This window comes from Amycolatopsis sp. WAC 04169 (genome assembly GCF_003947535.1).
Taxonomy (GTDB): Bacteria; Actinomycetota; Actinomycetes; order Mycobacteriales; family Pseudonocardiaceae; genus Amycolatopsis; species Amycolatopsis keratiniphila.
On record NZ_QHJI01000010.1, the window covers coordinates 115,344 to 173,014 of the forward strand.

At 69.0% G+C, this 57,671-nt stretch carries 48 protein-coding genes (2 of these 48 cut by a window edge); 18 read left to right on the forward strand and 30 right to left on the reverse strand.

The genetic code is table 11. The features are described from left to right. The 5 genes from DMC61_RS28010 to ald all read right to left on the reverse strand — a co-directional run. On the reverse strand, window positions 1–463 hold the beginning of the coding sequence (locus DMC61_RS28010) for a sodium:solute symporter (protein WP_125692627.1). It extends 977 nt beyond the left edge of the window; the window shows 463 of its 1,440 coding nt (coding positions 1–463); it begins with the start codon at window positions 461–463; the stop codon falls past the left edge of the window. Next, entirely contained in the window at window positions 463–675 is a 213-nt protein-coding gene (locus tag DMC61_RS28015) for a DUF3311 domain-containing protein (protein ID WP_063271626.1), read from the reverse strand. Before DMC61_RS28015 ends, DMC61_RS28010 begins: the two co-directional genes overlap by 1 nt. Then, complete coding sequence (locus DMC61_RS28020) at window positions 672–2,318, reverse strand: amidohydrolase (RefSeq protein WP_125692629.1); 1,647 nt, start codon at window positions 2,316–2,318, stop codon at window positions 672–674. Before DMC61_RS28020 ends, DMC61_RS28015 begins: the two co-directional genes overlap by 4 nt. 104 nt (window positions 2,319–2,422) lie before the next feature. Beyond that, window positions 2,423–3,883 (reverse strand): PLP-dependent aminotransferase family protein, encoded by a 1,461-nt coding sequence (locus tag DMC61_RS28025; protein ID WP_125692631.1) that lies wholly within the window; start codon window positions 3,881–3,883, stop codon window positions 2,423–2,425. A 64-nt stretch (window positions 3,884–3,947) separates the two neighbouring features. After that, the gene (gene ald, locus DMC61_RS28030; protein ID WP_125692633.1) at window positions 3,948–5,063 is read right to left on the reverse strand and encodes an alanine dehydrogenase; all 1,116 of its coding nucleotides are present in this window, start codon (window positions 5,061–5,063) and stop codon (window positions 3,948–3,950) included. Window positions 5,064–5,430: 367 nt separating this feature from the next. Between ald and DMC61_RS28035 the strand changes: the two genes are divergently transcribed. The 3 genes from DMC61_RS28035 to DMC61_RS28045 are packed head-to-tail and all read left to right on the forward strand — an operon-like array spanning window position 5,431 to window position 7,721. After that, the gene (locus DMC61_RS28035) at window positions 5,431–6,141 is read left to right on the forward strand and encodes a TSUP family transporter (RefSeq protein WP_233594978.1); all 711 of its coding nucleotides are present in this window, start codon (window positions 5,431–5,433) and stop codon (window positions 6,139–6,141) included. A gap of 27 nt (window positions 6,142–6,168) precedes the next feature. Continuing rightward, a complete protein-coding gene (locus DMC61_RS28040) occupies window positions 6,169–7,029 on the forward strand; it encodes a sensor histidine kinase (protein ID WP_233594979.1) in 861 nt (286 codons plus the stop codon). Next, complete coding sequence (locus DMC61_RS28045) at window positions 7,026–7,721, forward strand: response regulator transcription factor (RefSeq protein WP_125692638.1); 696 nt, start codon at window positions 7,026–7,028, stop codon at window positions 7,719–7,721. The genes DMC61_RS28040 and DMC61_RS28045 overlap by 4 nt, the downstream gene beginning before the upstream one ends. Here DMC61_RS28045 and DMC61_RS28050 read toward each other — a convergent pair. The 3 genes from DMC61_RS28050 to DMC61_RS28060 are packed head-to-tail and all read right to left on the reverse strand — an operon-like array spanning window position 7,696 to window position 9,712. After that, the gene (locus DMC61_RS28050; protein WP_125692640.1) at window positions 7,696–8,301 is read right to left on the reverse strand and encodes a hypothetical protein; all 606 of its coding nucleotides are present in this window, start codon (window positions 8,299–8,301) and stop codon (window positions 7,696–7,698) included. The genes DMC61_RS28045 and DMC61_RS28050 overlap by 26 nt on opposite strands. Then, window positions 8,298–9,011 carry an ABC transporter permease gene (locus DMC61_RS28055; RefSeq protein WP_125692642.1) on the reverse strand — a complete coding sequence of 238 codons (714 nt, stop codon included), beginning with the start codon at window positions 9,009–9,011 and terminating at the stop codon, window positions 8,298–8,300. The genes DMC61_RS28050 and DMC61_RS28055 overlap by 4 nt, the downstream gene beginning before the upstream one ends. Beyond that, window positions 9,008–9,712: an ABC transporter ATP-binding protein gene (locus DMC61_RS28060; RefSeq protein WP_125692644.1), complete on the reverse strand. Its 705-nt coding sequence runs from the start codon at window positions 9,710–9,712 to the stop codon at window positions 9,008–9,010. The genes DMC61_RS28055 and DMC61_RS28060 overlap by 4 nt, the downstream gene beginning before the upstream one ends. A 238-nt stretch (window positions 9,713–9,950) precedes the next feature. Here DMC61_RS28060 and DMC61_RS28065 point away from each other — a divergent pair, with 238 nt between their 5' ends. From DMC61_RS28065 to DMC61_RS28075, 3 genes are all read left to right on the forward strand, one after another. Next, window positions 9,951–10,472, forward strand: coding sequence for a MarR family winged helix-turn-helix transcriptional regulator (locus DMC61_RS28065; RefSeq protein WP_125692646.1), 522 nt, complete (start codon window positions 9,951–9,953; stop codon window positions 10,470–10,472). 10 nt (window positions 10,473–10,482) lie between these two features. After that, window positions 10,483–11,583, forward strand: coding sequence for a cytochrome P450 (locus DMC61_RS28070; RefSeq protein ID WP_125692648.1), 1,101 nt, complete (start codon window positions 10,483–10,485; stop codon window positions 11,581–11,583). Window positions 11,584–11,652: 69 nt separating this feature from the next. Then, entirely contained in the window at window positions 11,653–12,339 is a 687-nt protein-coding gene (locus DMC61_RS28075; RefSeq protein ID WP_199750124.1) for a Crp/Fnr family transcriptional regulator, read from the forward strand. Between the two features lie 6 nt (window positions 12,340–12,345). Here the strand turns inward: DMC61_RS28075 and DMC61_RS41235 are convergent, their stop codons facing one another. Then, entirely contained in the window at window positions 12,346–12,876 is a 531-nt protein-coding gene (locus DMC61_RS41235; RefSeq protein WP_158634142.1) for a Pycsar system effector family protein, read from the reverse strand. A 132-nt stretch (window positions 12,877–13,008) separates the two neighbouring features. On the opposite strand from DMC61_RS41235, the gene DMC61_RS28080 reads away from it, so the two are divergent. From DMC61_RS28080 to DMC61_RS28100, 5 genes are all read left to right on the forward strand, one after another. Further along, entirely contained in the window at window positions 13,009–13,815 is an 807-nt protein-coding gene (locus DMC61_RS28080) for a Crp/Fnr family transcriptional regulator (protein ID WP_158634143.1), read from the forward strand. Between the two features lie 47 nt (window positions 13,816–13,862). Beyond that, window positions 13,863–15,092, forward strand: coding sequence for a hypothetical protein (locus DMC61_RS28085; protein WP_125692654.1), 1,230 nt, complete (start codon window positions 13,863–13,865; stop codon window positions 15,090–15,092). Window positions 15,093–15,433: 341 nt separating this feature from the next. Continuing rightward, complete coding sequence (locus tag DMC61_RS28090) at window positions 15,434–17,380, forward strand: hypothetical protein (protein WP_125692656.1); 1,947 nt, start codon at window positions 15,434–15,436, stop codon at window positions 17,378–17,380. Next, window positions 17,377–18,417 (forward strand): hypothetical protein, encoded by a 1,041-nt coding sequence (locus DMC61_RS28095; protein WP_125692658.1) that lies wholly within the window; start codon window positions 17,377–17,379, stop codon window positions 18,415–18,417. The genes DMC61_RS28090 and DMC61_RS28095 overlap by 4 nt, the downstream gene beginning before the upstream one ends. An 86-nt stretch (window positions 18,418–18,503) precedes the next feature. After that, a complete protein-coding gene (locus DMC61_RS28100) occupies window positions 18,504–18,782 on the forward strand; it encodes a hypothetical protein (protein WP_125692660.1) in 279 nt (92 codons plus the stop codon). Window positions 18,783–18,963: 181 nt separating this feature from the next. Here the strand turns inward: DMC61_RS28100 and DMC61_RS28105 are convergent, their stop codons facing one another. The 9 genes from DMC61_RS28105 to DMC61_RS28145 are packed head-to-tail and all read right to left on the reverse strand — an operon-like array spanning window position 18,964 to window position 29,332. Then, window positions 18,964–20,433, reverse strand: coding sequence for an isochorismatase family protein (locus DMC61_RS28105; protein ID WP_125692662.1), 1,470 nt, complete (start codon window positions 20,431–20,433; stop codon window positions 18,964–18,966). Continuing rightward, window positions 20,420–21,061: an SRPBCC family protein gene (locus tag DMC61_RS28110; RefSeq protein WP_125692664.1), complete on the reverse strand. Its 642-nt coding sequence runs from the start codon at window positions 21,059–21,061 to the stop codon at window positions 20,420–20,422. The genes DMC61_RS28105 and DMC61_RS28110 overlap by 14 nt, the downstream gene beginning before the upstream one ends. Next, window positions 21,058–21,558 (reverse strand): (2Fe-2S)-binding protein, encoded by a 501-nt coding sequence (locus DMC61_RS28115; protein ID WP_016335102.1) that lies wholly within the window; start codon window positions 21,556–21,558, stop codon window positions 21,058–21,060. The genes DMC61_RS28110 and DMC61_RS28115 overlap by 4 nt, the downstream gene beginning before the upstream one ends. Beyond that, a complete protein-coding gene (locus DMC61_RS28120; protein WP_125692666.1) occupies window positions 21,555–23,960 on the reverse strand; it encodes a xanthine dehydrogenase family protein molybdopterin-binding subunit in 2,406 nt (801 codons plus the stop codon). The genes DMC61_RS28115 and DMC61_RS28120 overlap by 4 nt, the downstream gene beginning before the upstream one ends. Next, window positions 23,957–24,823 carry a xanthine dehydrogenase family protein subunit M gene (locus DMC61_RS28125; protein WP_125692668.1) on the reverse strand — a complete coding sequence of 289 codons (867 nt, stop codon included), beginning with the start codon at window positions 24,821–24,823 and terminating at the stop codon, window positions 23,957–23,959. Before DMC61_RS28125 ends, DMC61_RS28120 begins: the two co-directional genes overlap by 4 nt. Continuing rightward, window positions 24,820–26,208: an MFS transporter gene (locus tag DMC61_RS28130; RefSeq protein ID WP_125692670.1), complete on the reverse strand. Its 1,389-nt coding sequence runs from the start codon at window positions 26,206–26,208 to the stop codon at window positions 24,820–24,822. The genes DMC61_RS28125 and DMC61_RS28130 overlap by 4 nt, the downstream gene beginning before the upstream one ends. Window positions 26,209–26,242: 34 nt before the next feature. Continuing rightward, window positions 26,243–27,514, reverse strand: a complete 1,272-nt coding sequence (locus DMC61_RS28135; protein WP_125692672.1) for an FAD-dependent monooxygenase — start codon at window positions 27,512–27,514, stop codon at window positions 26,243–26,245. Continuing rightward, on the reverse strand, window positions 27,492–28,289 hold the full coding sequence (locus DMC61_RS28140; protein WP_125692674.1) for an aspartate/glutamate racemase family protein: 798 nt from the start codon (window positions 28,287–28,289) through the stop codon (window positions 27,492–27,494). Before DMC61_RS28140 ends, DMC61_RS28135 begins: the two co-directional genes overlap by 23 nt. Beyond that, window positions 28,286–29,332, reverse strand: a complete 1,047-nt coding sequence (locus tag DMC61_RS28145; RefSeq protein WP_034314998.1) for a leucyl aminopeptidase — start codon at window positions 29,330–29,332, stop codon at window positions 28,286–28,288. The genes DMC61_RS28140 and DMC61_RS28145 overlap by 4 nt, the downstream gene beginning before the upstream one ends. Window positions 29,333–29,528: 196 nt before the next feature. Here DMC61_RS28145 and DMC61_RS28150 point away from each other — a divergent pair, with 196 nt between their 5' ends. After that, window positions 29,529–30,029, forward strand: a complete 501-nt coding sequence (locus tag DMC61_RS28150) for a MarR family winged helix-turn-helix transcriptional regulator (RefSeq protein ID WP_125692676.1) — start codon at window positions 29,529–29,531, stop codon at window positions 30,027–30,029. Between the two features lie 676 nt (window positions 30,030–30,705). Here DMC61_RS28150 and bluB read toward each other — a convergent pair. Further along, window positions 30,706–31,371: a 5,6-dimethylbenzimidazole synthase gene (gene bluB / locus DMC61_RS28155; protein WP_125692678.1), complete on the reverse strand. Its 666-nt coding sequence runs from the start codon at window positions 31,369–31,371 to the stop codon at window positions 30,706–30,708. A gap of 158 nt (window positions 31,372–31,529) precedes the next feature. On the opposite strand from bluB, the gene DMC61_RS28160 reads away from it, so the two are divergent. After that, window positions 31,530–34,478 (forward strand): BTAD domain-containing putative transcriptional regulator, encoded by a 2,949-nt coding sequence (locus tag DMC61_RS28160; RefSeq protein WP_125692680.1) that lies wholly within the window; start codon window positions 31,530–31,532, stop codon window positions 34,476–34,478. A 14-nt stretch (window positions 34,479–34,492) separates the two neighbouring features. Here DMC61_RS28160 and DMC61_RS42155 read toward each other — a convergent pair whose 3' ends face one another. The 3 genes from DMC61_RS42155 to DMC61_RS28175 form a co-directional block, all read right to left on the reverse strand. Beyond that, complete coding sequence (locus tag DMC61_RS42155) at window positions 34,493–35,911, reverse strand: WXG100 family type VII secretion target (RefSeq protein ID WP_125692683.1); 1,419 nt, start codon at window positions 35,909–35,911, stop codon at window positions 34,493–34,495. Then, complete coding sequence (locus DMC61_RS28170) at window positions 35,908–36,246, reverse strand: type VII secretion target (protein ID WP_125692684.1); 339 nt, start codon at window positions 36,244–36,246, stop codon at window positions 35,908–35,910. The genes DMC61_RS42155 and DMC61_RS28170 overlap by 4 nt, the downstream gene beginning before the upstream one ends. A gap of 109 nt (window positions 36,247–36,355) precedes the next feature. After that, on the reverse strand, window positions 36,356–37,192 hold the full coding sequence (locus DMC61_RS28175; protein WP_125692687.1) for an alpha/beta fold hydrolase: 837 nt from the start codon (window positions 37,190–37,192) through the stop codon (window positions 36,356–36,358). A 98-nt stretch (window positions 37,193–37,290) separates the two neighbouring features. On the opposite strand from DMC61_RS28175, the gene DMC61_RS28180 reads away from it, so the two are divergent. Beyond that, window positions 37,291–37,689, forward strand: a complete 399-nt coding sequence (locus DMC61_RS28180; protein WP_125692689.1) for a helix-turn-helix domain-containing protein — start codon at window positions 37,291–37,293, stop codon at window positions 37,687–37,689. 9 nt (window positions 37,690–37,698) lie between these two features. Further along, complete coding sequence (locus DMC61_RS28185) at window positions 37,699–38,412, forward strand: DUF1345 domain-containing protein (RefSeq protein WP_233594980.1); 714 nt, start codon at window positions 37,699–37,701, stop codon at window positions 38,410–38,412. Between the two features lie 9 nt (window positions 38,413–38,421). On the opposite strand, the gene DMC61_RS28190 is transcribed toward DMC61_RS28185, so the two are convergent. From DMC61_RS28190 to DMC61_RS28200, 3 genes are all read right to left on the reverse strand, one after another. Continuing rightward, on the reverse strand, window positions 38,422–40,020 hold the full coding sequence (locus tag DMC61_RS28190; protein ID WP_125692691.1) for a helix-turn-helix domain-containing protein: 1,599 nt from the start codon (window positions 40,018–40,020) through the stop codon (window positions 38,422–38,424). Between the two features lie 554 nt (window positions 40,021–40,574). Further along, window positions 40,575–42,998, reverse strand: a complete 2,424-nt coding sequence (locus DMC61_RS28195; protein WP_125692693.1) for a glucan 1,4-alpha-glucosidase — start codon at window positions 42,996–42,998, stop codon at window positions 40,575–40,577. A gap of 106 nt (window positions 42,999–43,104) precedes the next feature. Next, window positions 43,105–43,695 carry a TetR/AcrR family transcriptional regulator gene (locus DMC61_RS28200; protein ID WP_199750125.1) on the reverse strand — a complete coding sequence of 197 codons (591 nt, stop codon included), beginning with the start codon at window positions 43,693–43,695 and terminating at the stop codon, window positions 43,105–43,107. Between the two features lie 99 nt (window positions 43,696–43,794). Here DMC61_RS28200 and DMC61_RS28205 point away from each other — a divergent pair, with 99 nt between their 5' ends. Next, complete coding sequence (locus tag DMC61_RS28205; RefSeq protein ID WP_125692697.1) at window positions 43,795–44,235, forward strand: DUF6463 family protein; 441 nt, start codon at window positions 43,795–43,797, stop codon at window positions 44,233–44,235. Here DMC61_RS28205 and DMC61_RS28210 read toward each other — a convergent pair. From DMC61_RS28210 to DMC61_RS28225, 4 genes are all read right to left on the reverse strand, one after another. Then, a complete protein-coding gene (locus DMC61_RS28210) occupies window positions 44,213–47,527 on the reverse strand; it encodes a DUF6801 domain-containing protein (RefSeq protein ID WP_233594981.1) in 3,315 nt (1,104 codons plus the stop codon). The genes DMC61_RS28205 and DMC61_RS28210 overlap by 23 nt on opposite strands. A gap of 347 nt (window positions 47,528–47,874) precedes the next feature. Further along, window positions 47,875–48,813, reverse strand: coding sequence for an aminoglycoside phosphotransferase family protein (locus DMC61_RS28215; RefSeq protein ID WP_125692699.1), 939 nt, complete (start codon window positions 48,811–48,813; stop codon window positions 47,875–47,877). Between the two features lie 45 nt (window positions 48,814–48,858). Further along, complete coding sequence (locus DMC61_RS28220) at window positions 48,859–49,983, reverse strand: HAF repeat-containing protein (RefSeq protein WP_125693117.1); 1,125 nt, start codon at window positions 49,981–49,983, stop codon at window positions 48,859–48,861. A gap of 163 nt (window positions 49,984–50,146) precedes the next feature. Beyond that, window positions 50,147–53,596 (reverse strand): indolepyruvate ferredoxin oxidoreductase family protein, encoded by a 3,450-nt coding sequence (locus DMC61_RS28225; protein WP_125692701.1) that lies wholly within the window; start codon window positions 53,594–53,596, stop codon window positions 50,147–50,149. 163 nt (window positions 53,597–53,759) lie between these two features. Here DMC61_RS28225 and DMC61_RS28230 point away from each other — a divergent pair, with 163 nt between their 5' ends. Beyond that, window positions 53,760–54,224: an Lrp/AsnC family transcriptional regulator gene (locus DMC61_RS28230; RefSeq protein ID WP_125692703.1), complete on the forward strand. Its 465-nt coding sequence runs from the start codon at window positions 53,760–53,762 to the stop codon at window positions 54,222–54,224. Between the two features lie 260 nt (window positions 54,225–54,484). On the opposite strand, the gene DMC61_RS28235 is transcribed toward DMC61_RS28230, so the two are convergent. Next, window positions 54,485–55,441 carry a YafY family protein gene (locus tag DMC61_RS28235; protein ID WP_233594982.1) on the reverse strand — a complete coding sequence of 319 codons (957 nt, stop codon included), beginning with the start codon at window positions 55,439–55,441 and terminating at the stop codon, window positions 54,485–54,487. A 57-nt stretch (window positions 55,442–55,498) separates the two neighbouring features. Between DMC61_RS28235 and DMC61_RS28240 the strand changes: the two genes are divergently transcribed. Further along, window positions 55,499–57,671 carry the 5' portion of an excinuclease ABC subunit UvrA gene (locus DMC61_RS28240; protein ID WP_233594983.1) on the forward strand. It continues 176 nt past the right edge of the window, so only the first 2,173 of its 2,349 coding nucleotides appear in the window; it begins with the start codon at window positions 55,499–55,501; its stop codon lies beyond the right edge, outside the window.

Consider the following 57,671-nt stretch of genomic DNA (forward strand, 5'->3'; position numbering starts at 1 on the left):
GATCCAGCCGCAGCCCCAGATTGCTCAGCACCACCTGGAGCCCGATGAACTGGTACTGCCCCCACGGGACCAGCGCGATCAGCATCGTCACGCAGGTGATCAGCTCCAGCCGCCTGCTGCCGAAATGCCGTCCGAACACGTCGGGCACGGTCATCGCGTCGTACCGTTTCGCCGCCCGCCACACCAGCGGGGCCAGGAAATAGCCCAGCGAGTACGCGAGCAGGATGTAGCCGAGGAACCAGATCCCGTAGCTCGCGCCGTGCGCGTAGATCCCGCTCGGGAACCCGATCATCGTCCCGATGCTGTACACCTCGCCGACCGCGAGGAAGTACACCAGCCACGCCGGGAAGGACCGGCCGCCGACGAGGAATTCCGAGATCCCACCGTCGCGCGTGGACCGTCCGGCCCACACGGCGAGCCCGATCGAGCCCGCCATCACCACCGCCACGATCGCGATCAGCATCAGTCGTCCTCCGGGTAGTGGGCGCGGTCGAAGAAACGCCAGCTGATCCACAGGCACAGGGTGGTCAGCGGGCAGCAGCAGAACACCCAGAAGAACAGCACCGGGATGCCCAGCACCGACGCCGTCGATCCGGACAGCATCAGGATTCCCGCCAGCAGGACGAAGGCGGGGACGAACAATCCTATGAGGACACTCGGCCAGCTGCGGATCATCGTCGTGCTCCCGTCGTTTCGCGCCGCCAGACGACCTCGCCGCCGCTGACGGTGGCGTCCACGGTCAGCTCGCGGATCCGGTCGGGGTCGACCGTGGTGGGATCGCCGGACAGCACCGCGAGATCGGCGAGTTTCCCGATCTCCAGGCTGCCTTTGACGTCTTCCTCGCCCGCGAGGTAGGCCGCGTCGATCGTGTAGCCGCGCAACGCGGCATCGACGTCCACCGCCTGTTCGGGGCCGAGTACCTTGCCCTGCCTGGTGATCCGGCGCACCGCGCACCAGATCCCCTCCAGCGGCGGCACCGGCGTCACCGGGGTGTCCGAATGCAGTCCGAAGTGGATTCCGCGTGAGCGGGCCGAAACCAGCGGGCTGATCCGGCGCGCCCGCTCGGGCCCGAGGAAGACGTCGCGATGCCGATCTCCCCAGTAGTAGACGTGCTTGACGAAGAACGACGCGAGGACGTCGTGGGCGGCCATCCGGTCCAGCTGGTCTTCGCGCACCGTCTGGCAGTGCTCGATCCGATGCCGCCTGCCGGTTCCCCGCGGCGAGCCCAGCCGGGAGTAGCCGTCGATGATCGCGTCGATCGCCGCGTCGCCGTTGCCGTGCACGGCGACCTGCCAGCCCGCCGCGTCGAGCGCGGCGATCCGGCGGCCGAGGTCGGCGGGTTCGAGCAGCATCATGCCGTGCTCGTCCGGATCGCAGGTGTAGCCCTCCGCGAGGCAGCCGGTCTTGCCCTGGATCGAACCGTCCGCGACGATCTTCACCCCCGTCATCGCGAATTTGTCGTCCGCCTGGGCTTCCGGCCGTTCCGGGTGACCTTCGCCGAGGCCGGGCAGGAGACCGTCGAACAGGTAACCGCGCACCCGGACACGCAGCTTTCCGGCGCGCCTCAGCAGCGCGTACGCCTCCAGTTCCGCCGCTCCGCCGATGAGCCCGATACCGGTGTCGTGCACAGAGGTCACGCCGTTGGCGAGGTACTCCTCGTCCGCCAGGAGAAGCGCTTCGGCCAGTTCGCCCGCGCCCTGGCCGGGCAGCCGGGACGTGACGAGGAAGGCCGCGGTCTCCACGAGCACACCGGTCGGCTCCCCGCGGGCGTCGCGCACGATGAGCCCGCCGGGCGGGTCCGGGGTCTCGGCGGTGATCCCGACTTCGCGCAGGGCGAGCGAGTTCGCGGTGCAGAAGTGGCCGGAAACATGGGTCAGCACCACGGGATTGCGGCCGGAGACGGGGTCGAGGTCCGCGCGCGTCGGATGACGGCCGTCCGCGAGCAGCGTGTCGTCGTACCGGAAACCCCGGATCCACTCCCCCGGGCCCAGTTCCTTCGCCGCCTGGGCGACGCGTCCGGCGATGTCGGCGATGGTGTCGTTGGGCGGGCTGCCGGCGTCGACCGGCGCGGCCAGCGTCATCCCGAAGAACGCCGGATGGTTGTGGGATTCGACGAACCCGGGGATCACCGTGCGCTCGGCCAGGTCGAGCACGGTGGTCTCCGGGCCGATCAGCCGGGAGATCTCCCGTTCGGAACCCAGCGCGGTGATCCGCCCGCCGCTCGCGGCCAGCGCGCGTACCCGTCTCCCCGCCGCGTCCAAGGTGAGGACGGTGCCACCGAGCGCGACGAAATCGGCTTCTCGAACGAACTCCACCACACGGACCTCCTGGCGACGTGTCCTGGCTCACGAGGGATCCCCAGACAGTGCGGCACATCTGGCCGCCTGAACAGGTCCAGAACGCTCCGGTGCGGTGGTACCAGTTACGCGATCAGGTCGCGGCAGGCCTGGCCGAGCAGGCGGATACCAGGGTCGATGTCACGCAAGGGGACGGCCGCGAACCCGATCCGGAAATGGTTCTTCGGCGGATCGTCCCCGACGAAGAAGATGTCACCGGGCTCGATCAGGACGCCGTCGCGCTCGGCGCGCTCGATCAGCACCCGGCAGTCCAATTCGGGCGGCCCGGTCATCCAGAGGCTGACGCCGCCCGGCGGGTACGCCGTCTGCGTCCACGGCAGGTGTTCGGTGACCGCGGCGCAGGTCGCCTCCCACTTCCGCATCAGTTTCGTGCGGTACCGCCGCAGGGAGCGGTGGTACTCGCCGCTGTCGATCAGTAACGCCAGCGCCCGCTGGAGGTGACCGGGCGGATGCCGCAGCACGTACCGCCGGATCTCCCGCAGCTCCCGCACCAGTTCGCGCGGCCCGACCAAGTACCCGAGCCGCAGGCCGGGCGAGAGGAACTTGGAGAAGGTGCCGAGGTAGATCGCGTCACCGGTGCCGTCGAGCGCCTTGAGCGCGGGCGTCGGGCTGCCGTGGTACCGGAATTCGCTGTCGTAGTCGTCCTCGACGAGCACCGTGCCCGCACTCGCGGCGAGGCTGAGCAGCCGCCGGCGGCGGCCGATGCTCAACGTCGCGTTCGTCGGGTGATGGTGGCTCGGGGTGAGATAGAGCAGGTCGACGCCGTCGAGCGTGTCCGGCGGGCGCAGGCCGCTCTGATCGACGTCGACGCCGCGCAGCCCGGCGCCGGTGCGCAGGAAGATGTGCCGGGCGTCGAGGTATCCCGGGTTCTCCATCGCCACGACGCTGTCCGCCCCGAGCAGCGCGCGGCCGAGCAGGTCGAGGCCCTGCTGCGAGCCGACGGTGATCAGCACCTCGGACGGGTCGGCCTCGATCCCCCGCGCGGTGAGCAGCTGACGGCAGATCAGGTCGACCAGCATCGGGTCGTCGGAGCCGACGCTGTCCTGCAGGCTCGGGAACACGTGCGGCCGGTACAGCGCGTCTCGTAGGCAGCGGGTCCACGACCGCGCCGGGAAGGCGGTGACGTCCACCTGCCCGGCGAGGAACGGGTACGGGTAGGTGTGCCAGTCCGGGCGTTTCTCGATATGCGGCACCCCGGCGTCCGGATACCGGCGCACCCGCGCGCTCCAGTCGATGGCCGGGCTGGTGCCGCGCTCCTGCACCGCGCAATGCGGCCGCATCTCCGCGTTGATGAACAGCCCGCTGCGCTCCCGGCTCTCCACGAACCCCTCGGCGACCAGCTCCTGGTAGGCGAGGTTGATGGTGTTGCGGGAAACGCCGAGTTCGGCGGCCAGCTCACGCGAGCTCGGCAGCCGGTGCGCCGGGTCGAACGTGCCGATCGCGATGCCGTGCTCGATGGCACGCCGCACCTGCCGGTAGAGCGGCTCGGCGGACGTCCGGTCGATTTCGATCAACGTTCGCGGCAACGGCACCTCCCTTCCGGCGACGGGCCGGGATCTGAACCTAGCTCCCGATCCCGGCCCGCACCACCTAGCCGAGCACGTCGTCGAGGACGGCCGAAGCGATTCCCAGTGCCTCGCCGACCGGCGCGGACGTCAGCCTGCCGTCCACCGTGCTGACCCCGCCGCGCAGCTCCGGGCACCGCGCGACGGCGCCGGACAGACCGTGGTTCGCCAGCTCCAGCGCGTAGGGCAGCGTGACGTTCGTCAGCGCGTACGTCGAGGTGTGCGGAACGGCGCCGGGCATGTTGGCGACGCAGTAGAACACCGAGTTGTGCACCTGGAACGTCGGCTCCGCGTGCGTGGTCGGCCGCGTGTCCTCGAAACAGCCACCCTGGTCGACGGAAATGTCGACGAGCACGCTGCCCGGCTTCATGCGGGACACGAGATCGTTCGACACCAGGCTCGGCGCCTTGGCACCGGGCACGAGCACCGCGCCGATCACGAGGTCGGCTTCGAGCACGGCCTCTTCGATCGAGTACGCGTTGGCCGCGGCGGTGCGGATCCGGCCCTGGTACATCCGGTCTGCGGCACGGAGCTTGTCGACGTTCTTGTCGAACAGGACGACGTCGGCCCAGGTCCCGGCCGCGCCGGCGACCGCGTTCATACCCGCGACACCGGCGCCGAGTACGACCACCCGCGCCGGGGCGACCCCGGAGACGCCGCCGATGAGCACCCCGCGCCCGCCGTTGGCCCGCATGAGCGTCTGCGCGCCGACCTGCGGGGCCAGCCGCCCGGCGACCTCGCTCATCGGGAACAGCAGGGGCAGCGATCCGTTCGGCAGCTGCACCGTCTCGTACGCCACCGACGTCGTGCCCGCGTCCAGCAGCGCCCGCGTGCACGGCTCGCTCGCGGCGAGGTGGAGGTAGGTGAACAGCAGCTGATCGCGGCGCAGGCGGTGGTACTCCTCGGCGATCGGCTCCTTGACCTTGAGCACGAGGTCTCCGGTCGCCCAGACGTCGTCGGCGCTGTCGAGCACCTTCGCGCCGGCGGCGGCGTAGTCCTCGTCGCGCACGGAAGACCCTTCCCCCGCTCCGCGCTCGACGAACACCTCGTGCCCGGCCGAAGTGAACTCGTGTACGCCCGCGGGTGTCACCGCGACCCGGTACTCGTGGTTCTTGACTTCACGAGGGACACCGATCTTCATCTCACGCTCCCGTCTGTTCCAAAGGCAGTGACGCTGAGCGTGCGGCACGGCTGGAACGGCCAGAAGTGCCAGAACCCGCGCGTTCGACGGGTCCAGTTCGCGAGGAGGTGCTCCGTGAAGGCATCACCACGTGCCGTCGTAGATCATGACCTGCTCGCGGTCATGGCGTGTCGCGAAAGTGGCTTTCGCGACACGCCCCTGACCGCAGCCCCGCAGAGCCTGGGCCGAAGGGGACTTTCCCCGCATCCGACGCGACGAAAGCCACCTTCACACCACAAGACATCCTTCGCCGCTCATAGCGCTGGGCTATGACGTCTTCGCCAGACGACGGCTACCGCCACGCCGAGACCGGATCCACAATGGACTCGTGGGAACCCTGGCCATGACCTCGCTCGCGGCGGCGGCCGGGGTGGTCGCCCAGCGCCTTTCCGGGATGGGGCTTTCCCTGCTGTGCGTACCGTTCCTGGCGCTGGCCCTGGGCCCGCTCGACGCCGTCCGGCTCACCCTGCTGCTCGGCTTCCCGGTCTATCTCGCGGTCGCGATCACCCATTGGCGGGCGATCAGATGGACCCAGGTCGCGTGGCTGACGGTGCCCGCGGTGCTGTTCACGCCGATCGTCGCGCTCGTGGTCCGCGGTGTCCCCTCGCGGCCGCTGCTGCTCGCCGCGGGCGGCTGCTGTGTCCTCGCCGTCGGCGTGCTGGCGAGCGGCATCACCAGCAGACGGCTGGCCGGACGGACGGGCGCCGTCGGCGCGGGTGTGCTGAGCGCGGCGATGAACTCCGTCGCCGGACTCTCCGGTCCCGCCGTGGCGGTGTACGGGGCGAGCGCGGGTTGGGGCGCGGACGAGACACGCGGGACGCTGTCTATCTACTTCTTCCTCCTCGGCCTGGTCGCGTTGCCCAGCCTCGGCTGGGTGGAGGTGCCCGTGAGCGTGCTCCTCGCGGTCGCTCTCGCCGCACTCGCGGGCGATCTTCTGGGGCGGGCGCTCAGCCGCCGGGTCGGTGAACGGTCCGTCCGCTGGTCCGTTCTCCTGCTTTCGGCGGCGGGTGGCGCGCTGACGCTGGCGCACGCGGCCTGAGGACCGCCGGTAATACGATGGCCGGTGATGACTCCGCCGGACCGCCCCGAATGGCGATCGCGTGCGTGGCTGGTCGCCTCCGCGGTACTGGTCGTGGCCGCGATCGCGCTGCTGGCCGTCGGCGCGAACGGACCCGGCGCGGTCGTCGTGCCGATTCTCGTGGTGGCCACGGCCATCGGCGTGACGACGTGGACGCTGATCCGCGCTCGCAAGCGGCGCCTCGACTACGAAACCCGCCTCACCGGCTGGGCGGCGGAGCACGCCACGCAGCATGAGCGGCTCCGGATCGCCCGGGAACTCCACGACATCGTTTCCCACGGCCTCGGCGTGATCACGTTGCGAGCCAGTGCGGCGCGGCGGGTCCAAGGGGAAGTCCGGGAAGCGGAGCGCGAACAGGCACTCGTCGACATCGAGCGGACGAGCCGGGACGCGGTCACCGAACTCCGGCGCATGCTGGCCGTGCTTCGCGACCCTGACGAGCGCGGCGCCCCGTTGCGGCCCGTGCTGAACCTGTCGGATCTTCCCGCCATCGTCGAGGCCGCTCGTCCGCTGGGCATCGAGCCGCGATTGGACGTCCGCGAGCTCGGGGACGTTTCCCCTGGGATACAAGCGACTGTGTGCGAAATCGTCCGTGAAGCCGTCGCGAACACCGCGCGCTACGCCGGGCCGACGATCGCTCGCGTCGAGGTCCGGCGCGACAGCGACACGATCGTCGTGACCGTCGAGGACGACGGGCCGCGAAGTGCCTGGTCCCCCGCCCCGGGTGCCGGTCACGGCCTGGCCGGACTTCGAGAACGGACCGAGGTGCTCGGCGGCGACCTGCACGTGGCACCGGCCGGAACCGGATTCCGGCTCACCGCGCGACTACCGGACGGAGCACGCCGGTGACCGGACAACCACCGATCCGGGTCCTGCTCGCCGACGACCAGCGGCTGCTGCGGCACAGCCTGGCGATCATCATCGACGCCACCCCGGACCTGGTCGTCGTCGGACAGGCCGAAGACGGGACGCAGGCGGTGGAACTGGCGCGGCGGCTGCGCCCCGACGTCGTGCTGATGGACATCCGCATGCCCGGCCGGGACGGGATCGTGGCCACCAAGGAGATCAGCGCCTGTCCCGACCTGGCCGGGACCAGGATCCTCGTACTGAGCATGTTCGAGCTGGACGAGTACGTCTACGGTGCGCTCCGCGCGGGTGCGAGCGGTTTCCTGCTCAAGGACACCGAACCGGACGAGCTCATCGCCGCCGTCCGCCGGACGCACAGCGGCGAATCCCTGTTCGCGCCCGCCATTCTCACCCGGCTTATAGCGCACTACGTCACAGCGCCGCCGCACCACAGCCCGCCCCCGCCCGCAGGCCTGACCCAGCGTGAGATCGAGATCCTCACCTACGTCGGCCGCGGGCTGTCCAACACCGAGATCGCCGAGACACTGACCATCGCCGTCAAGACGGTCAAGACGCATATCAGCCGGCTCCTGAGCAAGCTTTCGGCCCGCGACCGCGCCCAGCTGGTGATCACGGCGTACGACCTGGGATTAGTGGCCCCGCGCGCGGTCAAGCGTCCCGCCGGTGGAACGTGATCGCGGAGATCCCCACGGCGACGAGCACCCAGCCCAGCACGACGGCCGAAGCGCCGAGTGCGCGCAAGTCATGGCTCGCGGCGTCCGGGAGGTAGTCCGCGAAAGTGGCCCGGTCATGGAGAAGCGGGCCCGCGATGAAGTAGTACCCGAGCAGCCCGGCCACCGCCGGGACACTCCATCGCACGACCGTCGCGACGGCGGCGGAAAGGATCGTGGTGAGCGCGAGATAGGCGCTCGCTCCCGCCACATCGGACCACGGTCCGCCGGCCAGCGCGGTCAGGGCGGCCGCCGGGGCGGCCACGACCAGGAGGGCGGTCATTTTGGCCAGATGCTGGGTGATCCGGCGTGGCATGGCGGTCAGGGTGCGGTGGATCTGGCCGCCGCCGTACTCCGACGTCACCGCGACGACACCGAGAACGATGAACCCGGCCTGGACGTAGCCGACGGGTGAGACGCCTTGTCGCGAGAACGCGGTCGCGAGGATCGCCGAAACACCCAAGGTGCCGAGCAGGGTGAAGTACGTCGCCGGCAGGCTGAGCAGTTTGAGGATCTCGGCCCGGATCGCCCGGCCGCCCGTCACGCGTCCCTCCCGCGAAAGACCAGGAAACCCGCGGCGAGCAGTGCCGCGACCCAGGCCGTCATCACCAGGCCACCGGTGACCGGCGCGAGCCGGACGGGCAGCTCCACCCGCTCGATGAACATCCGGAACCCTGCCAGGTCGGGGAAGAACGCGGCCAGCGGCGTGACTTTCGTGAGCAGGTAGGTGACCGTGACCACCGACGTGTTCAGGATCAGCACGGTGAGCGGCAGGATTCCGTTGCGTGTCAACAGGGTCAAGCCGGACGCGAGCAGGGCCGTCAGCACCCAGTAGAGGACGACTCCGAGCAGGCGTCGGAAATCGGCGGTACCCAGCGCTTCGACGGTCGTGAGGGTGATGGTCGCGGACACCGCCGCCAGCGCCGCGACCACCGTGCTCATCGCCGCCAGCTTCGCGATCAGCAAGCGCCTCCGGGACGACACGACCGTGAGGCTGGTGGTGATCTGGCGTCCGCCACCGGCGTTCTCCCCCTCGGTGGTGTACTCGCTGCTCACCGCGACGACGCCCAGGATGATCGCGCCCACCACGCCGAACGCGAGTTCCTGGAATCCGAGGTCCACGTTGCCACGACTGACCGCCGCCCTCGCGTTGAGGAACGTCAGGGTGGCCGGGACCAGTACGCCGACCGCGACCGCGGCCCAGACCGACGGCAGCGAGGTGAGTTTGCGCAGTTCTCCCCGATAGACCCTCATCGCACGGCCCCTGTGGTGAGCGCGAAGAACGCGTCCTCCAGGCTTCGGTGCCCACCCACGACCTCGGCGAGTGTTCCCCGCGCGACGATCCTGCCGCCGTCGATGACCACGACGTCGTCGACCGTCTCCGACAGTTCTCCCATGAGGTGGCTCGAAAGCAGGACGGTCCGCCCGGCCGCGGCCCGTTCGCGGAGGAAACCGCGGATCCAGCGGATGCCTTCCGGATCGAGACCGTTGATTGGTTCGTCGAGGACCAGCACCTCGGGGTCGCCGAGCAGTGCCGCCGCCAGTGCCAGCCGTCGCCCCATCCCCAGCGAGTAGCCGCGGACGCGTTTGCCCGCGGCGGCGGACAACCCGACCTCCGCGAGGACCTCGTCCACCCTGCCGCGCGGGATACCGCCCGCCGCGGCGACCCACTTCAGATGCGCCCGGCCGGTGCGCGAGCGATGCGCGCCCGAGCCGTCGAGTACGGCGCCGACCTTGCGCAGCGGATCCCGCAGAGCGGCGAACGGAACACCGTCGACCAGCGCGGTTCCCGACGTCGGCCGGTCCAGCCCAAGGAGGATCCGCAGGGTCGACGACTTCCCGGCGCCGTTGGGCCCGAGGAAGCCGGTCACCCTTCCCGGACGGGCTTCGAAACTGACGTCGGACAGGATCGTCGCCGATCCTCGTCGCTTGGTGAGCCGGTCGAACTTGAGCATCAGGACTTCTTCCCGTCGAGCGCGAACACGTCGCTCGCCAGTCCATCCCAACGGGGTACGCCTTCGCGTCGGACCGGGGGCCGATCCTGGCCGGTGTCCCTGGGCCCTGGGTCCTATGTGATGACCTGAGTTGCCTGATCAGAGATCGGGATCGATTCAGGAATTCGCTGCTAGCCTCGCGGACGTCACCCCGGAATCACCTGGCGAGTTTCATCGTTTTCGATGTATCGTTTCCGATGTGAAAGCCGGTGAGCTGTACCTGCTCGGCAAGCACCTGATGGAGCTGGCGTCCCGAGGTATGCGCGACGACGCCGATCCCGAGGTGCCGGAGATCTATCTCGTGCTGATCTCGGTGGTCGTCGAAGCACCAGGTCTGTCGATCAGCGAGCTGACCGCGCGCACCGGTTTCGCGCAGAGCCATGTCTCCGTCGCCGTCGGAAAGCTGCGTGAGCGGGGCGCCCTGCGCACGCATCCGGATCCGGCCGACCGCCGCCGCACCCTGGTCTCCCCGGTCGACGGCCTGGTCTCGGCGGTCGCACAGCGCCAGCAGCGTAACGCCGAGCAGGTCCTCGCGGCGGCGCTCGCCGAACTCGATCCGGACGAGGATTCGGCCGCTGAACGCGCGGCGCGCCTGGTCCGGGCGGCGGACGAGCTGTACCGCCTGCTCACCGCCCGCGCCCTCAAGGTGGGCGGGGACCCCGCCGCGCTGATGCCGCTGCACTCGCTGGCCGAAGAGGTGACCGGCAAACCGAAGAAATAGGGGGAAGCACATGAAGTACCCGTTCACGGCGACCGAACTCGAGGAGCCCGTGAGCCGCGTGCGTCTCGCGACCGGCGAGGACGCCTGGCTCGTCACCCGCTACGACGACATCCGTGCCTTGCTTACCGATCCGCGATTCCGCGTCTGGCTGCCCGGGGTTCCCGAGACCGGCGCCGACGCTCTGCTCTTCACCATGAACGGCCCCGAACACGCGCGGCTCAGGCGCATCGCGGGTAAGGCACTCACCCCACGCCGGGTGGAGCTCCTGCGGCCGCGCGTCGAGGCGATCGCGGAAGACCTGGTCACGAAGCTGCTCGCACCGGGACCGCCCGCGGAAATCCTTGAGGGATATGCGATCCCGTTCGCCCTCTCGGTGCTGAACGAACTCCTCGGCGTTCCACCGTCGGCTCGTGACGCGCTGCGGAGCTGGGCGGACGGCGTGCTCGCGGTGTTCACCGCGCCGAGCTACGAGGAGATGACCGAGTCCTCCCGGAAGCTGGGTGACTACCTCGCGGAACTGGTCGAGGCGAAACACCTCGCGCCCGGCGAGGACCTCCTGACTGGCCTGTTGCAGGCCCGGGGCGACGACGGCGACGCGCTGCGGCCGGACGAGGTCACCCAACTCGCCTTCGCGATCCTTCTCGGCGGATACGTCCCGCCCGCGAACGCGTTGGCCCAGATCGTGCTGCGACTGGCGGCCGACCCCGAACTGCCCCGCGATCCCGCGCCGATCGAGGAATTCCTTCGCCAGGACCAAGGTTCGGCCGCCGACCAGGGGCGAGTCGCGGTAGAAGACGCCGACGTCGGCGGGGTGCCGATCCGCGCGGGCGAATTCGTCCTCGCCTCCCTGCAGGCGGGCAACCACGACCCCCGGCGGTTTCCCGCACCGGAGCGAGTCGATCCCCTTCGCACGCAAGGACATCTGTCCTTCGGCCACGGACCGCACCACTGCCTCGGCGCGGCACTGGCCCGCCTGCAACTGCGGACCGGTGTCGCCGCGCTTCTGGCCGCCGCCCCGGGACTGCGCCTCGCGGTACCGCTCGAAGAAGTCGCCTGGCGGCGGATGTTCCTGACGCTCCGGGGCCCGGTCGCGGTGCCAATCGACTGGTGACGGGCTGCGTGCTGCTGGCGTGTCCTCGCCTGCCGTCCTAGTATTCGAACGGGTGAGGAGGCTGTCGCATTGAGTGATCGAACCTTGCGGTTCCCGACCGGCAGCTTCTTGGCGGGACTGCCGCCGAAAGCCTGTTCCGCCTTGCTGGCCCTCGGCACATTGAAGGAATACGACCCCGACACGGTACTTCTCCACGAAGGGGACTCGAGCACACACGCGTTCCTCCTCCTCAACGGCTGCGTGAAGATCACCGGTACGACGCCCGACGGACAGCTGGCGCTCCTGGCCATCCGGGTCGGTGGAGATCTGGTGGGTGAGCTCGCGGCGATGGACGGGCAGCCGAGGATCGCCACGGCGACCACGGCCGGCCGGGTCCGGGCGCGGATCGTCGCACAGGCCGAGTTCCGCCGGTTCCTGACCGAGACCCCGGAAGTCGCGCTGGCGGCGAGCAGCAATGTCGCGGTGAAACTGCGCTGGGCCACCCGCCGCCGGATCGATTTCGGGAGTCGCGAGGTCAGGGTCAGGCTCGCCCGTGTGCTGGTCGAGTTGTCCGCATCCTACGGTGTCCCCGCCGGCCCGGATGTCGAACTCGGCGTTTCCCTGTCCCAGCCCGAACTCGCGGCGCTGGTCGGGGCAGCGGAGCCGACCGTGCACCGCGCTTTGGCGCTTCTCCGGCGGGAAGACATCGTCGAAACCGGATACCGCAGCCTGCGCATCCGCGATCGGCTTCGACTCGCCGCCGTGGCCGAAGGTTGACCCCGCTCACGACAACATCGTCATGAGCGGGAGTCCGAGTCCGCTGAGGAAGAGCACCCAGATGCCGGTCAGCGCGAATCGGACGTGGCGGTGCTTCCGCATGGCGAGGGCGGCCAGCAACCTGATCAACTCGCGGGCCTCATCGCACTGGTCTCGCACGGATCGAGAGACGGCCGCGGACTTGCCGGTCGCTACGCTCGGAAAAGCGAACCTGTTACCCCCGGGCGGTGCGCCTGTCCGAGGCCGGACAGCCTGGACGAGGTGAAACGACGAATACAGGTACGCCACCACGAAACAGAACAAGATCGCGAAATGCGGAGCCGAGATCAGCCGTGGTGGTCCGAGCAGGGCGAGCTGAGCGGTCTCCATGGCGGTGATCATGGCTTGTATCGCCACGACGGTCCGCACCTTCTCATCGGCGTGCTGGACCGCGCCTTGGAAGGACGAGATCGTGTTCAGCATCGTGCTGAGCTCTGCTTCCGCCCGGACAGTGCTGCCCCGCAGCCCGGCCGGTGGCTTCTTGCTGGTGCTTCGCATCGTGACTCTCCTCGCTGTCGCCACCATCGTCGTGTGACCGCGACGCACATATGCCGCCTCAGGACGGGTTCTCCTCATCGGGTCATTTCCCGGCCGCATCCCGTCCCGAGACGGGGTGTGGATCGCCGTGACATGGCTGCCTTGGAGGGGTCCAATGGCAGCTCGCGCGGGCAGGTGCACGCACGGCATGACGAGGGAGCGGAGCTGAACCAGCAGTCTTGGCCCGCCGACACCCTGCTCGGCCGAATGTCGACACGGTCCAGGGAAGCTCTTCTCGAACTGGGCACGGCGGTGGCTTATGAGGCGCAGCACCAGGTATTTCGGCAGGGCGAGGAAAGCCACCACGTGGTGTTGCTGCTCGACGGCCTGATGAAGGTCTTTGTCCACACCGAGTTCGGCAGGCCCGTGCTCCTCGCTCTGCGCGGTCGCGGCGACCTGCTCGGAGAGATCTCGATGCTCGAGCGGCTGCCGCACTCAGCCAACGTGATGACCTGCAAACCCGCGCAAGCGAGGTTGATCAAGAACTTGCAGTTGTGCGACTTCTTCGATCGTCATTCCGATGCCTGGGCCGCACTGGCGGGGACCTTGGGCACACGGCTGCACAAGGCGGACGTCGGCAGGACAGAGTTCGTCGCCTGTCCGGCGCCCGTGCGGGTCGGCCGGATCATCGCCGAGATCGCCGGCGCGTACGGCATCAGGACCGCGGAAGGCTTGGACCTCGACGTCGCGTTGACACAGACCGAGTTGGCCTCGCTTGCCGGCGTATCTCTGGCGACGTTCGAGAAGACTCTGCGCCTGTTGCAACAATTCGGGCTGGTGCAGCGGAAATCTCGACGAATCGTAGTCGCCGATCTGCCAAGGTTGCGCCGATTCGGCGTACTCGAACGGGAGAACCCGTATCAATACGGGATCGTCGACGCGGACGTGGCTCAGAGTTAGGGACTCGAAGTCATCGGATCGCTCATCGATCCTCGGAGGAGGACGGGTTGCCGGACCACAACGAATTCTCAAGGGTGTTGCTACTCGCCGTCGACGCGTGGCGCTACAGCGATCGTGACGCGCGGCAGCAGTTCGACCTTCAGGAGGCGCTCTCTTCGGCGGTCGATGCGGCCGGAACCGCAGCTGGCCTTGACCCCGCGACCTGGCGGATACAGGAGGCCGGGGACGGATTCTTGGCCGTCATCGCGGACGGCGCCGAACTCACCCTGATCGATCCGTTCGTCCGGGAGCTGGACAACCGGCTTGAGCTGTTCAACCGCGATAGACGACCCGAAGCGCGGCTTCGGCTGCGCCTCGCGATACACCATGGTGGTGCCCTGCCCGCCGCTTACGGCTTCGCCTCGGACGGCCCGATACACGTCTGCCGGCTCCGTGATGCCAAACCGGTCCGGGAGGCGTTGACGGATCATCCCGAAGCCAACCTCGTGCAGGTCGTTTCGGAGGCTATCTTCGACGGATCCGTCCGCCAGGGGCTCACCACCCTACGTGTCCACGACTTCGCCCGAGTCCAGGTCGAAGAGACGGACAAACGATTCCGGAGCGGGGCCTGGATCCGCGTGCCCGGTCACTCCCCCGCGCGACCAGCCGACCAAGCCGCCTTCGCCATTCGTGTCGAGCGCGGGAGGATCCCGGAGGCCTCTGACAGTTCCGTCGCACAGGCCGTGTGTGCTTCCTTCGACGCCGCTGGAATCTCGCCGACCGAGGGGCCCGACGACACCGAGGGAGTCGTGACCTTGTCGCCTCGTGTCACTGGCGGCCTCCTGCTCGGCGTCTGGCTACACCATTTACAGCAGGCGCTCGCGATCGGTGACTGCCCCAAGGTGTCCGTCGGCATCGCGTTCGGTCACAACACCGACGAGGCGCGCAAGCTCGCTTCCGAAGAAGCCGCTATGGCCGTCCTCGGTCGTGTCGCGGACGCGAACATCGCCGTCGTGCTGTCCGACGAAGTCCACCGGCGATTCGTCCAGGGAACCAGCGCTCGATTGGTCATGCCCGACAGCTACCGAAAGATCGATACCCATCCCGGATCCTGGCTCCGGGTTCTTGGCTATTCCATACCGCCGGATGCGGGGCAGCCCGCCAGTGCCACCTCGCCGGTACCGCCCGCCCCGGCGGCGGGCCCTTTCCACGGACCTGTTTCCAACATCGGGAGCGCTGTCATACACGGGTCCTACATCAACGGGACCGTGTACAACGGCGACGGATCGCCCCGATGAGCGAAGAAGCCAACGACGCACCGGGCGCCACGGCGCCGGCGACCTCACCTCCTCCAGCCGGTCAACCGACGGCGAAGTCGGCGGAGAGCAATGCACCTGACGACGAAAAACGGCTCTCCGGTGACGACGCCCGCGGAGAGAATCAAGCGCTCTTCACCGGCGCGCGTTACTTCACCCACAGCGGCACCCGGTATGGGCCGACCTCGAGCATCGGGTCCTTGCAAACCCAGGACATGCAAGTCGGAGATCGCTATCAGATCTTCGTCGGGCAGACCGTGGAACGAACCGTCGGAGCGGTGCGCCGAGAACTGCTTCACTGGGTTAGAGAACGATACTTCCAAGTGGATCGGTACCTGGAGTTCCTCGCCGGACTCGAGGAGCGACATCTCCTGGTGCTGCGCGGCCGTCCAGGTACGGGCCGGGTCACCACCGCGCTGCATTTGCTCGACCGGCTCACTCCGAACCAGGTTTCCCGATGGGAATGCGGCAAGACCGCGAAGTCACTCACCCGGGGCAAGTTCGAACGCAAGAACGTCGGTTACCTAGCGGAGTTGTCACCGCGAGTCAGTGGCGGTCTGACCGAAACGATACTCGATGATCTCCAGAAACAACTCAAAGACTCGAAATCCTACGGCGTTCTGGTCATTCCGGAAGACCCTCGGGATATCGAATCGTTCGGGGGTTACGCCTTCGACTACCAGGCTCCAGAACCCTCTCAACTTCTCAGGAAGCACATTCAGCACGAGATCCTTCCCGACGATCCTCCAGGCTTCGAGGAGAAGCTTCTCCGGTTGAGTGAAGCAGATTGGGCGATGGCGGCGCTGGGGCCGTGTCCCTGCCCGCTGGAGTCGGTCAGGATGGCGGCGCTGCTCGCACAACACGCGCGAGGTGAGATCGATCGGGACGAGGTCGAGCGCGAAGCCGAGCGTGCGGTGCACTTCCAGGTCGCCGAGTGGTTCGCGGAACTGCTCGGCCTCACTCCCGGAGCCGAACTGGACGAGGCGTTGCGACTAGCCGCGTTCCGGATCGCGTTGGCCGTGCTCAACCGGTCGCCGTACACCGTCGTGACCGAAGCCGCCGATCTACTGACCCGAAAACTCGTCGGGAACGACGACAAAGCCAAGAAGGACAAGCGCCAAGGCTCACTGTTCGCAGACGATCAAGGTGCGCGTTTGCCGGCGCTTCGCGCGAGGATCATCGACGGACACGCGACGTTCGGCCGCGAGCTGATCCCGATGGAGTTGTTGGAGTTCCACGACCCGCGCTACCCGACGGCCGTTCTGGACCATGTCTGGAAGAACCATCACCGGTTGCGAGAGCAGTTCGGTCCGTGGTTCAAGGAACTCGGCAAGGACAGCAGGCCGATGATGTGGGTCCGGGCCGCACAGGCGACCGGCTACCTGGGCCGTCACGATTTCGTGTACGTGTACACCAAGATGATCTCGCCGAACGCTTCCTCGGATGAGTGGAAGGACTTCCTCTTCATCAGGCGACGGTCGGCCGCGATCGCCCTGGATCAAGCAGCACAAGACGACGAAATCCGGCCGGCGATCCTCGAACGGCTCCGGAAATGGCGTCGGTACGGAACTCCGGAGGAGCGTTGGACGGCCGCCGCCACTTACGGTTTCGCCTTGGGACGACGAGACGTCCACTACGCGCTGGAAGAACTCCGCGTACTCGGCACACCGTCGGAACGCAGAATGCCGTTGACCGGCGACACCGACAGCGAGATCGTCTGGATAGCCGGGTTCAGCGTCGCCAAACTGCTCGCTTTCGGCAGGGTGACCGAGGTGCTCGACCACCTGCGCCGGTGGTTGGCGAGCGATCGGAGCAGCTTGCGCCGGCTCGCTTTGACGAGCCTCAAGCACCTCGCGAGTTTCTATGGGTTCGAGCTCGACTACCTCTCGCTGTCGATGGAAGACGACCGTCCTGTCCTGCCACCCCACGCGGAGCGGTGGCCGTTGTTGCTCGCACTGTCCACTAAGGACGCTGAAGTCGCCCGGCGGGTCACCGGACTCCTGACGCAAGCTTTACGAAGTCGTGAAGGCGACACCTTGGCCAGGTTCCTGCTGGCTCGGTGGGTCCGCTCCGGCGAGCACGACCCCGCCCTGCTCGACGAACTGGCGCGATTCATGACGGGCCTGGTGGCTCACGAGGGCGACGCTCAACGGTTGCATTACCTGCTGAACAGGCTGGTCGGCGACTGGGCGGACCCACTTCAGCCGAAGGTGGCGGACCAGTTGAACACGGCGGTGAAAGCGGGCGAACAGAGGAGGACTGCAGCGTGACCGAGAAGACGGCTGACCCGCAAGAAGCCAAGGAGAAGCCCGCACAGACCGTGACAGTCTCGCCTTCAGCGCCATCGGACGGCGGTTGGCAGGAAGCCGCGGCACAGAATTATCCCTCGGCGGTGAAGACCCTGCCCTCGTCCGCCTACTCGCCGATCGCGGATGGTGGCCGTGTCGGCAGGCTGAAGCTCGTCCGAAAAGGCTCGGTTGCGCGCCCATGGGTCGCCCGCGTGTTCGTCAAGGGAAACGGTCAGCTCGACGTCTTTTCCCGGAAACACCAGCCGACGATCGGGGAACTCGTGTGGAGTGGATATCGGTCCGTCTACGACGTGGATCTCTCACTTCGTAATCTTTCTTTGGACGTCACACTACCGAGTGCCGGGGAGGCCTTCGTCTTCCGCACGGAAGTGGATGTCCAGTGGCGGGTCGAGGCACCGGAGATCGTTGTCACGAAGGGGCTCACGGACATCCGTCCGGTCGTGGTACCCCGACTGCTGGCCGGGCTCCGACAGTCGAGCAGGTCACTGGAGACGTCCGATGTCGAGACCGCGGAGAAGGAGACGAATGCCTATTTCGACTCGAAGTGGCTCCTCGACGAATACGGGCTTTGGACGAACGTCCTGGTGCGTTTGCGCATGGATGCACAAGCGGAACGCAACATACGACTCGAAGCAGAGGTTCGGGCGTTCAAGCATCTCATCGAGAACGGCGACCTCGACCAGTTCGCGTTGCAACTGGCACAGAATCCGCAGGACGTCCAAGCGGTGGTGGAGGTCTTGGTGGCCGAGCGCGACAACCACCGCAAGGAGGTCGTCGAGTTCATCACCCGCCTCATCGAGTCGGACGCGTTGGATCGCTGGCAGATCGACGACCAGGTCCGGGTCATGATGCAGTGGATGCAGGCCTCGATCAACAGGGTGCTGACCGGCACGGACGCCGCGCGTCAACTGTCCTTCGACGACCACCGGCACCGCGGCCCTTCCAGGCCGGAACAGGACGGCTCGTCGTCTCCCGCCGACGACCCCGGCGGCGAATGATGTGGTCGGCGTTCCCTCACGCTTTGGCGAATTCGGTACTCCTCGTCGCGATAGCCTGTATCGCTGTCAGGTTCGTCCTCCCGGTCTTGCTCAGAACCCTGGTCGAGCCGGCACGCGAGGTCGTCTCACTGATCGCGGCCGTGCTCGTCCTACCGGAATACTGGATCAGCCGCGCCCACCGTCGCAACGGCGGTACACCACACCACTTCGCCTACATATACGGCGACGGTGTCGTCCGCTTGGCCGCCCTCGGTGATCGGAGCGTTGTTCTACTGCTGCGTTCTTTGGCGCGAGCTGCGGTCGCGGTGCACCCGATCGCCGTCGCCGTCGTCGTGGTGGCATGGCAGGTCGCCACGTCGGTGTGACGATGATCATGACCCACCTGTAGCGCACATGCGGTTCGCGTGCTTGACGGGACAGCACGCGTGCCGTCCATCCAGTCACGTGTGTCGTCCGTCCAGTCACGCGAAACGGCCACCCGCGCACTAGCCGATAGGTGCCCAGAACACGGCCAGCTCGAACGACCCCAATCACTCACGACGACGGCTACACCAGCTTGCGCAACGCCTCCCGCAAAGCGGCAAGAGCGGCTTCGGGCTCATCCCAGAAGATCATGTGCCCGGCCTTCGGGATCTCGACGAACTCGGCCGTCGGATTGCGCTCGGCCGCTTCGGCCGCACCGGCGGCCGTAACGACCGGACTCGCGCCCCCGTACAGGAAGTACGTCGGCGCGGGCACCTTCGGCCAGTCGTCGAAGAAGTCCTCGCTTTCGAAACCGGCGTGGGTCGCCGCGATCGCGGAACGGGAGCACGAAGACAGCCAGCGGGCACGCAGTTCCTGTTCCCGGCGCGGCCATCGCGGCCACGATCGGGCCACCTCGTCGGCGTCGGTGCCCCGGCGAGCCTGGTCGAGTTGCCCGAGAAAGGCATCGAGTGTGGTCGGATACGGCGCCCGCCCGGGGCCGCTCAGCGGCGGATCGGCCAGCACCGTGCCCCGAAGCGGCCGGGTGGTGGCGGCACGGGCGGCGATCCTCGCGCCCATCGAGTGTCCGAAAAGGATCGGATCGCGCAGCCCGAGTCCGTCCACGACCGCGTCGACGTCCGCGGCGTAGCTCGCCAAGTCGTACTCCGCGGCGTCATCGGACAACCCGCGGCCGCGGACGTCGAGCACGATCGGCCGCACGAGGTCGGTGAGTTCCCGTGCCACGAAGTCCATCGTGACCGCCGGGCTGGTGATCCCCGGCAGCACGAGCACCGGGACACCGTCGGCGGGACCGTAGTCGAGGACGTGCAGCCGGACCGGACCCGACGTCACCCAGCGGCTGGTCGCCGGAACGTCGCCGAGATCCGCCAAAGCGGGTTGCCCGAGCGTGCGGCGATCCAGATCCGCGAGATACGTCAGCGCTTCGTCGAGTCCGACGACGTCCGCGTATTTCGCTTGCAGGTCGAACAAAGCGGCATCGTGGGGCCCGGCAGCGCGGTCACCACAGGCTTCCCGGACGACGAGCGTGTCGAAACCGGACTGGACGGCGTCGACGGCGGTCGCGCGGACACATCCCGAAGTCGTCGCGCCGCAGACGACGACGGTGTCCGTGCCCAGACTCGTGAGGAGCGCGGCCAGCGAAGTCCCGTGGAACGCCGAGGCGCCCTTCTTCAGGATGAGATGGTCGCCTTCACGCTGTTCGAGCCTCGGGTCGAGGGCGACCGCTTCGCTGCCTTCGCGGAGTGCCCGCATCCCGGGTGCTTTCCGCAGCCACGCCACGGCGTCGCCGTCCGCCTCGGCGGGTGTGTAACTGATCGCGGTGTAGATCACCGGCACGCCCTGTCGCCGTGCTTCGGCGACGAGGGCGGTGGTCGCGGTGACTTCGGCGGTGAGGTCGGCGCCGGACGGGAACGCGGGTTCGGTGAAGCCCCGCGTCAGGTCGACCACGACCAGCGCCGGACGCGATCCGCGCGGCACGCTCGCGCCGAAACCGGCTCGGTCGTACACGCTGTCGAGGCTTTCATCCACGGCCACGCTGCAACTCCTTGATCAGTTTGTCCTGGGTGCGGATCCGGCCCAGCAGCCAGCCCTGGAACAGCCCGAGGGCCGCGGCGGCCGCGATCACGCCGTAGCGTTTGACGCCCTCCGGAAGCACCATGGCGAGACCGTCGACGGCCTCCGGCACCGGCGCGGGAGCGGCGCTCGTGGCCGCGACGGGCCCCGCTCGGAGCTGGTCGGCGAGATTGCGGGCGAACTGGTCGAGCAGCCGGGTGGAGACGGCGCCGATCGCGCCCTTGCCGAATTGGGCGAGCTTGCCGCGGATCGACAGATCGGTGCGCAGTTCGATGGTGGCGCCGCCGGTTGCCTCGCGCACGGTCAGCGTCACGTCGGCCTCGGCGTCGCCGTTGCCGTGGGCGTCCGCTCCCCTGGCCACCAGCCGCAGGCTGCGGTCGGCCTCGGTGACGTCGGTGAACCGCACGGTGCCCGAGTAGGCGGCGGTGATCGGGCCGACCTTGACCTTCACGCGGCCGAGATAGGCGTCGTCCTGCCGTCCGTCGAGGGTCGCGCCGGGCAGGCAGCCCGCCACCCGCTCGACGTCGTTGATCAAGGCGAAGACCTCGTCGGGTCCGGCCGGTACGGACAGCTGGTTCTCCAGGATCACGCTGTCGCCTCCTTCTCCTTGGCGTGGCATCGACGGGTCGCGGTCGCCTCGATCGCGTCCACGATCGTCTGATAACCGGTGCAGCGGCACAGATTCGCCGACACGGCCTCGCGGATCTCCTCGCGGCCGGCGTCCGGCCGCTGAGCCAGAAAACCCTCGGCCAGCATGAGGAATCCGGGGGTGCAGAAGCCGCACTGCAGGCCGTGGTGCTCGCTGAAAGACCGCTGCAGATCGGAAAGTTCGCCGTCGCGTCCCAGCGATTCGACCGTGCGGATCTCGGCCGACTCCGCCTGCACGGCGAACATCAGGCACGCCCGCACCGGTTCGCCGTCGACGAGGACGGTGCAGGCGCCGCACACCCCGTGCTCGCAGCCGACGTGGGTGCCGGTGAGCCCGAGGTCGTGCCGCAGCACGTCGAGCAGGGTCTTGCGCGGCTCGACGAGGGCCTCGTGCGGCTCGCCGTTGACGTTCAGGACGATCAGGTGCCGGTCGCTCATGATGGAACGCTCATTTCCTTGTGGACCCCCGCGTCGAGCGCGGCGAGCACGGTCTGCGGATGCACCGGGGTCACGTCGAGTTCGACCCCCGTGTGGCGCAACGCGTCGTTGATCGCGTTCAGCACCGCGGCGGGCGCGCCGATCGTGCCGCCCTCCCCCGCCCCCTTCGCGCCGTTTTCCGTGAACGCGCAAGGGGTTTCGAGATGGGTGACGGTGATGTCGGGGATCTCCGTCGCGGTCGGGACCAGGTAGTCGATGAAGCTCGCGGCCGACGGTTCCCCGTTGCCCGCGTAGGTGATCTCCTCGAACAGCGCGCCGGCGATGCCTTGCGCGATCCCGCCGCGGCACTGGCCGTCGACGACCTGCGGGTGGATCACCACCCCGCAGTCCTCCACGCACGCGTAGCGCAGGATCTTGATCTGACCGGTGCCCGGATCGGCCTCGACGACCACGGCGTGCGTGGCGTTGGAAAAGGTGCCGTCCCCGGGCACGTCGAAGCTGGCCGTGGCCGTCAACGTCGGCTCGACGTCCTTGGGCAGCAGGTGACTGCGCAGGTACGCCACGTCGGCGATCTCCTCGAACGACGCGCGGCACTCCGGATCGTCGATCTGGACGACGCCGCCGTCACCGTCGAGGCGGACGTTGTCGGGGCTCGTCTCGAGCAGATGCGCGGCGATCTTGCACAGCAGTTCGCCGAGTTTCCCGGCCGCGAGGGACACCGCCGAGCCACCGATCGTCACCGAGCGGGAGGCGAAAGTCCCCCAGCCGTAGGCGATGCGCTCGGTGTCGCCCTGACGCAGTTTGACCTGGTCGAGGTGCAGCCCGAGCCGGTCGGCCACGATCTGCGCCAGCGTCGTCTCGTGCGACTGGCCGTGGTTCATGGTCCCGCTGGTGACCACGACCGATCCGGTGGTGTCCATCCGGATCTCGGAGATGTCGAAACCGGGCACCACCGCCATCTTGCGTTTGGCGAAGGCGCCCGAGCCGTATCCGGTCCGCTCGGAGAAACAGCAGTAGCCGATGCCGATGTGCCTGCCTTCGGCCGCCGCACGGTCCCGGATCTCGTACCAGCCCTCGTCCCGGATCGCCGCTTCGGCGAGCTCGAGCGATTCGCGGTAGGTGCCGGGGTCGTAGGTGATGGCGTTGACACCGGTGTACGGGAACTGCGTGATCACGTTGCGCCGCCTGATCTCGACCGGATCGAGGCCGAGTTCCCTGGCGGCGCGTTCCATGATCCGCTCGATCGCCATCACGTACTGCGGACGGCTGACGCCACGATAGGGCGCCGTCGGTGCCTTGTTGCTCGCGATGGCGCGGGCACGGACACGGTATTCGGGCACCTGGTACACGCTCGGCATCTCGGCCGACGCCATCAGCGGCTCGATCCCCGCCGTGAACGGATAACAGGAGTAGGCGCCCATGTCGCAGACGACGTCGACGTCCAGCGCGGTGATCCGCCCGTCCTCGTCGAACGCCGCCAGCGTGCGGTAACGCTGTTCCCTGGCGAGGAATCCGGCCGTGAGCGCCTCGCGGCGGTCTTCGATCCACTTCACCGGCCGGTTCAGCCGCCGGGCCGCCGCCGCGACCGCGATCTCCTCGCGGCCGACGACGCATTTCTGGCCGAAACCCCCGCCCATGTCCGGGACGGTGACCCGCACGGTGCGTTCGGGGACCCGCAGCGAACGGGCCATCGCCGTGCGCACCTGATGCGGCACCTGCGTGCACATCTGGACGAGCAGCTGGTCGTCGTGGTCGTCCCAGGAGGCGACCACTCCCCGTGTTTCGAGCGGGAGCGCGTTCTGCCGTCCGCTCTTCGTGACGACCTCGACCACCCGGCCGCCGCCCGCACGGGCCGCCTCGAACGCCGCGTCGACACCGGGTGTGTCGAACATCGACACGTCGACCAGCACGTTGCCCGGCGCCTCGTCGTGCACGAGCGGAGCGCCCTCGGCGAACGCCGACTCCTCCGACACGATCGCCCCGAGCGGCTCGTAATCCACCACCGCGGCCTCGACACCGTCCTCGGCGCTGTACGGATCGCGGGCGACGACCAGCGCCACCGGTTCGCCGGTGAACCGCACCTTTTCCCTGGCCAGGATCGGCATCGCGGTCGGCGAGAACTCCTCGGGCGGGCGGTCGAGCAACGCGACGATGTCACCGAGTGCCAGGTCTTCCGCCGTATACGCGGCGACGACGCCATCGACCGCCAGAGTCGCCGACAGGTCGATCCCGGCGAGCTTGCCGTGCGCGACCGTCGAACGCACGAAGGCGGCGTGCAGCATTCCGGGCAGCTGGATGTCGTCGACGAACCGGCCGCGGCCGGTGAGCAGACGGGGATCCTCACGCCGGGGCACCGACGCGCCGACCCAGCGGCCCTGGCGCCCGTCGAACCGTGCGGTCATCGCGTTTCTCCTTTCTCCCAGGCCTCGTGCAGCGTCTGGGTGACGAGCGTCCGCGCCAGCCGTCGGCGGTAGGCCGCGCTGCCCGCCGCGTCGCCGGGCGGATCGATCGCCGCCGCGGCGGCCGCACCGCACGCGGCGAACAGCTCCGGACCGGGAACGCCGCCGTCGAGCAGTGCCTCGGCCTCGGGCACCCGGACGGGCGCGGGGGCCACGCCGCCGAGCACGACCCGGCCCCCGTTCTCCGCGTCGATGCTCACGGCGGCGTCGACGATCGCGAAATCGCCGTGGCGACGGGCGAACTCGGTCACCGCGGCCCGGGGCGACGGCCTGGTGAAACGCACCGCCGTCACGACCTCGTCCGGTTCGACGGCCGTGGTGTAGAAGCCGTGGAACATCTCCGCGGCCGGGATCTCCCTGGGACCGCGCGGGCCTTCGGCGACGATCACCGCGTCGAGCAGCAGGGCGAGCAGGCACCATTCCGCGGTCGCGTCACCGTGGACGATGCTGCCCGCCACCGTGCCGCGGGAGCGGATCGGCAGGTGCCCCACCCACCGCATCGCGCGGGAGAGCACGTCGAAATCCGGCCCGAACTCGGAGACCTCCACCGCCCGATGGGTGACCAGCGCGCCGATCGTGAGGCCGGAACCGTTACGCCGGAAGGAGTTCAGCGCCGGGTCCCGGCGCAGCGGTCCCAGATCCACCAGCGCCGTGGGGCGGGCGAGCCGGAAGTTCATCATCGGCATCAGGCTCTGGCCGCCGGCGATGAGTTTCGGATCCTCGCCCGCCGCGGCGAGCTCGCCGAGCAGGCCGACGGCGTCGGTGACGTCGTGGGCCCGGTGGTACCGGAACGCGGCGGGCTTCACAGAGCCGTCCTGGTTTCGGCGGATGGCTCGGCCGGGTCGACGATCCGGTCGAGTTCGCGGCCGCGGGTCTCCGGCGCGCCCGTCATCATGAACAAGACCGCGGCCACCACGAGCACCCCCAGCACCGCGAAGGTGAGGGGCAACCCGAGCACCGGCCACAGCACGCTGCCGAACAGCAGGGGCGCGAAACCGGTGATCGCCCGGCTCGACGACGACGCCCAGCCGAATCCCGAGGCCCGCAGTTCCGTCGGGTACAGCTCGGAGACGTAGGCGTACATCACCGGGATGACCACCAGCGCGAACAGGCCGAACGCGCCGATCGCCACGACCGCCGCGGCAGGCGTGTCGAGCAGCAGGGAGAACACCACGAGCGACAGTGCGGTGAGCGGACCGGCGACCATGATGATCCGCTTGCGGCCGACCTTGTCGACCAGGAGCACGGCCACCGCGACACCCACGATGCCGGTCGCGTTCATGAGCGCGGTCGAGGCGAAGGCGGCGATCTCGCCGAATCCCTGCGCCCGCAGGATGGACGGCATCCAGCTGAGCGCGGCGTAGTAGACCAGCATGACGCTGATGAACAGCGACCACGCCACCGCCGTGATCCTCGGGTTGAACGCCCACACCCGGCGCAGCTGGTCGAACGCGGCCGCGACCGCGCCGCCGCGGGTGTCCTCGACCACCGCGGGCGGGATCGAGTACGGCTCCGGAGTCGCTCCCGTGCGGCGCACGAGGTCGTCGATCACCGCCCGTGCCTCCGCCTCTCGGCCCTTGCGCACCAGGTACAGCGGTGATTCCGGGACGCCACGCCGCACCCAGAACAGCAGCAGCGCGGGCAGGATCATCAAGACCAGCATCCAGCGCCAGTTCCCCTCGACCGGGAGCAGCAGCGTCGCGCTGACGGCGGCCAGCGTGGTCCCGATCGGCCACCAGCCGTCCATCGCGGACAGCACCCGGCCGCGATGCTTGCGCGGCGAGAACTCGCTGACGATCGCGTAGTCGACCGGGATGCAGCCGCCCAGTCCGATCCCCGCCAGGAAACGCAGGGCGAGGAACGTCTCCACGTTCGGCGCGAGCGCGCCCAGCACGGAGAACAGCGCGAACAGCAGCAGCGTGATGCTGAACGCCTTCTTCCGGCCGATCCGGTCGGCGATCGTGCCCCAGGCGACCGCGCCCACGGCCATGCCGATCAGGTTCGCGGTGGCCACCAGGCCCCTCCCGCCGGCGGACAACCCGAATTCCGTCCCGACCAGCGGGGTGAGGAATCCGTTCAACGCGACGTCCCAGGCATCGAACATGTAGCCCAGCCCGCCGATGAGGAAGATCTTTCCCTGAACGCTCCAACGCCAGGGCAGGTCCTGGACGATCTGATCACCAGTACGCATGAACCACTCCGATGCGATTGCCGGCCAGCGCGCCTCAGCGGGCGAACTGGTAGTGGATGGACTCGGTGTCGGGGTCGGTGAGCGGGCTGCCGTTCCACAGCCAGTCGTAGGACACGTCGGATTCGCCGTCGAAGCGCCGCAGCTTCTCGTCCCGTTCGCGCTGTTCGGGACCGTCGGGCAAGTGGTAGAAGTCCATGTTCTGCAGCGAGGCGTCCTGCACCATGCCCGCGTGCTTGGCGCGCCGGTCCACGTAGCGGACCAAAGCACCGTCGATCCCGTCGCGGGTCACCCGCCCCAGCTCCTCGGCCAGCACCGCGGCGTCCTCCATCGCCTGCGACGCGCCCTGTGCCTGGTACGGCAACATGGCGTGGCACGCGTCGCCGAGCAGGGCGACCCGGCCGTCGACCCAGACCGGGTCACGGCGACGGCGGTACATCGCCCACACCGAGACGTCCTCGTCCTTCGCCTTCGCCAGCATCGTCGGAACCCGATCGTCCCAGTCGTGGTACTCCGCGGCGAGTTCGGCGGCGGTCGCCGGACCGCTCCAGTCCTTGGCCACCGATTCGGTGCACGGCACGATCGCGACCACGTTGAGGTACTCCCCGCCGCGGATCATGTAGTGCACCAGGTGTTTGTTGGGGCCGTACCAGATCGTGGAGTGATAGCGGTCCACCAGGAAGCGGGTGGCGGGGTCCTGGGCGATCAGGTCGCCGGAGATCAAGGCCCGGTAGGCCATCTCACCGGAGAACGCGAGGGTGTCGTCGAAGCCGGCGAGATCGCGTACCGAAGACCGGATGCCGTCCGCCCCGATCACGACGTCGCCGGTGAACCGTCGCCCGTCGGCGGTGATCACGGCGGGCCGGTCCGGCGCCGTCCGGTCGAGATCGACCACCCGCGCACCGGTCGCCACCCGCACCACCGGGCCGGTCCCGTCGGGATCCAGGCAGGCGTCGAGCAGGACTCCGTGCAGGTCGGCGCGGTGGTAGTGCCAGTAGGGCGCGCCGTACTGGTCGGTCACCCGGCTGCCCAGCTGCAGCTGGGCGATGATGCTGCCGTCGGCCCACCGACGGCGCACCTGGTCCTGCGGCTCGGTCCGCACCCGCTCCAGCCGGGCGCGCAGCCCCAGCCCGATGAGGATCCGGCTGGCGTTCGGCGCGGTCTGGATCCCCGCGCCGATCTCGCCCAGCGCCGGGGCGGCCTCGACCACGGTGACGCGCAAACCCCGCTGCCGCAAGGACAACGCGGCGCAGAGCCCGCCGAGCCCGCCACCGACGACAACGACCTCAAACGACTGACTCGCGGCCATGCCCGCCTCCCGTCTTCGTCAACGTTTCCGTGCCGCTGAGCAACCTCCCGGCGCCGGGCACCGTGGGCTCGACGCCGAGTTCCGTCAGGATCCGGAACGTCGTGGCCGTCGCCGCCGACAGGACCGGGATCCCGATCTCGTCCTCCACCGGCTGGATCGCGGGCAGCGACGGCATCTGCACACAGGCGGACAGCACCAGGGCGTCCACATCGGACAGGTTCAGTTTGCGATGGTGTTCCCGCAACCCGGCGGGGTCCAGCCGGGCAACGGCGAGGTTGTCCGGCACCTCCAGGGAAAGGGCGTCGGCGACCTCGACCCCGGCGTCCTCGATGTAGTCCGCCACCGCCTTGGTCAACGGCTTCATATACGGCGTGATGATCGCGACCTTGCGGGCGCCGAGCGCACCGAGCCCGGACAGCAGCGCACCGGCACTGGAGACGACCGGCGCGTCGCAGCCCTCTTCCCGCAGCACCCGCGTGATGTCGTCTTCGGCGGTGCAGTGGTAGCCGGGTCCCTGCGCCATGATCGCCACGAGACACGCGGTGGCGACGACGTCGGGTTTGGCGTCGGCGAGTTCGGCCGCCGCCCGGCCGGCCTGGGCGTTCATCGCCCGCAACTGTTCGGGTTCGACGTGCCGCATCCTGGCCCGCGCGGAATGGAAGACGAACCGGTCGCCCGGATCGGCTTCCTCCCTGGCGCGCAGCATCCGCGGCAGCTCGGTCTCCATCGTGAGATTCGAGCTGGGGACGATCATCCCGATGTGGTGGTCGGTCATCGGCGGGCCGCCGGACGCATCTCGGCGACGGTCAGCTCGCCGTTGTCGACGATCAGTTCGTCGTCCAGGTAAAGGGAATTGCCGCGCATCGGGATGTCGAAGTGGCACGGGGTGTCGTTCGGGCCGCCGAGCTCGTTGTTGGGGCCGATGGAGAACATGACGTTGCCGTAGAAACTCCGCAGCTCCATGCCCATCCCGCCGGGGAACTGGGTCAGGCCGTGCCAGTGCGCGCGTTCGTCGAGGCCCCAGCCCACGTGGCTCATGCCGTAGCCACGCGGATCCTCGAAGCTCTCGATGTAGGAACGCAGCAGATCCGCGTCCAGTCCGGACGATCCGGCCCCGCCGCGGATGTCCCGGATGAAACCCTGCTCGATGGTGATTTCGACCGGGGTCTGTACGTAGGTGTTGAACGGCAACAGAACGTCGCCCGGCGACAGCACGATCTTCCCGTCGACGCCGTCGTCGGCACCGCCGGTGAACACGAACGCCGCCGGCCAGTGGTCCCAGCGGCCGGGGGTGTCGGTGTAGCCGTATTCGGACAGCGTCGGGTACACGCCGAGCTGATAGGTGACGTCAGTACCCGCGGGGCTGGTGATCCGCATCGTGCCCGCCTTGGCCAGGAGTTCCGCGCCGATCTCCACGCGCTCGCGCAGTTCCTTCGTCGGCATGAGCCTGGCCAGCAGTTCGGGCGGCTCGACGGCGGTGAGGATCCGGGTCCCCGCGTCCTGGATGGCGAACTGTTCCTTGCTGAACAACAGGAACGTGCAGTCGACCACCATGTCGACGCTCTTGAGCGCCTCGACCGCCAGCGGGATGTTCCCGAGCCCCGAGTCGCCCACCGCCCACGCGCCCGCCGCGCTGACCGGCGAGGGCAGCCGCATGTGGTAGGCCGAAGCGCCGAGCTGCTGAGCGGCCCACAGGAAGGCGTCGGCGTACTCCGCCCGCTCACCGCCGCGGGTCAGCACCACCACGGTCTCGCCCTCGTGCACCCCCGAGAACGTCAGCTGGCGCAAACAGATGTCGTTGAACAGATTCCGGTCCATCGCCGACCACCTCCATATTGATCCGAGCACGTACTATCCGGGTACGGAAGACCGGCCTTCATACGAACACGTACTATCCGGATACGCAAGAGGTGACTTCGGACAGATCCCGGCGGCCTTCCCGTGAGCGACCGTCCGGACACGTAGGATCACCGCGGGGGCCCGGGCAGCGGGTTGGAGCCGACAAGGAGCAGCGATGGGTGAATCGGCGCGCACGGGCCGGCGCAGGGACGACGCACCAGCCGTCACTCCCGAGACGCCGTCAGACCTGCTGGCGGCCCCCGGCTACGGCGCCCGGCGGCTGTACCAGGCCTACCTCGCCGCATGGAACCGTCACGTGGACCCGGTGCTGACCGGTCCGCAGTTCGCGGTCCTGTCCGCGGTCCGCGCCTACCCCGGAAGCGACCAGAGCTCGCTGGCGGGCGCGGTCGCCCTCGACACCTCGACGATGGCCGACCTGTGCCGCAGACTGGAGCGGCGGGGGCTCATCCGGCGCGTCGAATCCCCGCACGACGCGCGGCGCAAACTGCTTTCGCTCACCGACGAGGGCAAGTCGGTCTTGAGCCAGGTCAACCGCCGCGCCCGGCGACTGGACAAGGCACTCCTCGACGGCGACGACGACATCGACATGGCCGCGCTGCTCAACGCGCTCGGCGCGCGCTGGGAGCGGATCGCCGAGGTCGACAAGCTGCGCTGACCACCGCGCCGCGCTTCCGAGGGCACTGGGCCAGACTGGGCCGAAAGCGTCCTTCGCCGCATCGGATGCGACGAAGGGCCCTTTGCCCCCTGTCGATCCAGGGAAGCCCACCGCAAGTCCTGAATCCTCCACGCTCGGTTTCGCTGCTGAGGGATTCGAGACGGTGGACGTTCCAATTCCTGTCCCCGTAGGGTTCCGGCGAGCTTCGTGACGCGGGCCGAAGACCAACCCACGAGGACCGACCGATGGCCCAACCCTGTCCCGAGTGTCCACAAAGGACACCGTAGGTCCGCTATATCCGATTTATGTCGATATGCGCGTTTCTATTCACCCACTCCTGAGCAGGGCGAATGTCCAGAGTCGTACGGATCTCGAGGGGAGGCATAGCGCCGGAAGCTCGGCGTGCCAGGTGCCGACGATGTAGGAATCGGGACGTTGAGCGCCCCAATTCCTACATCGTCGAGGGGCGCTCGGGCCTAGGAGCTTGATGTCGAGCGGGGAAGATTCCGGACACTGGACGTCCCCAATCCTCCCCACTCGTCGATATCGGCTCCGCCACGGCAGCATGACGGCGTCAAGCCGAGTGGGTAGCAAATACAGGTCCACCAGAACGACCATCAACACTCATGACCCCCGCACAAAACGCCCATATCAGGCACTCGCGACGGGCTTGGCGTCACTCACGACCGGCCAGTCCGCTCCCCTTCGAGTACTGCTCGAAGTGCAGCACCGCGTCGAGCGGAAGCCGTTCCCGCCAGCCGTGCCGCTCCAGATCCGGCACCGTCGGCAGGTCCCGCACCGGACCGACGCACAGCCACGCCACCGGACGCACGTGTCCGGGCAACCCCACCAGATCGCGCAAGTACTCTTCGCGGTAGAAGCTGACCCATCCGACGCCGAGCCCTTCGGCGGTCGCGGCCAGCCAGAGGTTCTGGATGGCCAGGCACACCGAGTACAGGCCGGCATCGGCGATCGCGTGCCGTCCCAGGACGTCCGGCGCACCGCGCGACGGGTCGTAGCCGACCACGATTCCCGCCGACGACGCCACGATCCCTTCGATCTTGATCGGCGCGAAGACGCGGGCCCTCTCGGCATCCAGCCGTCCTTCGAACACTTCGCGTTCGGCCAGCACGTGCTCACGGAACTTCTTTCGAAGGTCCATATCGGACACGACGACGAAATCCCATGGCTGGGAAAGACCGACGCTCGGTGCGGCGTGCGCCGCGCTCAACACGCGACGCAGTACGTCCGCCGGAATCGGCTCTCCGGTGAATTCGCCCCTGGTGTCCCGGCGCCGGAAGATGGTCTCGTACAACGATCGGTCGTCAGTGTCGCGCGTCATGAGCCGTGATCATGCCTGACCACCATCCGTTACCCGCCAACAGGGTACCGACTCTTTCCGTTCCTTTCCCTTGCGATAAAACGATTTCCGTTCGTCATGTCCCGAAAAAAGCCGAGATTGTGTTGTGGTGACCGAAATATCGGTTCTACCATTCTTCCGTGGATTTCCGGGTACTGGGGCCGGTCCGCCTGCAGGTGCGCGGGCAGACCGTCGCCATCGGCGAGCCGCGCAGGCAGGCCGTACTCGCCGTACTGCTGTTCGAAGCGGGCCGCACCGTCGGCGTCGACCTGCTGATCGACCGGGTCTGGGGCGAGTCGCCGCCCGAGCGGGTGCGTCGTTCCCTGCAGGCCCACATCACCCGGATCCGGCGCGCCCTGGAACAGGCCGACCCCGCCGGCGCGCGGGTGACGAGGGATCCGGGCGGTTACCGCCTCGTCGCCCGGCCCGAACAGGTCGACGTCTTCCGGTTCCGGCGCCTGCTCCGCGAGCACCCGACCGACGTCACCCGGCTCAGCGCGGCACTCGAACTCTGGGAGGGCGAACCGCTGGCCGGGCTTCGCGGCGACTGGGCCGAACGCACCCGCCGAACGTTGCATCAGGAGCACACGGCGGCGATCGTCGCGTGGGCCGACGCCAAGATCCGTGAAGGCGACGCGGCGGCGACCCTCACCCGCCTGACCGAGCTCACCGACGCACAGCCGTTGCAGGAACCCGCCGCGGCGGCGTTGATGCGGGCGCTGTACGCCGTGGGCCGCGGCGCCGACGCGCTCACCCACTACGAACGGATTCTTCGCGCATTGCGAGAAGAACTGGGCGCCGACCCCGGTCCGGAGCTCGCCGCCGTGCACGAGGCCGTCCTCCGCCACGACCTGCCGACGGTGGCCGCGGCGCCGCCTCCCGTGCCCGCCCAGCTGCCCGCCGACGTCGTGGGGTTCACCGGCCGGGCCGGTGAACTGGCGGAGCTGGACCGGCTCGCCGACGGCGCCGGCGAAGAACCGGTCCTCGTCTGCCTCACCGGTACGGCCGGAGCGGGCAAGACCGCGACCGCCGTGCACTGGGGTCACCGGATGCGGGACCGTTTTCCGGACGGGCAGCTATATCTGGATCTGTGCGGCTACGCGCCCGGCGAGCCGATGTCCTCGGCCGACGCGCTGGCCGCCCTCCTGTCCGCGCTGCTGCCCGAAGGCACGCGGATGCCGTCCGGCGAGGCGGAACGTGCCGCCCGGTTCCGTACCGAGGTGGCGGGCAGGCGGATGCTCGTCCTCCTGGACAACGCGGCGACGCTCGAACAGATCCGGCCCTTGCTGCCCGGCACGCACAGCTGCGCCGTGGTGGTCACCAGCCGCGACTCACTCGCCGGGCTGGTCGCGCTCCACGGCGCCCACCGGATCGACGTGGACCGGTTGTCCGTGGCCGACGCGGCCGACCTGCTCCGGCGGCTGATCGGCACCCGGGCCGGCGCCGAACCCGAGGCCGCCGCCGAACTGGCCGAACGGTGTGTCCGGTTGCCGCTCACCCTGCGCCTGGCGGCCGAACTCGCCGTGTCCCGGCCGTCCACCCCGCTGTCCCGGCTGGTCGGTGAACTGCGAGCCGCCCAGCAGACCTTGAAGCTGCTCAGTTCCGGCGGTGATCAGCGGGCCGCGGTGCGGGCGGTGTTCTCGTGGTCGCTGCGTCAGCTCAGCGAAGACACCATCCGCGCCTTCGCCCTCCTTGGCAGGCATCCGGCGCCCGTGTTCGACTCGTACGCCTTGGCCGCGCTGACCGGGAGCTCCTTCGACCACGCCCGGGCCTGGCTCGACGCCCTCGTCCGCGCGCATCTGGTCCATCCCGTCGGCGCCGACCGCCACGGCATGCACGACCTGCTGAAGGCGTACGCCGCGGAGATCGAGTGCGACGAGCCCGCGGCACTGGACCGGGTCTACGGCTACTACCTCGCCACCATCGCGGCGGCGATGGATCGCCTCTACCCCGGCGAAGCGAACCGCCGGCCTACGGTCGCCTCGCCGGGGAGCGCGCTGCCCGCGCTCGACGACGCCGACAGCGCGCGGGACTGGCTGGACGCCGAATTGCCGACCGTCCAGGCGCTGGCCGCGGCCGGACGGCCCGAACACGCCGTGACGTTGTCCGCGCTGCTGTTCCGCTACCTCGACGGGCACCACGAGACGGCGGCGCTGGCCGTCCACCGACACGCCATCAGGGCCGCCCGCGCCATCGGTGACAGCCGCGCCGAAGCGGACGCACTGGTCGCCGTCGGCGGCCTCCACATTCAGGCGGGCCGAGCCGAGTCCGCCGCCTCGGACATGTGGGCGGCTTACGCCTTGTTCGGCGAGGCCGGGAACGCGCTCGGCCAGGCACGCGCTCTCGGCAACATTGGGATGATCGAAGAGAGCGCCGGACGCTACCGGCTCGCCGTCGGCTACTACACCCGCGCGCTGGCCCTGTTCCGCCGTCTCGGTGACCTGACCGGGCAGGCTCATCAGCTCACCCGGCTGGGCACCGTCGAAGCCCGGATCGACCGCCGGGAAGAGGGATACGAGCACCTTCGGCAGGCGATGGCACTGCATCGGGAAGCGGGCCACCGGTTCGGCGAGGCCTGGGTGAAGATCGGTCTCGGGGAACTCGCCGCGAACGGAGGCGGGCCGGCCGATTCCTGCCGCCTGCATACCGAAGCCGCGGCCTTGTTCGGGAAACTCGGCCACCGGGGCAGCGAGGCATGGGCCATCGACGGACTCGGGCGGGCCGAAGCGCTGGACGGCCGTCCGGTCGACGCGGCCGCCCACCACCGTCAGGCGCTCGACCTGTTCCGGCGGCACGGCGGGCGCGACGGCGAATCGTGGGCGCTCAACGGACTCGGCGAAGCCTGCCTGGCCTGCGGCTACCCCGACACGGCCTGCGCGAACCACGCCGAAGCCCTGGCCGTGGCGACCCGGTACGGCTGCCACGAGCAGATCGCGCGCGCCCACCGGGGACTGGCCCGGGCCGCCTCCGATCCGGAAACCGTCCGCGACCACTACGAACGCGCGATCGCCGGCTACGCCGAACTGGGCCTGCCGGCCGCGGAGGGCACCAAAACGGAACTCGCCGAGTCGAACGTGTCGTGTTCGTGAGCCTTCGACGACGATCAGGGGACCTCGTAGAACTTGTCGTAGTGGCCCGGCGCGTAATAGAACTTGCCGTTGTCGTCCTTCACGATGCGATCCGGCTTCGGCCGCTGGTTCTCCGGCAACGGTTTCCCGTTGAAGTCGGTGTACTGGTCGGCGTCCCTGATGGGTTTGTTGTCGTACCGCGGCGTCGGGTGGACGTCGAATTCGTAGTACTTGCCGTCGTACGGTTTCATCGGCTTGCCGTCCGGGCCGAGCGGCTGATCGGCGGGCTTCTTGCCGTCACTCGTCTTGCCGTTGTGCGGCAACCGGCCCTCGTTCCCGAACTTGCCGCCCGCCTGACCGTGGTTCCCGTAGATCCTGCCGCCCCAGGTCGAGCCGGGGCCGGGGACGGGGCTGTTCCCCAAGCCGAGCGAGTTGAGCTTGTTGTCGTCCACACCGTTGTGCCAGGCGCCGAATTGGCCGCTGTCCTTGTGGTCGCGGATCCACTGTTTCATCTTGAGCGCCGCGTCCTTCTGCGCCTGGGTCAGCTCGTCGAACTTCCCGAGGTTCGGGGAAAGCCCGGACGGCTGCTCGGGCTGCGGCTTGGAATTCTTCCCCTTGCCGCCTCCGCCGCCGCGCGTGCCGCTGTACTCGCCGCCGCCCGCTTTCGGGCCACGGGGTTTCCCGGCCGGACCGGTCTTGCCCGCGTCGATCTTGCGGAGCGCCTTCTCCGCCTCGGCGAAGATGTTCTTCGCCTTCTTCATCAGGGGCGCGAGCGCGCTCATCGCCTTGACCAGTTTGGTGACGACGGTGGCGATCTTGGAGGCGGTCTTCGCGATGGCGGCGGTGACCTGGGGCAGCACCCAGGTCATGCCGAGGCCGAGCGTCGCCAGCACTTGCAGGGCCCAGCTGATCAACCGGCCGATCAGTTCGGCGATGGTGTCGCGGACCAGGGTGCGGACCGCGGTGACCACCTCCCCGCCGATCCGGGTGCCGGACGACGCGCCACCGGCGGCCTGCTGGCAGGCGCCGATCAGCGCCGCGACGTCCGCTCCCCGCGTGCGGTAGGCGTCGCCCGCGGAGCCGGCCCAGTTCGCGGTTTCGGCGACGACCATCGCGTCAAGGTCGGCACTGATCGAGCCGAGTTCGGCGGCCACGTTCTGCCAGGTCTCGGCGTGCGCGGTGATCTCGTCCGGTGCTCCGGCGAGGGCGTCGAGCGCCTCCTTCAGCGGCCCGACGTGTTCCATCAGCCAGCCGACCCCGGCGGCGAGGATGGTGCCGAACGGATCGAGGGCGGCGGACACCGCGTCCATGGCGGTGCCGACCGCGCCGAGGGCGACGGACGCCCAGTCACCGCTTTCGATCGACGCCTTGAGCTCGGTCGCGGACTCGAGCAGGGGAACGCCGGACACCGCGGTGGTGGAATCCTTCGGTGTGGCGACGAGCGGGTTGGTCATCGCTGCACCTTCTCCTTCGGCGCCACCGGGATCGCGGCCTCGTACTGCTTGAACATGTCGACACCGGCCGCGTCCTGCTCGGTGTAGGACCGCTCGGCCGTGCGCAGATTGGCGGCGGTCGCCTTGACGCCGTCGATCGCGGCCTTGATCGAGTCGATCGTCTTCTCCTCCGCCGGATTGATGAACGGCGGGACGAACGCGCAGATCAGACCGTAGGCCTCGTCCGACATGGCCGCGGTGTTCGCCGCCGACAGCACCGTGCCCAGCCGCTCGGCGATCCCGTCGACGTTGGCCGCGTGCTTGCCGATTTCGGCCGGTACGACCTGGAAACTCATCTGCCATCCCTTCGAGGGGCCGGGGCGTCAACGCCGACACGATGCCAGCCGCCGACCGCCCGCGTGGGGGCTCTGTGCGGACAGACAATGTTCCTTGCCCGAAAGGGCACTATCCACTGTGGACACACGCCGTCGCCAGCAAGCGAAGCAGTTCCCTTGGTTTGTCCAGCGGGATGATGTGGCCGCAGTCCGGCAGCAGATGTGCGGTGAGGTCGTCGGTGACGGGACGCAGTTGCCGTTCCAGTGCGCGGCCCACCGGATGGGCGCCGATCGCCATCGTGGGCACGGTGAGACGGCGGGCCGCGACCGCCTCGCCGATCTGGCGCGCGCTGACCGGCATGGCGCGGTAGTAGGAAAAGGCGCAGCGCAGGGCATCCCGGCCGGTGTAGGCGTCGACGAAGGCGTCGCGGATCTCGGGCGCCACACCACGCCCGAGGGTGCCCGAGGCGAGAAACCAGTCCACGTACTCCGCCTCGTGTCCGATAAGGACCGTTTCGCCGAGCCCGGGAACGGCGTGGAAGCCGAACCACCACGGCGGGCCACCGGCGAGGAAGTCCTCGGCGCCGGGCAGCGAGCCCAGCATCGACTCCATCAAAACGAGCCGCCGCACCAGATCCGGCCGCCGCAGGGCGAGAAGGAAGGCGACCGGGGTGCCGGCGTCGATGGCGACCACGGCCGCGTTGGGCTCGCCGAGTGCGTCGAGAAGGCTCTCGACGTCCGAGGCCAGCGTCCCCGCGTCGTAGCCGTCGGCGGCACGGGTGCTGTCACCGAACCCGCGCAGATCCGGGGCGATGACCCGGTGGTGCTCGGCCAGCGGGCCGATGATCTCGCTCCAGAGCCGCCACGTGTGGGGGAACCCGTGCAGCAGCAGGACCGCGGGCCCGCTGCCCGCGACCGCCACGTTGAGCCGGACGCCGTTGACGGTGATCCGTCGTGTCGAGGGCACGTCGCCTCCGTAGTGGTTACCATTGGTTACCAGAAAACCGTAGGTAACTTCAGCGATGCCGCCAAGACGGCACTTCCGACACAGGTGGTGAGCTCCAGGTGACCACACGGCGCGGCGATCTCTTCGACCCTGAATGCCCCACCCGCCGCCTGCTGGACCGCATCGGGACGAAATGGACGTCGATGGCGGTCAAGGTGCTCGCGGAGGCGGCTCCGCACGAGGTGCGGTTCGCCGAGCTGCGGCGCCGGATCCCCGGCGTGTCCCAGAAAATGCTGTCGGTGACCTTGCACAGCCTGGTCCGCGACGGCCTCGTCGCCCGCCGGGTGGAGCCCACCGTGCCGCCCCGGGTGCACTACCGGCTGACCGATCTGGGTCTGTCACTGGAAATGCCGCTGGCGGCGCTCCGGAACTGGGCCGAGGAGCACATGGCACGGATCGACGAGGCGAACGCGGTCAGCGACGCCGCGATGAAAGGTTCCGTCACCGGAATGGAGTAGCGTGCTCCGGTGCGACGTGCGCGAAGGGAGACGGCACTGTCTCGGGAAACGGCTCGGATCTGGTTGTCGGAGCGGCGGCGCAGCGGCTTGAGCCTCGCGTTCGCGCTGCTCGTCGCCGCGTTGGCGCTCGCGTTCGGCGACGACGTGCTTTCGCTCGCGCCGGTGGACGGCGGCGTCCTGGTTCTTCTCGCTTACCTCGTCGGCTATCTCGTGGTGACAGTGACCGCGTTCGGCGCGGCGACCTCGGAGCAGATCCGGGATTGGGCGCGCCGGGAGAGCCGCGGCACGTTCGTGCAGCGCTACGTCTTCGGGACGGCGCCGGGGCCGGGGGTGTCGATCTTCATCGCCGCGGCCGCGCTCGCCGTGGCGGTCGTGTGGATGCCGGGGCTGGGCGGCGAGAGCCTGCCGGCGGGGATGCGCGTGGGAGTGGCGGTGGCCCTGGTGGTCGTCGCGTGGGTCTGTGTCCTCGTGTCCTTCGCGATCGCCTATCACGCGGACAACGTGGTCGAGGCGGGGAAGGCGATGCGGTTCCCCGGCGACGGAGCCGCCGAGTGGTCCGACTACATCTACTTCGCGGTGTCCGTGATGACGACGTTCGGGACGACCGACGTGGACGTCGTCTCCCGCGAGATGCGCAGGACGGTGACGACGCACGCGATCATCGCCTTCGTCTTCAACACGGTGACCGTGGCGGCGGTCGTGTCCGCCTTGAACAGCGGCTGAAGCCCGGCCTCAGCCGAGCCGGAGCAGGATCGGGCTGCCGGTGACCGTGACGTCGGCACCGGGTTCGACCGGCGTTCCGGCCCCGTCGAGCCGTTCGATCGAGGTGGTGCCGGGCGCCGACGGGATCCGATCGGATCGGTCGATGGTCCACCAGATCAGGAAATTCCTGCCGCCCTCGTCGAAACGGCACTGCCAAAGATGGTCGGGTAACCCGGCTTCGCGTCCTTGCCCGCAAGAGTGGATCCGGCTGCCCTTCAACCACTCGTTCAGGCGTTCCACGTGTCGCGCCGCTTTCGTATGCGGACCGCCGACGGGTTGCAGCACGATCGGGATCTTGGCGCTGCCCCAGTTGTAGAAGTACATCCGGCGGTATTGCGCGTACAGCCCGGAAAGGAAGAACCGGGCCGCGTGCTGCGCTCCCCTGTCGGCGTCCACGGGCTGTTGCCTGTTCACGTCGTAGGCCGAGCCGGTGCTCCACAGCCTGACGCCCGCGCCGGCTTCCTGCAGTGCCTTCTCGATCTCCCGCGCCAACGGAAGCATCGTCTCCGGCGGATCGGAGTCGTTGCGGGGAGCCAGTTTCACCGCTGCGGCGGCGCAGTGGTCGTAGCCGCCGAGCCGGGCGAACTGCCGCAACTCGTCGAACGCCGCGGGATCCCAGAGCTCACCCATGGACGGGCACACCACGGTGGCGTCCGGGTCGGCGGCTTTGATCGCCTGGCTCGCCAGCCGCGTCATCTCCACGAGTTCGGCCATCGAACCGGAGAAGAAGTCCTGATGATTGGCCATGTCCCACAGCTCGTAGGCGTCGATGCGGCCCCGGTACTGCTCGGCGACCGCACGCACGAAACGTTCCCAGTCCGCGAGGTCGTCCGGCGGGCCTGTGCGGGAGTCGTCGGTGTAGACGGACTTCGGGCTGTTCGGGCTCGCCCAGAGCGGAGTGCCGCCGAAGGTCAGGGTCACCGGGAGACCGGCCCCACGCGCACCGGTCACGAGCCGTTCGAGTGTCGCCCAGTCGTAACTGCCGCGGGCGGGCTCCAGGTTCTGCCATCGGGTGCGGGTGTTCCACAACCGGACGGACCCGACCCCGAACGACGGCATCTGCCCGGTGTTGGAGTTCGCCGTCACCCCGACGAATTCCGGCTCGATCGCGCGTGGCGCGTTCGTCCACATCGCCGCCTGGACGGTGGGGATCGTGCCGGGCGCCTGCCGGCCCGGCGGATTCGCCATGGCGCCTCCGGCGAGCAGGACGACCCCGAGCACCGCGGCGAGCGAGACCTTCGTCAGCGGCCGCCTCCGATCGGGGACGGTCACGCCGGCTTCCCGGACGACGGTGCCCGTGCCGAAGATGTCCCGGACCGTGGCGTCGCCCAGGTCCGCGCGTTCCCACGATCGGTACAGCTTCGCGAGGTCCTCCCGGCTCGCGCCGCACGCCGTCGCGATCGCCTCGATCGGCGCGAAGGTCGCGGGGACGTTCCGTCCCGTGCAGTAGCGGTGCACGGTCGACCGGCTCGAATGCACCTTGCGCCCGAGCTGTTCGTAGCTCAGGCCGCTCCGCTGTTTGTGCTCGGTGAGAAGTGCCGCCAGCCTGGCAGCCGCCTCACTCGCCATCCCGCTGAGCCCCCTCCGCGCCCCGTTCCGACCGGTTTTCAGTGTCCCACCGCGGACCTTTCGCCGCGCGAATTCGCGAGATCACATCTCCCTGCACGGCAAAGTCGCAGGTCAGTGGGAAGGTTTCGTCCAGCCTCCCATTCCGGGCGATCCCGCTTGCCACGATGCCCCGCGGGTGGAGAGCGTGGAGCCGGCAGCAGATCCGGCCATGGGGAGGAATCGGAAATGGAACCGCACAGGACGACCGCGTCCGGAGGGAAGGCGCGTCTGCGGCTCGGCGCACTGGCGGGCGCGCTGCTGATGGCGGCGGCCACACGTGATCAGACGGACGACACGCGTGTCTGGACGGACGACTCACGGCGAAGGCTTCGCCACCGCCGTGTCGTCCGTCGGATCACGCGTGCCGTCCGATCAAACACGCGAAGCCGCCGTTCCGTACAGGTGGTCGTAAGCCATCACGCCACCGCCACCCTTGCTCACGGACCTGGCGTTGCGAAAGCCACTTTCGCAACCTTCAACGTTGCGAAAGTGGCTTTCGCAACACCGGCAAGCCGTCAGGGCCGCCAGGTGTCGTTCAGCGCCAACGTGCAGCCACCCGAAGCGGTACCGACACGATTCGCGCCCGACTCCCAGGTCACGGCCCCGCCCTCCTTGCGAATGTACTTGTACTGGAACGCGGCACCCTTCGGCAGCGCGACCTTCCCCGTCCACAAAGGATAGTTCGCGGACGACAACGGGACGGCGTTCGCCGGGTTCCACGCCCCGAGTTCGGCGCGGTCACCGACGACGAAGATGTTCTGACCCCACGAAGTGGTGGCGTTCACCGTGAACTCGGCCGAAACGCCGGAGCACGCCGCGCTGTACCGCTGCTTGACCACCGACGGCGTCTCGACCGGGGCACCGGCGTCGATCGAGTGCGCCAGCCGGACGAATTGCGCCATCGACCACGCCAGCGGCGTCGCCGCACCGGTGCCTTCGCCGAAGGTGAAGCCCGCGGCGCTCGGCCGGTCCCAGACCTGTTCCGGGATCAGGAAACCGGCGTTCGCCGAGGCGGCCATGGTGGCCAGATGCGTTGTCGCCGGGCGGCCGTTGGCCAGTTCATACTCGCCGCGTTCACCGGTGAGCAGCGGCCACAGCCGTCCGACGCCGGCGCCGGTGTAGGGGCCTCCGGACGCCGTCTCGCCGTAGCCGTCGTGGTTGTACCGGTACCACATCGGACCGTTCGGGGTGTCGACCTTCAGCGTGGAGTCCACTTCGGACAGCGAGGCCGCGACGTCCGGATCGGCCGCCGGCTTCACGCCGAGACGGACGAGGTCCAGGAAGCCCGCGTCGATGATGGCGCGCTCGTCGTGGTTCCCGCCGCCGTTCTGCAGGAAGATGTTCTGGCCGTCGTTGGGATTGCCGTTTCCGTCGATGCGATGGAAATACCGGCCGTCGCCGAGCGGACCGGACGTGGTGAACGTCCACGCGCTCACCTGCGCCTGCCACTGGTCGGCGATCTGGCGATAACGCGCGGCGCTCGCGGTGTCCCCGTTGCGTTCGGCGATGTCGGCGGCGCAGATCAGGCCGGCGATCTCCGCGGCGATGGTGGACGGCGAGTAGCCGCCGTTCTCCTCCCAGCGTTCCTGCGGTGTGGAAGGACCACGCGCGACGAGGAAGTCCGCGGACTTCTTCACCTTCGCCCACATCCCCGCGTCGAACCGGTTCAGCTGCCACGCCAGCACGATCGGGAAGGCGACCTCGTCCATCTGCAGGCTGGTCCAGCAGTTGGTGCCGTCGAGCCGGGTGTTCTGCGGGAAGGAACCGTCCGGGCGCTGCTGCACGGTGAACAGGTAGTCGACCGAGCGGTTGGCCGCCGCCGAGTCTCCCGCCGCGATCTGCGCGGTCGAGACCTGGTAGAGATCGCGAGACCAGACGGCGTGGTATCCGCAGTCCCCCGTGCCGTTCCCGTCCTTCGCCTCACCCCACGGATTGGTGAGCGAGGCGACGTTCGCCCCCGGATAGGTCTTGTCCTCATGAGCCTTGAGGGTCATCAGCGCGACGTTGTACTGCGTGGTCAGCCCGGCACCCGAGATCGACCGGGGCACCGCGGCCAGCGACGACAGATAGCCGCTCCAGCCCGACCGGTACGCGGTGTCCGCCGACGCGAAACCACCCGCGAGTGAGGCCGACGCGTTCGCCGACGCGGCACCGCGATCGCTTCCGAAACCGACCGCCAGCGTGAAGGTCGTGTCCGTTCCCACGGGAATCTGCCCCAGCTGCACCAGGTTCCCCGGCGTCGAGGCCGAGTCGTACTGCGCGCCGAGGACGTGGTCGCCGCTCAGGTCGACGTAACCGTCGCTCGCGGTTCCGCTGTAACCGCTGGTCGCCTTGACGAAACCGGTGGAGGCGGCCAGCGCGCTCGACACCGGCCCGTCCGAAGCGACCAGTTGCCCGCCGGAGGTGGCACCCGTGTCCCCCATGCCGCTGTTGTTCAGCGAAGGGTTGTACAGCGCGTACAGCTGCAGCGGACCACCGCTGAGCACCTCGAACCTGGTCTGGATCAGCACGGTGGACCGGGCCGGGTCGGCGGTGTGGGTCTTGGTGATGCGATACCGGCCGTTGGTGGCGGTGTTGATCTGCCGGTAGCTCAGCGAGCGCGGATCGGTGAGCACGAGCTGTTTGGTGGTGTGATCGCGTTCCAGCTGCGTGAAACCGGCGCCGTCGGACACCACGTACTGCAGGTCCTGGACGTTGGCGGTGTCCACGGTCGGGTAATAGATCTCGTGGCTGATCCCCTGGCCGAGGGTGAACCACACCTTCGACGCGGCACCGGCGGCGGTGCCGAAACCTTCCTTGCCCCCGGTCGTCCAGGCCGCCCCGGTACCCGGTGCGCCTGGCGCGTCCGCCAGTGGCGCGGCGCTCACCGGCGTGGCGGCCAGCAGCGCCGGCACGGTCAACAGCGCGACTATCGCGCGACGCCGTTTCGGTGACTTCATGAGGGTCCTTCCCACAGGCTTCATCGACGGGAGGATTTGTTGTTAGCGGCAACTTATTACCTGAACCGCCGCGCCCGTCAGGGCCGATCGGAGTAACCCGGACCAATCAGGCGGGTGGTCCGGTGAATCGGCTGGGATCGCTGGGCGGACCATCGAGAATGAGGTCGGCGGCGCGGGCGAGGACCTGGACCCGGGTCTGTCCCGGGTGGTCCGCGGCGAGAAAGTGGTTGCCGATGGCCGCACAGAAGGCGAGCAGTGCGCGGGCTTCGATCTCGTCGGGGTCGTCGCAGAACGTGGCGATCCCGTCGCGGGCCAGCTGCATGCGTCGGTTGTCCACGCGCCGCAGGCGTTCGGCCACGGCGTCGTCGCGGCGAGCCCAGTCACGAACGGCCAGATCGATGGGCAGCAACCGGCCACCGGAGAAAGTCAGCCTGCCGGCCAGCCGGACCTTGTCCCGCGCGTCGCACCCCTCCCGCTCGACGCGAGCGAGGACCTCGTCGACGCTTTCGTACTCCCAGGCGTCCAGCATCGCCTCCAGCAGAGCCGCGCGGTCGGCGAAGTAGCCGTAGAACCCGCCCTTGGTCACGCCGAGCGCCTTGGCGAGAGCCTCGATGCGCACCGCGTCCACCCCACCCTCCGCCAGCGCCCGCAGACCTTCTTCGACCCACTTCTCCCGCGGTGTGCGCAATGCGCCCATGCCGTGGCCCACCTCACCTCTCCACTGGTTGTACGCCACCGTATAACCGGTCTAGCCTGACGTTATACGCAACCGTATAACACGACCTGGGGAGTTGACATGATCAAATGGGCGGGTTGGCTCATAACGTTCTTCGGCACGGCCCACACCTTGGGCGCCCTCACGGTGATGAAGGCCGCCGGTCACGCCGGCACGTGGTTCAGCGGAGGACTGTGGCGCGACGACCTCGCCGCCATGAGCCCCGCGAACAGCGCCTTCTGGCTCAGCGCGGCCAGCTTCGGCGTGCCGCTCGTCCTCGTCGGCTTGACCGTGCTCTGGCTGGAACGGCGCGGCATCACCCCGCCCGTGTTCCTCGCCTGGGCGCTGGGGATCTGGACTCTGCTGATCGCCGCGGTGCTCCTGTTCACCCCGTGGCCGATCCTCCTTGTCGCGACCGCGCTGCTGTTCGCCGGGATCCGGCGCAGCGAACCGGCCCCGCCGCGAGGTGCGACGGGGCCGGATCGGATGGTGCGCGGGATCAGCCGACCGGACGCGGCTTGAGGTTCACCTCCACCGTGTTGCCGGGGCCGGAGGTGACGGCGGTGATGATGTCGTTGAGGAACCCGCAGCCCTGCAGCGGCGGCAGGGTGTAGGAGCCGGTGAGCTTGCCACCGGCCAGCGGATCGAAGCCCGCCTTCGACTGGAGCGGGATCTGGGCCGGCGTCTTCGTCTGGCACTTCGCGCTCGCCGAGACCGGGAAGCCGAAGACGCTGATCCGCGGCAGCTTGACCGTCACCGCCGAGGTCGACTTGAGCACGCCGTCGGCCAGTGTGCCGGTGGTCTTGCCCGCCGACGCGAACTCGATCTTCGCGTTGACCGGGACGAAGCCCCAGAGCGTGAGGTTCGCGCTCGTCGGGTTCAGCGTCAGGTCGGCCTCGAAGGTCCCGTTCGCCAGGCTGATCGCGGCGTTGATGCCACCGCGCAGGTCGATCGGGCCGGAGAGCTTCTTCAGCTGGGTCTTGCCGGCCAGGTCGTAGCTGTACTTGACGATCGGGGACGTGTTCGGCTTCGTCTTCGCCGTGACCGGCGCGCTGGCGGCCGACTTGTTCCCCGCGGCGTCCTTGGCGACCACGGTGAAGGTGTACTCCGTGTCGGCCGTGAGACCGTCCACAGTGGCCGAAGTACCCGTGACCGACTTGACGACCTCGGTGCCCTTCAAGACGTCGTACCCGGTGACACCGACGTTGTCCGTCGCCGCGTCCCACGCGAGGCTCACGCTGGTCTGCGTGCTCCCGGTGGAGCGCGGGTTGCCCGGCGCCGCGGGAGCGACCGTGTCGGGAGCGGCCTGCGTCCGGACGGTGATGGCGGCACTCGGGGTCGACGCGTTGCCCGCGGCGTCCTTGGCGACGACGGTGAACGAGTACTCCGTGTCCGGCGCGAGACCGTCCACAGTGGCCGAAGTCCCCGCCACCGACTTCACCAAAGTGCTGCCGTTGAAGACGTCATAGCCGGTGACACCGACGTTGTCCGTCGCCGCGTTCCATTCGAGGTTCACGCTGGTCTGCGTGGTCCCGGTGGAGCGCGGGTTGCCCGGTGCCACGGGAGCCTGCGTGTCGGGAGCGGCCTGCGTCCGCGCCGTGGCGGCGGCGCTGGGAGCCGACACGTTGCCCGCGGCATCCTTCGCCACCACGGTGAACGAGTACTCCGTGTCCGGCGCGAGACCGTCCACAGTGACCGAAGTCCCCGCCACCGACTTCACCAAAGTGCCGCCGTTGAAGACGTCATAGCCGACGACACCGACGTTGTCGCTCGACGCGGTCCAGGACAGCGCGACGCTGGACTGGGTGATGTCGGCCGTGGCGAGACCGGCCGGAACGCTGGGCGCTTCGGTGTCCGGAGCGGTCGCGGTCCGGGCGGTCACCGTCGCGCTGGGCGCCGACTTGTTCCCGGCCGCGTCCTTGGCCACCACGGTGAAGGTGTACTCGGTGTCGGCGGCGAGACCGTCGACGGTGGCGCTGGTTTCGGTCACCGACTTCACCAGGGTGTCGCCGTTGTAGACGTCGTAACCGGTGACGCCGACATTGTCGCTCGACGCGTCCCACGCCAGCCCGACGCTGGAGGCCGAGGTTCCGGTCGAGCGCGGGTTGCCCGGCGCTCCCGGAGCCTGCGTGTCGGGCGCCGCCTGCGTCCGCGCCGTGACAGCGGAACTCGCCGCCGACGCGTTGCCCGCGGCGTCCTTGGCGACCACGGTGAAGGTGTACTCGGTATCGGCCGCCAGACCGTCGATCGTCGCCTGGGGTTCGGTGACCGACTTGACGACCTCGGTGCCCTTCAAGACGTCGTAGCCGGTGACACCGACGTTGTCACTCGACGCGTCCCAAGCCAGCGTCACGCTGGTTTGGGTGGTTCCGGTCGACTGCACGTTCCCTGGCGTCGTCGGCGCCTGCGTGTCCGGGGCCTTCGCGGTCAGGGCGGTGGCGGGCGCGGTGGCCGTGGAGACGTTGCCCGCCGCGTCCTTCGCCTTGACGGTGAAGGAGTACTCCGTGTCCGGGGTGAGACCGTCCACAGTGGCCGAAGTACCCGTCACGGACTTCACCAGAGTGGTGCCGTTGAACACGTCGTAGCCGGTCACGGCGACGTTGTCGGTGGCGGCGCCCCAGGACAACGCGACACTGTTCTGGGTGACGTCGCCGACCGTCACGGCGCCGGGAGCCGACGGCGCGGTCGTGTCCGCCGCCGCGGTGACGGTGAACGTGTGCAGCACGTTGGCCTGGCCGCTCGCGGGCGTGCAGTCCGCGACGAACGTGCCGAGGCCGGTCTCCGCGCCGGAAGCCGTCAACGGCGTCATGGTCAGCACCAGATCGTGCACCGACAGCGTGGCCGTCCCCGGCTGGTCGAACCGCAGCGACGGGGCGGAACCGCTCGCGTTGATCACCAGATCGTTGCCCTTGGGCGGGATGGGTTGCTGCGGGACCGCGGTCGGCACACCGACGGCGAGATGCCCCTGCGGGCTGGAGACCAGCGACGTGGCCAGCGCCGATCCCTTGATGGTCTCGGCGCCGACGAGCCGGAGCCCTTCGGTCGCGGTCGCGCCCGCGTTGGAGACGGCCTTGATGTCTATCTTGGGGGTGAACTGGCCCACCGGGATCGAGTCGGGCAACGTGGCGTTGATGTCGACCGTGACGTCCTGGTTGCCGATCAAGGGGAACGGGCAGCTGTAGACCTGCTTCAGCGGCGGGCGGTTCCCGGTGCCGACAACGGCTTCCGGGGTGACCGGCGAACCGGTCACCGTGTAGGTCTGCAGGACGGTCTCGGCCCCCGCCGCCAGCGTGCAGTCCGAAGTGAAGGTGCCGAGACCGGTCTCGGTGCCGTCGGCCTTGAGCGGGGTCATCACCAGCTGCAGGTTGTTCACCGCGAGCGTCGCGGTGCCCGGCTGATCGAACCTCAGCGCCGGCGCGCTGCCCGTGGCGTTCACGACCAGGTCGTTGCCCGCCGCCGGGATGGGCTGCTTCGGCACGTCGGAGTCGACCTTCACGGTCATCGTGCCCTGGCTGCCGGGCATCGTCACGGTGGAGGTCGCCTTCGCGGTGCCCTTGATGGACTCGGCACCGACGAGCCGAAGGCCTTCCGTCGCCGTCTTGCCCGCGTTGGACACGGCGGTGATCTCGATGGCGGGAGTCAGTTTCCCGGTCTCGATCGTCGAAGGTTGCGTGGTCTTGATGGTGACCGAGACGTTCTGATTACCGATCAACGGGAACGGGCACGAGTAATTCTGCGTGAGCTCACCCGGAGCGGCGGCACTGGTGCCCGAGCCGATCGTGAGACCCAATGCCACCAAGGCCGCCGTGCTCACGACGGCGATGCCCCCAGCCAGTCTTCGACTACGTCTTCTGTGTTTCACAGGTCCCTCTCCAACACATAGACCACACCCGCCGAAACCATCGGACAAACGATTAATGCCCGCTTTCGCGGGCTCTTCCCAGCGGGCGCGTGCGCACATTTACGGGTATGCCACAGGGAATTAACACACCCGCAAGGCTCGGCAGGCAAGCAAAATCACAGAGGCCGCGCGACCATTCTTCGTCTTTGTCATACGCGGCCGATTCACCGTTCGCGAATCTGTCAGCCGCGCCCCCAAAACGTCCGCCGCCACCCCCGCGCGGGTGGTTACTGGCCAACAGGGCCGCGATCGGGTCAGGCTCAGCGGGCGCCGGAAGGACCGGCCAGAATCCCCGCCAGGACGCGACGCGCGTTCACCGCTTCCTCGTCGACGCGGTCGCGCATCCGAGCGCAAGTGATCAAGGCCTTCCACAGCGCCCACCCACGCCCGCGCTCCCATTCCGGATCGTCGACCGAAAGCCGCTCGCGGAACGCGCGCCTGCCGGCGGCGGTCAGCGACGTCCACGCGACCGCCAGGTCACAGGACGGATCGCCGACGCCGCAGGTGCCGAAATCGATGACGGCCGCCAGTTCCCCGCCGTCGAGCAGGAGATTCCCTGGTGCGATGTCGCCGTGGAACCAGCGGTCCGTTCCGTCCCACGGGCTGTCGAGCGCGGCCTTCCAGATCTCGCGGGCCGGCCCGGTGTCGAAGTCGCCATCCAGCGCCGTGAGCGCGCGCTCGGTCTGCGCGTCGTAGGTGCGCAGACCGGCGCCCCGGAACCAGTTGTGCTTGCCCGGCCGCGGGCCGCCCGTGGTGTCGATGGCCCGCAGGGCCGCCAGGAAACCGGCGAGGTCGACGGCGAACCGGACCGGGTCGGAGATCCGGGCGGTGGTCGCGGGTTCGCCGTCGCGCCACCGGTAGACCGACCACTCGAAGGGGTAACCCGCGCCAGGCTGCCCCTTCGCCAGCGGAACCGGGACGGGCAACGGCAGCCGGGGAGCGAGCAGCGGGAGCCAGCGCTGTTCCTTGTCCACCGCCAACGCGTATTCGGCGGCGCTCGGCAGCCGTGCCAGCATGTCGTCGCCGATCCGGAAAGTCCTGTTGTCCCAGCCGGATTCGGCCACCGGCCGGACCGGAAGGCCGGCCCACTCCGGGAACTGCTCGGCGACCAGTCCTCGTACCTGCGCCGCGTCCACGGTGATCCGCCGCGGCGCAGGCCCGAGATCCGGCGTGGTGCTCTTTGCTCGACGGGAAGCCACACACCGAGTCTCGTCGAGCCGTCCAGTGGATATTCGGCGGATCCGCTAGTCGAGGGTCCAGTACACCGCGTGCGACTGCCCGGCCGCGTTCGAAGCGGTTCCGACGACACGGCCGTTGTCCGTGATCCGGTAACCCCGGCTGCGGGTACCACCCGGCAGGTTGCCGAGCTGCCGCCGTTCCCCGTCCCGGAACCAGACCGTCGCCTGGCTCCGGAAAGTGCCCGCCACGGTGCCCTGGGAGTCGACCGCTTCGGCGTCGGCGCCGAGGCCGTCGTCGGGCAGCGCGATGACGCCGCCGTCGAGGTCCCAGAGCAGGGCCGAGCGGCGCGGCGGGTTGAGGTAGCCGCTGCCGACCACGTAACCGGTGGGGCCGATCCCGTAGATCCACACCGAGTGCGGGCTCGGCCAGTCCAGGGGATCGATCACGCCGTCCCGATCCCACTTCGCCGGGATCGGAGGTCCGCTACTGGTCTCCCGCAACGTTCCGGCGGCCACCCCGCCCTTGTTGATCCGGCCCGCACCGCTGCTCACGCCCTGCGGCGCCAGCTCGGTGATCGGCCCGCCGTTCACCCACCGCACGGCCTGGTTCGCCGCGGAGCGGACGGCGCCGCCGACGATGATGGTGCCGTCGCCGGAGATGCCGTCGGCCATGCTCCAGGTCTCGCCGGGCAAGGTGCCGAGGTCGGTGGCCGTGCCATCGGGATCCCAGCGGAACCCGTGGTACTGCTCGGCCGGCGTCAGCCAGGCCCCGACGACGACGTTGGTGTCGCTGATCGCCCACGCGGTGGCGTTGTGATAACCGGGCGGAAGCTGCAGCAAGGTCGCCTGACCCGCGGCGTCCCAGCGAGCGGGTACGGCGGTGGTCGCGGTCAGCACGTACCCCGCGGACACCCCGAGGCTGTTGATGTCGCGTACCTGCCCCTCGGTGCCTCCCGGCGTGGGCAGCGCCATGATCTGACCGTTCGCGTCCCAGCGGACCGGGTGACTGCGCTTCGGGGTCGGGCCCACGAGCGACAGCCCTACCATCTCCCCCGCTTCGTTGACCGCGAGGACCGTGCTCTCGTCGTCCCCCGGCAGCGTGCCGAGATCCACCGGCCCTGACGTGGTGGCCCGCGCGGTCCCCGTCACCGCGCCGGTGGCCACGGCGAGCGCCGCCACCAGTGTGAACATCCGTCTTCGCGCCACCGGCACACGATTCCTCTTCACGACGACTCCCCAATCCCGATCAGTGGATGTGCGGACCCCGCATCGACACTAATGCACACAAACCGCCAACCGGGACCGCCGGAAAGCAGAACCTCTTGACAGAGGCCAAAAACAGCCGTCGAGTGCGTCAGATGTTCGCGCCGAGCCGGTCCGCCTGGACGAGATCGGCCAGGAGCGCCGACTGTTCCCGGCGATAGGCCTCGACGTTCGCCAGTTTGACGTCCTCGTAGCCTCGAACCAGGTCGGGCAGCTCGGCCAAGGCCAGGATCCTGCCGCGATCGGCGTCCTCGGTGCCGAAAGCGGCGAGGATCGTCTCCCGGTACTGCCCCACGAGTTCCCGCTCCACCTTCCGGACGTGTGCCTTGCCGAACGGGTCCCAGCGGGTGCCGCGCAGCTTCCGCGCGGCGCGCAGCGCGACGAACACCGGGCGGAACTTCGGGCCCAGTGCGATCTTCCGCTTCATACCCATCGCGCGCAGGAAGGGCGGGTGCAGGCGATAGGCGTACCGGCTCCCGACGCCGAACTCCGCCTCGATCCCGGCGAGCACGGCGGGATCGAGCGAAAGCCGCGCGACCTCGTATTCGTCCTTGTAGGCCATCAGTTTGTGCAGATTCCGCGCCACCGCTTCGGTGATGGCGGTCGAATCCCCTTCCAGCACCCGGACCCGCTCGACGAACTCGGCGTACTCCCTCGCGTAGCGAACGTTCTGGTACCGGGCGAGTTCGGGAACGCGGATGTCCAGCAGGCGCGCGAGTTCCGAACCCGGTTCGGCGTGCACGAGCGCGCGGGCACGCAGGGCGCCCGCCGACGGGGTGGGGCTCGCGGCGACGGCGGGCGGGGCGACCACGGCGTGCAGCGCGTCGGGATCGGCGACGAGTTGCCTGCCCCGGCGGAACGCCTGGAGGTTGCCCGCGACGGCGACCCCGTTGAGTTCGATCGCGCGTTCTACGCTGGCCGCGTCCAGCGGGATGGCGCCGGTCTGGTGCGCCGCGCCGAGCTGGAGGATGTTGGCGAACTGGTCGTCGTCGAACAGGATCTCCGCCAGTTCCCGCGCGTCGAGCGCCACCGTCCGCGCCGCGTTGTCCGAAATCGCCCCGCGCACGGCGGCGGCATCGGGGAAGGACACCGTGGTGTCCACGACCATCCGGCCGGTCGGCACCTCGGTCGTGGAGACCACGGCCGTGGTCCTGCCGGGATCCGTCACCGTCAGATACGCGGGATCCGCGCCGACGAGGACGTCGCAAGCCAGGTAGAGATCGCACTCCCCGGCCGCGAGTTTCGGGGCCTGCGGTGTCGGCTCGGTGGTGATCTTCAGATCCGAGACGACGGCGCCGCCCTTCTGCGCGAGCCCGGTCTGGTCCAGTGTCCGGACCTGCTTGCCTTCGAGCACGGCGGCCGTGGCGAGGATCTGCGCGACGGTGACCACACCGGTCCCGCCGACACCGGTGATGCGCACGGTGAAGTCGGTGCCGGAGGTTTCGGGAGCGGGCAGTTCGGCCGCGGTGATCTCCCCGGCCTTCCGCCGGTGTTTGCGACCGGTGGGCACCACGGTCATGAACGAGGGGCAATCCCCCGCCAGGCAGGAGTAGTCGACGTTGCACGACGACTGGTGGATCGCGGTCTTGCGGCCGAATTCGGTGCTCACCGGCTGCACGGACAGGCAGTTCGACTTCTCGCCGCAGTCGCCGCAGCCTTCGCACACCCGCTCGTTGATCACGACTTTGGCGGCCGGGGTCTCCAGTTTGCCGCGACGGCGTTTGCGGCGCTTCTCGGCGGCGCATTCCTGGTCGTGGATCAGCACCGTCACCCCGGGAACGCGGGCCAGTTCCTCTTGGGTGCTCAGCAGTTCGTCGCGGTGCCGGACCTCGACGCCGTCCGGCATCCGGACGCCGCGAAGCCGCTTCGGCTCATCGCTGGTGATGACCACCTTCGCGACGCCTTCGACCAGGAGCAGCGACGCCAGCCGGTCCACCGACAGACCACCGACGGCGTCCTGCCCGCCGGTCATCGCGACCGTCGCGTTGTAGAGGATCTTGTAGGTGATGTTCACCCCGGCGGCCACCGCCGCCCGCACCGCGAGGCTGCCGGAATGGGTGAACGTGCCGTCGCCGATGTTCTGCACGAAATGCGAGGCGTCGACGAACGGCTCCATCCCGAGCCACTGCGCGCCCTCGCCGCCCATCTGGGTCAGGCCGACCACGTCCCCGACCTGTTCCGGCTCCATGAACAACGCCATGGCGTGGCAGCCGATGCCGCCGCCGACCACCGTGCCCTCGGGCACCTTGGTCGAGGAGTTGTGCGGGCAGCCGGAACAGAAATACGGCGTCCTGGTCAGCAACGGCACTGAGATGCGCTCGCGGCGGCGGCGCTGCCGCCACGCGGTCACCGACGGGATCTCGTGGTGCTCGCCCAGCCGGGTGGCCAGCACCCTCGCGATGGCGTCCGGGTCGAGCTCACCGAGTTCGGTGCACAGGGTGCGGCCGTCCGGGCCGGTCTTGCCGTACACGGCGGGCGCGCCGGCGGTGCCGTACAAGACTTCTTTGATCGCCGACTCGACGAAGGAACGCTTTTCCTCCACCACCACGATCTCGGCGAGGCCGTCGGCGAACCGGCGGACGATCGACGGTTCGAGCGGGTGGATCACCCCGAGCTTGAGGATCCTGATCCCATGCCGGGACAACGCTTCGGCGTCCAAGCCGAGCAACCGCAGCGCCTGCATCAAGTCCAAATAGGACTTTCCGGCGGTGACGATGCCGATGCGGTCCGCCGGCCCTTCCTGGACGATCCGGTTGACCCCGCTCGCGCGCACGTACTCGACGGCCAGCGGCAGGCGTTCGGTGTACAGGCTGCGTTCGAGCGCCATCAACGTGGTGCCGAGCAACCGGGTGCTGGGCTTGTGCCGGTACGCGGGCAGCGCCAGCTCCGGTGCCGTCCACGCCGGCCGGACGTGCGCGGTGCTCGCGGCGTCGGCCACGTTCGCCACGAGTTTCATCGACGACCACAGTCCGCTCGCCCTGGACAGCTCCACGGCGTGCAGGCCGAAGTCCAGCACGTCCTGGGAGTCGGACGGGAAGAACACCGGCATGGCCAGATCGGCCAGCGCGAGCTCGGAGGCGCACGGCACCGACGAGGACTTGGCGTTCGGATCGTCGCCGACCAGCGCCACCGCACCGCCCGCCGGATCGGTACCCGCGAGGTTGGCGTGCCGCAGGGCGTCGGTCGCCCGGTCGAGGCCGGGCGCCTTGCCGTACCAGAACCCGGTGACCCCGCCGCGCGACGAGCCGACCGACGCGGTGAGCTGGCTGCCCATGACCGCGGTCGCGGCGAGCTCCTCGTTCAGGCCGGGACGGTGCACGACGTCGTGCTTCTCGAGCAGATGGGAGCGGCGGCCGAGTTCGAGGTCGTAGCCGGCCAGCGGCGAACCCTCGTAGCCGGAGACGAACACGGCGGGGGACGCCCCGGCGGCGCGATCGTGCCGCACCCGGTCGAACAGCATCCGGACCAGGGCCTGGACGCCGCTGAGGTAGACGGTGCCGTCCTCCCGCAGATACCGGTCCTCCAACGTGAACTGCTCCACCAGACCTGCCTCCTTCGGCACCCCCGCGTGACGTCACGACAGGAGACCCGACCCGCGCGGGCCGTCGCAACAGGCGGCAGTCTATTGGCACCCGGCACGCAAAAAATCCGGCCCATCTTCACCGCTGGCCGATATCCGTTGCGTCTGCGTACCATCCTGGCTCATGGCGGACCAGCTCATCGACGAGACCGATCGCGAGATCCTCGAACTGCTGCGCGAGGACGCGCGGCGCACCCTTGGCGACATCGGGGCCCGCGTCACGCTGTCCACCGCGGCGGTCAAGCGCCGGATCGACCGTATGCAGGAGAACGGCGTCATCGTCGGCTACACCGTCCAGATCGACCACGCCAAACTCGGCTGGGGCATCGAGGCGTTCACCGAACTGCGGTTCACCGGGACCACCAAGGTCGGCGAGATCGTCCGCACCACCACCCGGATGCCCGAGGCCCAGGCGGTGTTCACCATCGCGGGCGACCCGGACGCGCTCGTGTGGCTGCGGGTGCGGGACATGGGCCACCTGCAGCACACCATCGACGAGATCCGGCGGCATCACCAGGTGACGGGCACGAAGACCCTGATGGTGCTGGATTCCTGGACGCGGGGGCAGCAGTGGCCTCAACCCTCTTGAGTGGGGAGCGGTAAGTACGTGAAGGCCCCCTTCACTGCGCTAGACGCAATGAAGGGGGCCATCACGTACTTGGGAAGGGGTGAAGGTCGAGTTTCCTCGGCTGAGCCGAGGGAAGGGGGCCTTCACGCGCAGTCAATGTGACTCCTGGTGCTCATGGGACGCACGTGGGCGCGCCCGCATTCCGTGAAGGCCTCCTTGAGGGACTCTGGGTCCCTCAAGGAGGCCTTCACGGATTCGAACTGGGACTGACAACGGCAGGACTAGCGGGTGACGCCCCGCAGCAGCCGCTCCCCCGTCCGCGCGAGGTATTCGCCGAATTCCGCCGGTTCCTCCACCGTGAACCCGATGTCGGTGAGCGTCAGGACGACCGCCAGCCACTCGAAGGAATCGACGTACGCGACATATCGGCACCTGTCGTCCCCAAGAGCCTCGAAACTCCCGTCGACCCGGTGAAGCCGGGCAGCGGCCTCGGCCGCACCGACCTCCAGGGTCAGCGTGATCCGGAGGGATTTCGGGCTGTGAAAGCGTTCCTGGAGATGAGCAGCGACATCGTCGACGGGGAGCGCACGCGGCTCGAACGCCACCTCGGTCATCGACGGTGCGCCGATCCGGTCGAGCCGGAAGCTCCGCCAATCCCGCCTGCCGAGGTCCCAGGCGTAGAGGTACCACCGCTTGCCGAGCTGGACGAGCCGCATCGGCTCGACCGTCCGCGACGACGGTCCGTCCTTTCCCGTGTACGCGAACTCGAGGCACCGCCGAGCCGCGATCGCGGCGGCCAGGACGTTCAGGACGTCTTGGGCGACCCGCGGCTGTTCACCGGTCCCGAATTCGACCGCGGCGAGCATTTCGTCGGTCCGCCGCCGCAGTGCCGGTGGCAGGACGCGGCGGAGTTTCGCGGCGGCGCGGTCGGCCGATTCGGCGGTCAGGTCCACGCCGGTCCCGCCCGCCGCGGCGAGCCGCAGGCCGAGCACGGTGGCGATCGCCTCGTCGTGTTCCAGCATCAGCGGCGGCAGCGCGGTGCCCGCGACCAGCCGGTAGTTGCCTCCCGGGCCGCGGCTGCTCTCGACGGGGTAGCCCAGCCCGCGAAGGTGGTCGATGTCCCGGCGCAGGGTGCGCGGCGGGACTTCCATGGCCGTCGCGAGTTCGGCGGCGGGCCACGCCCGGCCGGACTGCAGGAGCGACAACAGCCGCAGCATCCGTTCCCGTGGTGCCGTCACGACGCCTCCCGATAGTTGTGGCCGTAATCCGGCCACATCTCATCGTAGCCTCGGTTCATGGCGAAAGATCAAGCTGACCGTGGCCGGTGGATCACCGTGGAAGGAGCCCGCACGCACAACCTCCGCGACATCTCGGTCCGGGTGCCGAAGCACCGGCTGACGGTGTTCACCGGCGTGTCGGGGTCCGGGAAGTCGTCGCTCGCGTTCGACACCATCGCGGCCGAAGCCGAGCGCCTCGTCACCGGCACCTATCCCGCCTTCGTCCGGAACCGGCTCCCCCAGCATCCGCCCGCCGACGTCGACCGGATCGACGGGCTGGTCTTCACCACGATCGTCGATCAGCGGCGGTTCACCGGCAACGCGCGGTCCACCGTGGGCACGGCGAGCGACATCGCGCCGCTGCTGCGACTGCTGTTCTCCCGCCTCGGAAAGCCCGGAGCCGGGTTCTCGCCCGCATACTCGTTCAACGATCCGGCCGGGATGTGCCCGCGCTGCGAAGGCCTCGGCTCGGTCGACGACATCGACCTCGACCGGCTGCTCGACCGTTCGCGAAGCCTGCGCGAAGGCGCGGTACGGTTCCCGACGTTCGCCCCCGGCACCTACCGATGGAAACGCCTCGTGCATTCCGGACTGGTCGACCCCGATGTCCCGTTGGGACGGTTGCCGTCGGCGAAGGTCGAGACGCTGCTGCACGCCGAAGCACTCCCCCTCGACGACCCCGGCCCCGACTACCCCAAGCACGGCCTCTTCGACGGCATCGTCCCGCGCCTGCGGGATTCGTACCTGCGCAAGACGCCGTCGCGGCTCACGGCCGAGGAACAGGAAAGGCTCGCCGGAGTCGTCACCCGCGGCGTCTGCCCGGAGTGCGCGGGAACCCGCCTTTCCGAGGCGGCGCGCGGAAGCCTGATCGACGGGCGGTCCATCGCGGACTGGTCCGCCATGCCGGTCGGCGAGCTGCGCGACGTCGTTTCGGCCGTGCGCGATCCGTCGGTGGCGCCGTTGTCGCAGGCGATCCGGGAACGGCTCGATGCGCTGGATTCCGTCGGTCTCGGCTACCTCAGCCTGTCCCGGGAGTCGAGGACGTTGTCGGGCGGCGAAGCCCAGCGCGTCAAGATCGTCCGCCATCTCGGGAGCGCGCTCAGCGACGTCTGCTACGTGTTCGACGAGCCCAGCACCGGCCTGCATCCGCATGACGTGCACCGCCTTCTCGAACTGCTGGCCAGGCTCCGCGACGCGCACAACACGATCCTGGTCGTCGAACACCATCCCGCGGTCATCGCGGCCGCCGACCACGTCATCGACCTCGGTCCCGCCGGCGGTGAAGGAGGCGGGCGCATCCAGTTCGAGGGCGGCCCCGGCGAACTCGTCACGGCCGGTACCGAGACCGGGCGGCTCCTCGGTGCCCCGCTTCGCTTCCGGGAGCGGACCCGCGTCGCGCAAGGCGCCGTGACCATCTCCGGCGCCACCAGCCACAACCTCCGTGACGTCACCGTCGACGTTCCGCTCGGCGTCCTGACCGTCGTCTCGGGAGTGGCCGGCTCCGGCAAGAGCACCCTGATCGCCGGCGAACTCCCCCGGCGGCATCCCGATTTCGTCGTCGTCGAACAGGCGCCGCTGCGCGGTGGCATCCGGTCGACACCCGCCACGGTGCTCGGCATCGCCGAACCCATCCGCGAAACCTTCGGGAAGGCCACCGGAAAGCATCCGTCGTGGTTCAGCGCCAACGGCCGCGGGGCGTGCCCGGTCTGCAAGGGAAAGGGCGTCATCATCACCGATCTGGCGTTCCTCGACGACGTCCAGACCGCTTGCGACGCCTGCGGCGGCACCCGGTTCAACCCGGACGCGCTCGCCGCGCGCCTGCACGGCCGGACCATCGCCGACGTGCTGGCGATGAATCCGGCGGACGCCGCCGCCCTGTTCGGCGAGCGGTCTCCGATCGGGCAACGGTCGCGCTGGCTGGACCGGGTCGGGCTCGGCTACCTGACGATCGGGCAGAGCCTCGACACCTTGTCGGGCGGCGAAAGGCAACGGCTGCTGCTCGCCCGGCACCTCGCCGACGCCGGCCCCGCGCACGAACTGCGCCTGATCCTCGACGAACCCACGGCCGGACTGCACGGCAGCGACGTCGACCGGTTGCTCGCCCTCTTCGACGAACTCGTCGACGACGGGGCGACCCTCGTGCTGATCGAACACGACCAGCGGGTGATCGCGCACGCCGACCACGTCATCG

What these genes read in the sequence shown, in the direction of transcription:
- DMC61_RS28140 (WP_125692674.1), bottom strand. Translation starts at nt 28,289, where the DNA reads ATGACCGACCACCACATCGGGATGATCGTCCCCAGCTCGAATCTCACG.
- DMC61_RS28130 (WP_125692670.1), bottom strand. Translation starts at nt 26,208, where the DNA reads ATGCGTACTGGTGATCAGATCGTCCAGGACCTGCCCTGGCGTTGGAGC.
- DMC61_RS41235 (WP_158634142.1), bottom strand. Translation starts at nt 12,876, where the DNA reads ATGCGAAGCACCAGCAAGAAGCCACCGGCCGGGCTGCGGGGCAGCACT.
- DMC61_RS28200 (WP_199750125.1), bottom strand. Translation starts at nt 43,695, where the DNA reads ATGGGCGCATTGCGCACACCGCGGGAGAAGTGGGTCGAAGAAGGTCTG.
- DMC61_RS28040 (WP_233594979.1), top strand. Translation starts at nt 6,169, where the DNA reads ATGACTCCGCCGGACCGCCCCGAATGGCGATCGCGTGCGTGGCTGGTC.
- DMC61_RS28190 (WP_125692691.1), bottom strand. Translation starts at nt 40,020, where the DNA reads ATGGCGAGTGAGGCGGCTGCCAGGCTGGCGGCACTTCTCACCGAGCAC.
- DMC61_RS28220 (WP_125693117.1), bottom strand. Translation starts at nt 49,983, where the DNA reads ATGTTCACACTGGTGGCGGCGCTCGCCGTGGCCACCGGCGCGGTGACG.
- DMC61_RS28060 (WP_125692644.1), bottom strand. Translation starts at nt 9,712, where the DNA reads ATGCTCAAGTTCGACCGGCTCACCAAGCGACGAGGATCGGCGACGATC.
- DMC61_RS28195 (WP_125692693.1), bottom strand. Translation starts at nt 42,998, where the DNA reads ATGAAGTCACCGAAACGGCGTCGCGCGATAGTCGCGCTGTTGACCGTG.
- DMC61_RS28115 (WP_016335102.1), bottom strand. Translation starts at nt 21,558, where the DNA reads ATGAGCGACCGGCACCTGATCGTCCTGAACGTCAACGGCGAGCCGCAC.
- DMC61_RS28015 (WP_063271626.1), bottom strand. Translation starts at nt 675, where the DNA reads ATGATCCGCAGCTGGCCGAGTGTCCTCATAGGATTGTTCGTCCCCGCC.
- DMC61_RS28170 (WP_125692684.1), bottom strand. Translation starts at nt 36,246, where the DNA reads ATGAGTTTCCAGGTCGTACCGGCCGAAATCGGCAAGCACGCGGCCAAC.
- DMC61_RS42155 (WP_125692683.1), bottom strand. Translation starts at nt 35,911, where the DNA reads ATGACCAACCCGCTCGTCGCCACACCGAAGGATTCCACCACCGCGGTG.
- DMC61_RS28145 (WP_034314998.1), bottom strand. Translation starts at nt 29,332, where the DNA reads ATGGACCGGAATCTGTTCAACGACATCTGTTTGCGCCAGCTGACGTTC.
- DMC61_RS28080 (WP_158634143.1), top strand. Translation starts at nt 13,009, where the DNA reads ATGGCTGCCTTGGAGGGGTCCAATGGCAGCTCGCGCGGGCAGGTGCAC.
- DMC61_RS28230 (WP_125692703.1), top strand. Translation starts at nt 53,760, where the DNA reads ATGGCGGACCAGCTCATCGACGAGACCGATCGCGAGATCCTCGAACTG.
- DMC61_RS28135 (WP_125692672.1), bottom strand. Translation starts at nt 27,514, where the DNA reads ATGGCCGCGAGTCAGTCGTTTGAGGTCGTTGTCGTCGGTGGCGGGCTC.
- DMC61_RS28150 (WP_125692676.1), top strand. Translation starts at nt 29,529, where the DNA reads ATGGGTGAATCGGCGCGCACGGGCCGGCGCAGGGACGACGCACCAGCC.
- DMC61_RS28070 (WP_125692648.1), top strand. Translation starts at nt 10,483, where the DNA reads ATGAAGTACCCGTTCACGGCGACCGAACTCGAGGAGCCCGTGAGCCGC.
- DMC61_RS28205 (WP_125692697.1), top strand. Translation starts at nt 43,795, where the DNA reads ATGATCAAATGGGCGGGTTGGCTCATAACGTTCTTCGGCACGGCCCAC.
- bluB (WP_125692678.1), bottom strand. Translation starts at nt 31,371, where the DNA reads ATGACGCGCGACACTGACGACCGATCGTTGTACGAGACCATCTTCCGG.
- DMC61_RS28055 (WP_125692642.1), bottom strand. Translation starts at nt 9,011, where the DNA reads ATGAGGGTCTATCGGGGAGAACTGCGCAAACTCACCTCGCTGCCGTCG.
- ald (WP_125692633.1), bottom strand. Translation starts at nt 5,063, where the DNA reads ATGAAGATCGGTGTCCCTCGTGAAGTCAAGAACCACGAGTACCGGGTC.
- DMC61_RS28120 (WP_125692666.1), bottom strand. Translation starts at nt 23,960, where the DNA reads ATGACCGCACGGTTCGACGGGCGCCAGGGCCGCTGGGTCGGCGCGTCG.